Source organism: Bacillus cereus group sp. BfR-BA-01492, from assembly GCF_022662815.1.
GTDB classification, from domain to species: domain Bacteria; phylum Bacillota; class Bacilli; order Bacillales; family Bacillaceae_G; genus Bacillus_A; species Bacillus_A cereus_BD.
Genome location: NZ_JAKUEH010000003.1, coordinates 1 through 56,852, shown reverse-complemented (window position 1 = coordinate 56,852; position 56,852 = coordinate 1). Strand labels below are relative to the sequence as shown.

Genomic DNA, 56,852 nt, shown 5'->3' with positions numbered 1-56,852 from the left:
GGTTCCTCGCCAGCTGCACATGCAGCACTCCATGCTTTTAACTTTCCAGTATTTTGTTGGAGCAGCTTTGGTAAAACTTTTGTTTCAAGTGTTTGCCAACGCTCTTTATTGCGGAAAAATTCCGATACGTTAATTGTAATGTGATCGATAAAGTGTGTAAATAATTCTTGGTCATTTCGCAGAGCATTGATAAAATGAGTATAATTTTCAAAACCTTTGCGTGAGAGGAAAGAATCAATTCTTCTCCTCATTCTATCCTGCTTATATAAAGAAATATCTATATGGAATTGTTGTTTAAGACTCGTTATAAAATAATTATAATTTTGTTCATTTATCATAGTTATATAGGCACAATATATTGTATTGTGCCTCCCCCTTTTTAGATGTATTACATCATGCGGATTTTTTGTTCAAAGCTTTTTTTTACTTGGTTTTGCTGTAATCCGGGTAAATCATAAATCACTGCATCAACCCCCGCATCCTTTGCGATATCGACAGGAATAACAGACGTATGTTTATCTCCATTGTAAAAGCAGAAAACTAACTGACTGCCTTCCACAATTTGTTTGATAAAAGACATATACTCTGAGCGATAAATAGAATCATAAGGGTAATCAAATGTGATATATTGTGCTCCGTATGCTTTTAGATAATCGACCGCTTCTTGAAATTCATCTGTTAGTAAATGTAGCGATTGCAATGTGTACAGGCATAAGTTTGGAGCCAAATGTTCATTTTCTATAAAGAAATGAAGCACTTCATTTTCAATAGATTTGTAACATAATATGTGAATTTTATGTTTGTGAGCATAGTCTAATAAAAAAGCTTTTATTTCTTTTCGATCTAATGCTGTTAATTGATTTGAACCACAAAGAAAAATATTCATAGATTTGCGCCACCTCATGCTAAATTGTAACATAACTTCCGCAAAAAATAACTGCAAAATATCGTTATACAGAGTATAATTATAAATAACCGGATTTTACGATTAATAAATAAAAAAATAAATAAATGTATAGGTGATTGATATGCTACGTTCTATTTCGCACAATCCAATTTTATCGCATATACCACCTGCAAACCAAATGCCGAAAGAAGCAAACTTGAGAACTGGACTTGCTTTTTCGGAGAATTTGCATGCGGATTCAAAGAAAGATAAGTTGCTAGAGCAAATGGAAGCATTTGTTGATAATATTGGAGAAATTAAAGAAAAAATTGAATTAGAGTTAACTCTTGATAATGTAATGGAATATAAAAATACAGTGAAATCATTTTTGAATTTCTATGTTGATCATGTATTACAGTACAAAGATGTTATGTCGCGTCATCCAAGGTATGGATATTCGCAAAAAATGACAATCGTGAAACAAGCTGAAACGGGCTTAAATGAATTAGAGGATGTTATGAATTTAATTAATACAAAAACAGGTCATTTAGAAATATTAAACCAAATTGGAGAAATTCATGGTTTAATTGTGAATCTAGTATTATAAAAAGGAAGGAAGTTATATGTACATACAGTTATATGAGAAGCTCGTTGTCATTCAAAAGGCATACGAGAATATTAGTGTGCTTGGAGAACAGATATATGAGAATTTAAAACAAAAAAACATAAATGAAGTACAGCGACTGCAAGTGGAACAACTGCGATATATAGATGGTGTAAAACAACTAACAACTACTTTCAAAGATAGCGTTGTTCAATGTTGTCAAGAAAATGGCGTTGAACCATTTCGAATGCATTCGTTGTTTTCGTATTTTTCAGAAGAAGAAATTAAAAAAACAGAAGAATTACAAAAAAAACTACTGGAATTAGAAAAAAATGTAAAAACAATTCTGTTGAAAAATCAATATTATTTAAATATATTATTAAAAACTACAGAAAGTATTGTGGATTCTGTTTCTGAATACAATCAAGAAAAGAATCATAATTCGCAAATCTTTATGAATGAGCTATTGTAAAGGAGAAGTGAAAAATTATGAGATTATCTGATTATAATACACCGCTATCAGGCATGTTAGCGGCACAAGTTGGGTTGAAAACAACACAACAAAATCTTACTAATATTCATACACCGGGATATGTGCGTCAAGCGGTAAACTACGGATCTGTGGGAGCGAATAATGGAAATACACCAGAACAACGAATTGGTTATGGAGTTCAGGTAATGGGTGTAGATCGTATTACAGATGAAATTAAAACAAAACAATATAATGAGCAATTATCTCAGCTGTCTTACTACGGGTATATGGACGATGCTTTATCACGAATAGAATCTATTATAGGGACAACTGGGCCGAATTCATTGTCTAGCTTGATGGATGGTTTTTTTAATGCATTTCGTGAAGTAGCTAAAAATCCAGAACAAGCAAATTATTATGATACGCTTATTGCTGCAACAGGTAAATTTACAAATCAGTTAAACCGCATTGGAAGAGATTTAGAAGAAGCGGAAATGCAAGTATCAGCAGATATTCAAGGGCATGTAGACGAGTTTAATCGTCTTGCTGAAAGCTTAGCAAAAGCAAATGAAAATATTAGAGAGGCTGGTTTGAAAGTGCCGAATCAGCTCTTAGACGAGCGAGATCGGATTATTACAGAAATGTCTCAATATGCTAATATAGAAGTATCTTACGAATCTGGAAATCCTAATATTGCGAGTGTTAGAATCTCTGGTGTATTAGCAGTAAGTGGACAAGATACGTATCCACTTCAATTACAAAAGGAGAAAGAACCGATTTCAGTACAAATTTCCGGAACAGATATTCCATTAAAGAGTGGGAAAATCTCATCTGCAATTGATATGAAAGTAAAGATTACTGGAAATAAGGACAAGCATGTTAAAGGCTATAAAGATTCTTTAAATGAATTAATGTCTGCTATCAAAGATCAAGTAAATGGAGTTATGAAAAAAGATTTCTTTGTTGGAGATATTTCCAAAAATATTCGTTTAAATCCAGAACTTGCAAATGACGTTTCAAAAATGAAAATTTCTACTGAAACAGCAAAAGAATTGGCAGGAATTTCAGATAAAGAATATACAGATGGACTTTCTTATAAACAAGCATTAGATAAATTTCTTGTTGGAATTGCATCAGATAAAAGTGCAGCAAGTGCCTATAAGGATATTCATACAAACTTATTCACAGATACTGAACAAGAGAAAATGAGTATGGAAGGCGTTAATATGGAAGAAGAAATGGTTAACTTAATGGCCTTTCAGAAATATTTCGTTGCCAATTCGAAGGCAATTTCAACAATGAATGAAGTATTTGATAGCTTATTTTCTATCATTCGATAAGGGTAAATTTAATTAATTTATAAAAATTAAACAATAAAGAAGGGGATTTTATGAGAGTATCTACATTCCAAAATGCAAATTGGGCTAAAAACCAACTGATGGGTTTAAGTGTTCAGCAACAATATCATCGTAACCAAGTCACTTCAGGTAAGAAAAATTTACATATGAGTGACGATCCGCTTGCTGCGGGGAAATCATTTGCAATCGAACATTCATTAGCAAATATTGAACAGATGCAAAAAGATTTAAAAGATTCAAAAAATGTTTTGTCTCAAACTGAAGCAGCGTTACAAGGTATTACGAAATCTTTAACAAGAGTCGATCAATTGGTTCTACAAGCTGTAAATGGGACGAACGGTCCAAAGGAAATGAAAGCGATAGGTACAGAAGTTAATCAATTGTTAAAGCAAGTGGTATATTTGGCTAATACAAAAGAACAAGGACGCTATCTTTTTGGCGGGGAAAGTGTAGAAAAACAACCTTTTACAGAAGATGGTACATATCAAGGTGGAAATAAAAATGTTACATGGGAATTAAATGATGGCTATGAAGTGACAGTTTTTCGTAAAGGGGATAACTTGTTATCTTCAGCTATTCAAACATTAAAGAAAATGGGAGATGCATTACAAAATGGTGATAAAAAATCCTTGGAGCCATTACTAGAAGAAAATAAGCAAAATTTAGATAAGGTGTTGAATCAAACAACAGAATTAGGTGCAGTAATGAATACGTTGGATACATTCAATACAATTTTAAATGAACAAAACTTAGCGCTCCAAGAAAATCGAAAAGAAATCGAGGATGTAGATTTAGCTGTAGCAATTTCTGATTTAGCTTATATTAATGCAACGTATGAAGCGACATTAAAATCAGTAAGTACGATGAGTAAAATTAGTATTTTGGATTACATGTAATGATAAGAAGGAGTGGATATAAATGGGAGGAACAATCACCAATGTAGGTGGTAGACAGCAGATTTGGAATTTAGGGAATAACATAATTGATACCTCTAATTTAGTAAATTTAGAACTGCAAGCTTTAGAAATGAAAAAAACGCCTTATGCAAATCAGAAACAAACACTCACTAATGAGAAACTTATTTATGCAAGTGTAAAAAAAGAATTTGGGAATTTTTATCAAATTTTTAAAGATTTATCTGCATTTAAAGGGAATGAAAAGAAAACAGCAGCCTCTAAAGATGGATTTCTTACGGCCCAAGCGGATGCTTCAGCAATTGCAGGTACATATACGATTACAGTTGAAAAGGTTGCACAAAGACATCAAATTACTACGGCTCCAGCGAATTCAACAAATACAACAGGGACAATTCAGTTGGATGATAAAATTGGAAAAGACGATACATTTAAAATTGGTAGTAAAGATGTTACAGTTACAAAGGATATGACGTATAAAGATGTAGTTAACAAAATTAATAATGGAAACTATGGTGTGTCTGTATATTCTCTAGGGGGACATTTATTTTTTACATCAACTACAGAGGGTAAAGATGGCGAAATAAAATTAACTGATGGAAGTAATGGCTTTTTAAAGAGTATCGGATTAATAGATAGTACCGGTGCAATCGCAAATGAGATTACAAAACCATCAGATGCGGAATACACAATAAATGGAATTGCTGGAACTAGTAAATCTAATAAAATTAGCACTCTTCCCGGTGTGACTATTAATTTAGAAAAAGAAACAACGGAACCAATTACTTTGACAATTCAAGATTCTGATATAAAGGATTCTATTAATTTAATCAAAAAAATGAAAGATGAATATAATAAAGCTGTTTCAAGTTTAGATTTGTTTGCAGGTAAAAATGGTGCTTTGCAAGGAAGTAGTGTGGCATTTTCGATTCAAAATGCTATGACAAATCTTTTTTCATATTCTCAAGATAAAACATTTCTGTTCTCTTTTGGTATCGAAGTTGATAAAACAGGAATTATGAAATTAGATGAAGCGAAGTTGGCAACTGCATTTAAAGAAAATCCAGAAACAACAAAACAATTTTTCTTTGGTTTAAATGGTTTAGGACATAATATGGAGAAAAACCTTGATAAGATATTTGGTGATGAAGGTTTTATTGGAAAGCGATCTAAAAGTATTGATGAGCAAGTAAGCAAATTAAATCAAAAAATTAGTGACATTGATACAATTAATAAAACGAAACAAATATCTATTATTGATAAGTATGCTAAGTTAGAATCTACACTGGCTTTACTTGATATGCAGTTAAAAACTATGAAAGCTATGACAAAGCAAAAAAGTGATGATTAATGAAAATTGAGGAAGTGTTAGTATGCAAGCGTGGCAACGATATATGCAAAATGATATTATGACAAGTAATCCAATTAAAAATACAATCTTCATTTATGAAAGATGTATTGTTGAGTTTCAAAAATTAGAGCAATTGCTCAGTGATTTTCAAATTCAAGAGGGAGAAATACTCCTTGAAAAATTAGAACGTATTTTTGAAGAGCTAAAATTACAGTTGAATCCGGAAATTACAAAAGATTTATATGACAGCCTTTACGGTTTATATGATTGGATTAGCTCTCAAATTCAAATGATGAAAATAACACGTGAGGCGAAAGATATTGATGCAATTGTAAAAGTATTACAAGATTTAATAGATGGATATCGTGGGGCGTTGGAAAATGCACAATGATATTTATCAAGCTTTTGTTAGCTGTTTTAATGAGATAGGGGAACTAAATGTAACGGAGGAAGAATTCTCTGAAAAAAGTGAAATGCTAAATCGCTGGATGATGACGTTAGATGAGGAAATGCGTGCTCAAGTAGCAGAACAAGTGAGTCCTTATATTATTAAGGCTGCACAACATATTCGAGATAAACAAAAAATATTAGAAGAAATGATTATGTCAAATGATGGACGTATGAAAGCAAATGCTTTTTATGGGAAATATTGATAAGTGCATGGTTAATATTTGCAATGAAAACATATTACTCACATAACATGTAAGAGAAATCTTTATGTGAGTAATATGTTCATTAGTGAATGATGAATTCCGCTGATAGAGGTTTCATTTTATTAAAATAAACAGAAAAGGAAATTTATTCGACGAACTAGTATAAAAGGAATTTTTATCTTGTTTTTTTGTATTATTTTTTACATTTTTTTATTTTTCTAAAGACAATATTGGAAAAATGGCATAAAATATTGAAGGATGCATAGTAAGGTATTATTGTAATAAACGAATACATATAAGAGAGTGAAGAATGAAGTGAAACTTCCATCAGTGGATGAATACGGTTGGCTCAGAATGATAGAAAGGGTGTGGAATATGCCGGATTTAGTTAGTGACGTAGGTCATTATATGAACTATTTGGTAACAAAAAGAAATACGATTTCTAATAATATTTCTAATGCGAATACACCAGGTTATAAAGCACAGGATGTTACATTTTCTGAACAAATGCAAATGAGTAATGAATTGTATAAAAAAAATGCATCTGATTTAAAGACGAATTCAAGTTTATATCAAACAAATAAATTGCATTTGCCAACAGCAAATGTAAAAAATACATATGCAAAGATTCAAGAGAAATCGATGCAAGTAAATAAAGATGGAAATAGTGTTGATGTAACAACAGAAATGCTAGATTTGCTAAAGACAAATCAATTATACGGTATTTCAATCAATGCGATTAATACACAGTACACAATTAATCAGGCAGCAAGAGGACGTTAAGAAAAAAGGAGAGACAGCTATGTTTCAGGCAATTAATGCAAGTGGATCAGGACTAACTGCCGCACGAAAGTGGATGGAAGTAAGTTCTGATAATATTGTCAATGCAAATACAACAAGTGCACTAGATGGGGAACCTTATCGTCGTCGCAGTGTTGTATTAGAATCAAACCGTAATTTTGCAAGTATGCTCAAGGAAGCTCCAAATGATGGAGTGAAAATTACACGAATTGAATCAGATCCAAATGAAAATTTGGTTTATAACCCGTCACATCCACATGCAAATGCAGAAGGGTATGTTCGTTATCCAAATATTGATATGACAGCTGAAATGACAAATGTTATGGTTGCACAAAAAATGTATGAAGCCAATACAAGTGTATTAAATGCAAATAAAAAAATGCTCGATAAAGATTTAGAAATCGGCAGAGGATAATAGGAAAGAGGGAGAATATGAAAATTGAACCAATGTTAAATACACAGCCATTTGGATCTATTCAATCAATTGGTACACCTAAGAATTCGCAATCGTCCGTGATTGAGGGCAAGAGATTTATCGAATTATTGGAAGATATGAATCAAACACAAAATAACGCTCAAACAGCAGTATATGATTTGCTTACGAAAGGTGTAGGAGAGACGCATGATGTCCTTATTCAGCAAAAAAAGGCAGAATCACAAATGAAAACAGCTGCTGTTATACGTGACAATCTGATTGAAAACTACAAGCAGTTACTTAATATGCAAATTTAGGAAAATGGACGGGTGTGTTTAAATGGAAAAGATAAAAAATGTTTTCCAATCGCTAAAAACATGGCATAAGATGGTTATTGGTGCTGCGATTTTAGCGATTGGAACAGGAGCGCTTTTATATTTCACCTTGCCAGATAAATATGTTGTTGTCTATCAAAATTTAAATGATGCAGATAAGCAAGAAATTACAGCAGAATTATCAAAGCTAGGTGTAGATTATCAGTTAGTTAATGATGGAGCTATTAAAGTTCCAACAAAAGATGCTCCTTGGATTCGAAAAGAAATGAATGGAATGGGATTGCCGTTTAATTCAAAAAGCGGTGAAGAGATTTTATTAGAAAGTTCTCTTGGATCTAGTGAACAAGACAAGAAGATGAAACAGCTTGTCGGTACGAAGAAACAACTTGAACAAGATATTGTAAGAAACTTTGCAACAATTGAAAGTGCTAATGTTCAAATTACGTTACCTGAAAAAGAAACGATTTTTGACGAAGAAAAGGCGAAAGGAACGGCTGCGATTACAGTTGGGGTAAAACGTGGTCAGCTATTAACTGAAGATCAAGTTGCAGGTATTCAGCAAATGATTAGCGCAGCAGTTCCTGGAGTAAAGCCAGAGGAAGTTAGCGTTATTGATAGTAAAAAAGGTATTGTTTCAAAAGGTGCGGATGCATCAACACATGCAAGTTCGTCTTCTTATGAAAAAGAAGTAGAAATGCAACAGCAAATTGAAAACAAGCTGAAACAAGATATTGATGCGACATTAATGACAATGTTTAAAGCGAATGAGTTTAAGGTTAATACAAAAGTTAGTGTTAATTATGATGAAGTGACACGTCAATCCGAGAAATATGGTGATAAGGGCGTTCTTCGTAGTAGACAAGACCAACAGGAACGTTCAACTGCGCAAGAAGGCGCTGACGCAAAACAAGGCGCAGGTATTACGGCAAATGGCGAAGTTCCAAATTATGGTACGAATAATAATCAAAATGGTAAAGTTGTTTACGACAATAATAATGGTAATAAAATTGAAAACTATGAAATTGATAAGACAGTTGAGACGATTAAAAAACATCCAGAATTAACAAAAACAAATGTTGTTGTTTGGGTAGATAACGATACATTAACAAAACGAAGAATTGATATGACGACATTTAAGGAAGCAATTGGAACAGCAGCTGGTTTACAAATTGATCCAAATGGAGAATTTACAAATGGCCAAGTGAATGTTGTTACTGTTCAATTTGATCAACAAAAAGAAGAGAAAACGAAAGAACCAGAACCGAATGGCTTCAACTGGTGGTTAATCGGAGGAATTGCGGGAGGACTTCTTGCATTAGGTGGTTTGGTTTGGTATTTATTAGCAAGACGTAAGAGAAAACAAGAAGAAATAGAGGAATATGAATCATTGGCAGAGGAAGAAGTAGCAGCTACTGATGAAACAATTATGGAAATTCCTGAAGAAAAACTAGAACCAACAGAACAGGCAGAACCAACAGAACCAACGTTAGATGAACAAGTGCAAGATGCTGCAAAAGAGCATGTAGAGGGCACTGCAAAAGTTATTAAAAAATGGTTAAATGGACAGTAAGGGAGGAAAAATGATGCTAGATGAAATCTCCTCCAAAGAAAAAGCTGCGATTCTTATTCGGACATTGGATGAAAAAGTAGCAGCGAAAGTCATTGAATATATGACAGCAGAGGAAAAAGAAATATTACTGCGTGAAATCGCTAAATTTCATGTGTATAAACCTGAAACATTAGAAAATGTATTAGGACAATTTTTATATGAATTAAATGTGAAAGAATTGAACTTAGTTACGCCAGATAAAGAATATATTCGCCGCATATTTAAAAATATGCCGGAAGAAGAATTAGAAAAGTTATTAGAAGATCTCTGGTATAACAAGGACAATCCATTCGAGTTTTTAAATTCACTTACAGATTTAGAGCCATTACTAACGGTTCTAAATGACGAATCGCCGCAAACAATTGCTATTATTGCATCGTATATTAAACCGCAGCTTGCTTCACAATTAATCGAAAGATTGCCAGACCATAAGCGTGTGGAGACAGTAATGGGTATTGCGAAACTTGAGCAAGTGGATAGTGAGTTAATCGGCAAAATTGGTGAACTATTAAAATCAAAATTAAATAATATGGCATTTAGTGCTATTAACAAAACAGATGGACTTAAAACAATTGTTAACATTTTAAACAATGTTTCGCGCGGTGTGGAAAAAACAGTCTTTCAAAAGCTGGACGAAATGGATTATGAGCTATCTGAGAAAATTAAAGAAAACATGTTTGTCTTTGAAGACTTGCTCGGTCTCGATGATCTTGCGCTCCGTCGCGTCCTAGAAGAAATTACTGATAATGGTGTCATTGCGAAGGCGCTAAAAATTGCTAAAGAAGAAATTAAGGAAAAGTTATTTACATGTATGTCTTCTAACCGTAGAGACATGATACTTGAAGAATTAGATGGTTTAGGACCACTTAAGATGACTGAAGCAGAAAAAGCGCAGCAAACCATTACAGGTACTGTTAAAAAGCTAGAGAAAGAAGGAAGAATTGTCATTCAAAGAGGTGAAGATGATGTCCTTATTTAAAAACAGAATTCCTAAGAATTCTGTTTCTTTTTCTGAGGAAACGTATGAATTACAATTTCCAAAGCCAATTCATTCAGAACACGAAGAAATAGAAATAGAAATAGATCATGCAGCATTGCTTGCTCAGCAAGAGATGCTGCATACTGAAATGCACAAATTAAGAAAAGAGCAGCAAATATTTCAAGAAGAAAGACAACAATTTTTGAAGGAAAAAGAACAATTCCACAAACAGGTTGAGGAACACATGCAACAAATGGAGATGGAGCGTGCTCAATTTCAAGAGAAACAGCAAGAAACGGCCTATGAATGGGCAGAATTGCTATGGGATCAATCATTGCAGCTTGCTGAAAAAATTGTGAATCAAGCGATAGATACAAGAGAATTGGATATTCTTCCAATTTTAAAAGGAATTGTTCAAACACTTCCAACTTCGTTTGAAAAACTAATTATAACGGTTCATCCAGAAACTGTTGAGCGCATCGAAGAAGAAAAAGAACATTCGAAAGAGTATTGGCTTCTAGAGCTTGTAGAATGGAAATATGATTTTTCCTTACAATTTGGTGAATTTGTCATTGAGGAAGAAAAAGAGTTTTTCGAATTTAAGTTCAAGCCTATATTTGAAAAACTTCGTCAAAAGTGGGAAGAACAAAAGGTATTTGAGGAGACAAATGTATGAACAGTATGTTAATGAATCAACATCAGAAGTGGAATACATTTATCGAAACGTCGTTTTATATAAAAACAGGAAAAGTGCATAGTGTGCAGGAACAGTTCTTTATTTCGAAAGGTCCAAAAGCTAAAATTGGTGATGTTTGCCTTGTTGGGGAACATCACGTTTTATGTGAAGTGATTGCAATTGAAAAAGAAAATAATATGTTGCTTCCATTTGAACAGACCGAGAAAGTATGCTATGGGGATTCTGTTACATTAATTGCGGAAGACGTTGCAGTGCCTAGGGGAGAGCATTTACTTGGGAAAGTGTTAAGTGCGAATGGTGAGATTTTAAATGAACCGAGTGAGAATATCCCGCTTCAAAAAGTAAAACTAGATGCACCTCCTATCCATGCGTTTGAAAGGGAAGAAATTACCGAAGTATTTGAAACAGGAATTAAATCTATTGATGCAATGTTAACAATTGGAGTTGGTCAAAAAATTGGTATTTTCGCGGGATCAGGTGTTGGTAAATCAACATTACTTGGAATGATTGCGAAAAATGCGAAGGCTGATATTAATGTGATTAGCTTAGTAGGGGAACGTGGTCGCGAAGTGAAAGATTTTATTCGTAAAGAACTTGGAGAAGAAGGGATGAAAAAAAGTGTTGTTGTTGTGGCGACTTCTGATGAAAGTCATCTGATGCAACTTCGTGCAGCGAAGCTAGCAACATCAATTGCTGAATATTTCCGCGACCAAGGGAATAATGTTTTGCTTATGATGGATTCTGTTACGCGCTTTGCTGATGCAAGACGAAGTGTCGATATTGCAGTCAAAGAGTTGCCGATTGGTGGAAAAACACTCCTTATGGAAAGTTATATGAAAAAACTACTTGAACGTTCTGGAAAAACAAAAAAAGGGTCTATAACAGGTATATATACTGTTCTTGTTGATGGTGATGATTTAAATGGTCCGGTACCAGATTTAGCTCGTGGGATTTTAGATGGTCATATTGTATTAACGCGTGAACTGGCAACGCTTAATCACTACCCAGCTATTTCTGTGTTAGATTCAGTGAGCCGTATTATGGAGGAAATCGTAACGCCGGATCATTGGAAGCTTGCAAATGAAATAAGAAAAACGCTATCTATTTATAAAGAAAATGAATTGTATTTTAAATTAGGAACAATTCAAGAAAACGAAGAGAATGCTTATATTTTTGAGTGCAAGAATAAAATAGATGGTATAAATACATTTTTAAAGCAAGGCCGGACAGATTGTTATCACTTTGAGGATATTGTTCAAGCGATGCATCATATTGTATAAGGGCCTCGCGTATGAGGTCTTATTTTTGTTTTTAATATTTCACAGATTTTTTTTGAAAAAAACTATATAATAGAAAAAGAGAGCGTTATAATAGAAAGGGGTTATAGAAATAGGTGAATAAACAGCAGTATGATACGATAAAATTGCAAATCAATCAAGAAAAAGAACAGGTTTTAAAAGAAGTATACAAATTGACTTCTGAAAAAAAGAAACTAGAGCAACAAAAAGAATATGATTTACATGTTTTTCAGTCGCGTAGTAAAATAGCGAAAAATGGAAAACGAATTATGGTTGGTATGCTTTCTTCTCATACGTTTTCGCCTGAAAGAATAGAAGAATGGAATCGGAAAATACAAAAAATAGCTGGATTTATTAAGAAAAATGAAGTTTTTTTAGAACAAATAAAAGAAAAAGAACGTGTAATTGATGAAATGTATCAAGAAGATTGTAAAAAACTCACAAAAGAGCAGGAGAAATTAGAAGAAAAAATGCTTCTTGATTTAAAAATGTGCATGAATGGATGAGGTGAATTTTATGATTAATCCTGTACTTCCAGTGCAGCTTCGCTCGCCTCTGCAAAATGAAAAACAGGTAGGATTGAAGTTGAAAGATGAAGATGTTTCATTTTTAACTAAAATGAATGAAGAGTCACTAACTGATAATAAAACAGAAGAGAAACTTAAGGAAACAAAAGAGGAGAATGTATCACAAACACAGGTTGCGGTATCCGATATTTACCGAATGGAAAATGATAACATAGAAGCTCCCTTTACACTTAAGGAGAAAATAGAAGAGAAACAAAAGATGGAAAAATTGCTATTGGAAATTTCTGACCAAGCACTGGCAATGGAACAGTTACGTATGCAACCAGAATTGTTATATCAATACATACAAAAAATACAAGAGTCATATAAAAAACATGGAAATATAAAGATAGATGAGTTACCAGCAAAAGAGATTCAACAACTACAGGCGTTTTTAAAAGACTTTAATATTAAAAATGTTATATGTTTAGAAGATACAATTCAAATGATGCTAGAGAAAGTAACTTCATTAGAAAATATGTTATGCTCTTTTGAATCTATTCAAAAAGAATCATGCGATATAACGAAAGTAAGTGCTCTCGGCTCACCAATGAATCAAGCAGACTTTGAAAATCAACAAATGGAAAAAAACGACATGTTAAAAGAAGCATTTGCTAATACAGAAGATAAAGAAAAGGTTCAAAAGGAAGCTCTTGATGGGTTAGAAGAGAATTTAGAAAGTAAGGAAGATCCTATAAAGAACAAATCAATTGGAGAATCGAATATAAATTCCATTCTTGCTGGAAATGATGCGGTTGTAAAAAAAGGTGACGTGCAATTAAAAATGCCAAAAGTTTCACTTTCAGATTTAGGGAATAAAATGGAGGCGAAAGTAGAGGCGTTACAGAAATTTATTGTCAAGCAAGAAAGAGTATTATTTCAATTAAATCCTGAAAAACTTGGAACATTAACCGTATATATGAAAAAACAAGGTAGTCATATTCAAGTCCATGTTGAAATGGATAAACAAGATGCGAAAAAAAGAGTTGAAATGATTTTTGATGAATTAAAGTTCAAATTGAAAGAGAAAGAGATTCATATTGAATTAAGTTATGCAAATAGGGATCAACAGCGCCAGCAACAAGAGCGTGAGCAAGCACAGAAACAAAGAAAAGTTGTAATGAAAAAAGCAAAACGTACAGAAGAAGATTTTGCTGGTTTATTGGAGGGATAAAAAGTGCCGAGTGTTGGATTAAATGCAACAAATATGAATCATATGCAAGCGACTCAAACACAAGCTCAAACGAAAGCAGGAACCACAACAAAAGCAGATGAGCAAAAAACACCTGGTGTTATGGGAAAAGATGATTTTTTAAAGCTTTTTTTAACAAGTTTGCAATATCAAGACCCATTTAATGCAATGGATATGGATCAAATGATGAATCAAATGTCACAAATGTCTCTAATGGAGCAGGTGCAAAATATGACAAAAGCAGTAAATGCTCTAAAAGATACTGTCAATACAACAGCGCTAGATGGTGGGATGAAGTTTCTAGGTAAGTATATATTAGGACCATCTACTGATGGAAACCAAATATCTGGAAAGGTAGATGCCGTACGATTAGCTGCGAACAATGAAATTCAACTTGTCGTAGGGGATAAAATTGTATTGATGAAATATGTGACGAATGTATCAGATAAAGAGATAGAGACAATTGAGAAACCAGAACAAAAAGAAGATATAAAGACAGAAACTAAGTAATTACATAAATAAGATAAAAAAGCATAAGGAGTGTAAAGGAAATGATTAAATCATTATATACAAGTATTTCAGGCATGAGTGCAATGCAAAACGCATTAAGTGTTACATCTAATAATATTGCTAATGCACAAACAGTAGGATATAAAAAACAAAAAGCTGTGTTTGATGATTTATTATATAACAATACAGTAGGTGCTAAAGGTGATGACACAAAGGCTGGAACAAATCCAAAAAGTATCGGTAATGGTGTGAAATTTAGTGGAACATCCACGGATTACAATGGTGGTTCCATTACAATGACAGGTATAAATGGCCAAGTTGCAATAGAAGGGAATGGCTTTTTTGTTGTAGGTGATTCTCAAGGAAATGGTGTTCAATATACACGTAAAGGAACATTTGGTAAATCTGAAAATAATTATATTGTCAATGGAGAAGGTCAGTATGTATTGGCCTACAAGCTAGACGAAGATGGGAAGCCAGACACTTCACATCCGGCAGGTCCAATTTCAATTCCATTAGGTTCAGCAATTGACGGAGAAGTATCCAGTAAAGGTTCATTGATAGGTAACCTTTCTAGGGATAACAAGAAGATTATACATGATTTTCCAGTGTTTAATAAATCTGGGGATAACATTACTATGCGTGTACAGATTGAACAAGTTACGGAGCTCGTAGATCCAGACTTACCGATAGGTGCTGATGGTAAACCAATATTACCAAAAGATGATAAAGGTAATCCGATAAAACCAGAAAAGGTAGAAAAGCCAGTTCCAGGTAAGTACAAGTATACTGTGTTAACACGTAATAACTCAAAAAATGAAAAAGAATTTACTCCAATTGCGGATGATAAAGCACCTGGAGAGAAAAAACCAACTTTAACGAAAACTCTTGAATTTGATCCTATTACTGGTAAATTAACAAGAACTGATGAGGCTGTTGTACGTGATCCAGTGACAAAAGAGGTTATAAAAGGAGGACAAGTAGATATTCCATTTGGTGGGGACACTTTCAAGTTAAATTTAAGCCAGCTGACAAATTTGCCAACGAAAGATACATTGGATCATAAAGATGTAAATGGTAGGGCAGCAGCAGTAGCAATGGATTATAAGATTTCTGATAATGGTTATGTAATGGTAACTTATTCAGATAATAGTACTCGGGCTGTTTCTCAGTTAGCAGTAGCGACATTCAAAAATCAAGATGGTTTAATGAAAGTAGGAAATGGTAACTATGTTCCAACAGCATCTGCAGGTGATCCATTTATTGGTGTTGCTGAACAAAATGGTGCTGGAAAAATAATAGGTGGTGCACAAGAAGGCTCTAACGTTGACTTATCTGTTGAATTTGTTGACTTAATGCTATATCAACGTGGATTCCAAGGAAATGCAAAGGTAATTAAAGTGTCGGATGACGTATTAAACGAAGTTGTAAATTTAATTCGATAATACAGGGTAGAAACATGTAGTAACTTCGATAGTTGCTACATGTTTATCTGATAGATGGAAAGGGTTTTTTCGGATTATGACAAGACAAGAACGAATTTTACAATTACCTTTTTTTCAAGATAAGCCAGAACTTGCAAAACAAATTATAAAAATAGAACAAGAAGAACATCGCTATTTGCCGGATCAATTTGAAATAAAGAAAATTCCGCCTTATACATTTGGAGAAAGACAAGCTGTTATTGGGAGAATTCATGAATTTTATTTTGTAGGTATTTATAGTGAAAACAATTGGAAATATCAAGCTTTTACAGATGTGATGAAGTGCCGGGAATTTTTTATTAATCTGTCAAGTATTACAGAACAACAATTGGCATTTTGGTTCAATAACATTGAACTACTAGCTGCTTCTTAAATGAGACTGAAAGGAGCATATCATATGGTACAAAATAAATATCGAGTTACATTCATTTCACCGAGTGAAATGGAACAACGTACGATTATGTCAGCAAATAGCTTACCCGATTTAATTCGAAAGGTTGAGAGTATTATTGCTGATCCCAACGGTTACTTTGTTAATGATAAGAAGAACAACTGTTATTTTAAAGTAATAAAAGAGAATGTAACGTTTATTCAATATGAATTATTATTTTCAAATAGAGAAATTCATATTGAAAAATTAAAACATGTTGCACCTGCTATATTAAAGAAACTATTCCAAAAGATAAATGACCCTGAACTCTATGTACTTTCTCTTCTTGATGTAGATATTGCAACAAAAGAATATGTATTAGCAGCAATGGAACCATCTTTACGAATGAAAGTGGAAACAGAACTTGCGAAAAAATGGGAATCACTTCCATCGGAAATTGTAGAGGCACAAGAAGTATTATTAGAGGCGTTAGCTTCATTTATACAAGAATAGGTTCATGAGCCATCTATCTGTCATTTTTGTTAGATAGATGACTTTTGTTTATTTTTAAATTTAATAAATGAATATAAGGAACATTGGAAGGGGAGCGACACCTATATGTCACAAGCGCAAAGTATTTTATTAGAAAGCGGAACAAATGAATTAGAAATCGTTACATATACTGTTGGCGAAAATTTATTTAGTATTAACGTAATGAAAGTGCGCGAAATTATTAATCCATTTCCTGTCACATCTGTGCCAGAATCTCATCATGCGGTTGAAGGTGTTGTGCAAGTACGTGGTGAAATCTTACCAGTTATTAATCTTGCGACAGCGTTAAATTTAAAATCTACAAAACCACTGGATCAAACAAAGTTTATTATTTCAGAACTCAATCAAATGAAAGTTATTTTCCGAGTAGATGAAGTGCACCGTATTCAGCGTATTTCTTGGGAACAAATTGATGAGCCATCTTCTTTATCAATGGGGCTTGAAGAAACAACATCTGGAATTGTAAAATTGGATGGAAAAATTATTTTATTATTAGATTATGAAAAAATTGTTTGTGAGATTAGTAATACTAGCTATGAAGCAAATAAACTTTCAGGACTAGAACAAAAAACAGATCGTGCAGAAAAAATTATCTACATTGCGGAAGATTCAGCAATGCTTCGTCAAATCTTAGAAGAAACGTTATCAGCAGCAGGATATACAAAAATGAATTTCTTCAGTAATGGTGCAGAAGCTTTAGCGCAAATTGAAAAGTTGGCGAAGGAACAAGGAGAAAAAATGTTTGAGCATATTCATTTGCTTATCACAGATATTGAAATGCCAAAAATGGATGGACATCATTTAACAAAAGTAATTAAAGATCATGAAGTAATGAACAAATTACCAGTCGTTATCTTCTCTTCTCTTATTACAAATGAACTATACCATAAAGGTGAATCTGTTGGAGCGAATGCACAAGTAAGTAAACCAGATATTCAAGAATTAATCGGTTTAGTTGATAAGCTTGTTTTATAAAATAACACTTCTATGAAAAAAGAGTATATATTCACCTAATTGTAACCTCCCAGTCCAATATTCTTCTTGAATATTAAGCTGGGAGGTTTTATTACATGGAGTAATAAAATAAGACTTTTATGTTTGAAATGAAAGAGAAAAAGTAAAAATATGATATATCTTATGAAGGAATAGCATCTTCTCACTTCGTAAAGCCGCAAAATTTTTTCGGTGAAGTTGTAAGAGTTGTATTATATAATTTACAGGGTAAGGTTTCCTCTGTATAAATAAGAAAAAGATATTTTGAGTTTAATAAAACATTTAATAATAAAAAAATGATTTATTCTATTTCGATATTTTTTATACATTTTTGTCTGTTTATTATTTGACAGACAATTTAGAAATGGTATAATGTGGATGTGAAAAAACTTTCTAATTTCTAGAAAGACGGAAATAACATGAATATTGTGAAAGAATGAGGGGGGAGTGACACAAATTATGTATCACCACAAAGCGATTAATGTATTAAGTCTTTTACAAAACATGTCAAATGATAAGAAAAACGATACATATTTAGAATCAGAATTTAAAAAAATCGAAAAACAATTTCAAGTTGGGTATGAAGAGCTAGTTGATTTATATAATAGAATGGTATTATTTCAAATAGATATTGAAAAAAATGGCGGGATGTCAGCATACGAAAAATCAAATATTACATGGTTAAAGTCTGAACTCGAGCTACTATATGCAGTGTATCAATTTTGTCAACGTCATGATTTAAACATTGCTAACATTTCAAAGTATATTAGTAAAAAAGAATTGAATCTTTTTCAAAAAACGGAGAGTCAATTACAAAATACGTATTATAAATTAAAAAAAGAAGAAATACCGTTTGAAAATATAAAAAAACAAAAGCCAGGACGTAAACGTAAATATGTAACGGTGAAAGAAACAAGCCCAGAGTGGAAACAAGAGCGAAGAGAAATAGCTAGTACAGATATTTCAAAAGTAGGGACGGAGTATAACCTTGTTACAGTACTTTCAGGAATTGTCGATAATTTTGAAACGATTAGCGAGCATAGTGAGAAAAAAGAGTATGAACTTCATCAGTTTATGGAAGGGATTTATAAGTTGTCTAGCATAGCCGCAGGGCGTATGAAAGAAGAGACTGATACGAATGATCTAGAAGGTGAACTTGAGTTCTTACGAAAGGAAAATGAGCGGTTAAATCGCGAAAAAGAAGAATTACTTACAGATGTGAAAGAAATAACACATCATTTGATTCATTTCATTACGAGTTCTGATATTGATCAAATTCGTTCGCTCCCGTATTTTGTAGATGTATGTAAACAAGATTTACATAAATTAGGATTGTACAATGCGCAAGATAGTAAAATGAAGATTATGATTGACCGCAATGGACAAGTGATGACAGTAACACAATAAAAATTTGGGTACAAAATAAAAGGGAGATACATAATAAGATATGTATTTCCCTTTTATTTTGTATGAAATCTTTTCGATTATAGAAAGGGATATCAAATTATAATTGTAGTAACGTTAATATCATTTGTGGCACTTGATTTGCTTGTGAAACCGTACTTAATGTGATTTCTGTTAGAAGCTTATCTTTTACAAACTCGCTCATTTCTTTCACTATATCGGCATCTTTCATATGAGGAGTAGCGTCGACCATAGTGGTTGTATGATTAGTTAAACGTTCAATATTAAAGTATAAGCGCTTTACAAGCGTCTTGATATCTTCTTGATAGAGTGAGATAGTTTGTAAAGCTAAATCTATTTTATTGATAGCGGTTGAAGCTATGATGTTAGTTGGTTTAGAAGAAGAATTATTAATTTGTTGACGTTTTTGTAACGAAGAAGATAAAAGATTAATAGTATTACCAAGATCATTAACTACGATTTTTATGTTATCTTCATATTTATATGATAGAATATCACTTGAAGAATTTCTATTACTTATATAGCTAATTTGTTTTATAAGCTCTTGAAACTCTTTGTCTAGAGTATTTTGATTTACACTAGAATCTATACCATTGACCGTGTGTACAGCAATATCACGCATTCGTATTAATATACGGTTAATGGTTTGTAAAGAAGTGTCCATCCTGCGTAATAACGAAATAGCATTTTCATTATTGCGAATTGCTATATGCACTTGTTGCTCTCTCACATGCATTCTTGTTGCAAGAACAAGCTCGTTATCATTGTTAGCAGTATGATTCATTCGTTTTCTGGTTGTAGAGTGTTCTGCTGTCTGGTTTCCGTATGTTTCGTTTTGATTTAGCATTTGTAGAACTTGTATATTTGTTCCAATTTTCATATTTTTGTACACCACCTTTATATTTAAGTATAAAAAATTTTTATTGGAATTTAAATACCATACTATTAAGTTTTAATATTTTATAAAAAAATATTAAAAAAACATGTAAAATGGTAATATAATGATTATAGGATGATATATTCTTATACATAAAGGAGTTAAAAAGTAATATGAAACCATTTATATCAGCATGTTTAATCGTAAAGAATGAAGAAGATATGTTAAGAAAATGTTTAGAATCTCTGCAAGGTGGAGTGGATGAGATTGTTGTAGTTGATACAGGTTCAACAGATACTACAAAAGAAATTGCAAAAGAGTTTACAGATAAAGTATATGACTTTGAATGGACAAATGATTTTGCGGAAGCACGTAATTTTGCAGCTTCTAAAGCAAGTGGTGAATGGATTCTTGCAATTGATGCGGATGAATGTGTAGATCCAAAGAATCTTGCTGCTGCAATAGAGGAAATCCAATCGCATGATAATAAATTTGATGTGTATGCAGTTGAAATTAATAGTTTTTCGGATAAATATGGAGAGAATTTATCCATGAATCATATGCAAAGGATTTACAAAAATAACGGAGAATTTCATTTTTCGGGAGCTATTCATGAACAAATTGTAGAAAAAGGAGAAGGACGACAAGAATTAGTCTTTTCAGCATTAAAACTTTATCATTATGGATATTTACCAAATGTAGTTAAGAAGAAAAATAAACGAAAGAGAAATATGGATATTCTAAAGAAAGCATTAAAATCTAATAACAATGATGGTTTTACTTATTTTAACTACGGACAAGAGCTTAGAAGCTTAGGAAAAACAAAAGAAGCATTGGAGTCATTTATAAAGGCTTATCAGAATAAAGAAGATGTTTATGAAGAATGGGTAAGTAGATGCTTATATTTTATTGTTGAGATGTTAGTGGAATTAAAGCGTTATGAAGAAGCAATCGTAATTATTAATGATGCAGAAGAAGTCTTTTCTACAGCACCGGACTTTCCGTTTTGGAAAGGTGAGATTTATTTTAAACAAAAACGTTTTGATGATGCGAAAGAAGTATATACACACATTATTTCTAATAATATGATATATCAAAATGCAGTTTTCAATGCTGGAGCAAAAACATTCCTTCCACATGTAAGGCTTGGTGAAATCTATACACAAGAAAGACAACATCAACAAGCTTTACAACATTATGTAGAAGCACTAAATGAAAATGATTCATCCGTTAAAATCATTGTAAATATTATTAGCTTATTAAGTAAATATCATACTCCAGAAGAAATATATGATTTTATAAGCACCCGTCAGATTATTAAATCAGATTATATTCGTACCGAAGTATTAAAACTGTTACTAGATTTAGGTTTAGGAAAAGTAGCATTGCTACTTATGAATGACTTTATAAATCAACAACAGTTACTTATTCATTCGTTGCAATTGAAAGCAAATATGATTATTGCGGAAGAACCCCTACAATTTACAATAGATAATTTGATGTATGGTATACAAATGGAAGTATTCGATATAGCGGACCTTATTGTATTATATGCAATGACAAAAGATGCACATGTTCAAAATATATTAGAAAATTCTAAATTTAAACATGTATTTTACAATTTATTTAATAAAACAAAAAATGCGAAGAAACTAAAACAAGATGAATATTTACCAATCTTAGAGAAAGCAATATGTTTTCAAAAGGAAGAATTTGTAGAAAAACTCATTTCGTACACAAGTTTATTTCCAAAGCAAATTTATGCTAAAATTGCTGATTTATTTTATAACAATGCATATGAAGAAATTGCAATGGATTTTTATCAGTTATCAGATGAAAATCATGTTACTAAGCAAGGATATGTGAATATTATTGAATATTTGCTTATGCATGAGAATCAAGAAGAAGCCTATCGTATTGCTCTTGAAGCACTACAGAAATTTAAAGCAGATTTTCGCTTTTATAAGTATAGTATAGAGATAGAACAAGGCGATACGGAAGGAATTATATCAAAAGCGATTCAGGAATTCTCTGATAGTAATTGGTTGAAGGGAAAATTGTTGATGTCTATTTAAAATTTAATTATAAAATTTTAAAAAGGACAATTTAAAAGAGTGAAATTTAATGTATTAAGAAAATATAAAAATAATTAGGGGCGTAAAAATGAAAATACTAATAGTTGCTTATGATGCTCATCCATGTGAGGGAGGAGTAGATACTTATATTCAAACACTGAAAAGTGGGCTTGAAAAAAAAGGACATTTAGTAGATTTAGTTTCTTATACAGATGTGAAAAAGTTAAACCAAGAGGATATAAAACGTATAGTTGAATATCAAAATGCATTGAATAGTGAATTTAAGGGGAAAGTACCAGAACATGTAATACGAACAGAAGTAAAAAGATTTATTCACAAACAAATTTTAAACTCTGTAAACTCTACTTATGACGTAATTCACTCACAAATAGGTTTATTGAATTCGGTGATTAAGGAAGTCTTTCCGAATATCCCTTTAGTTGGGACAATTCATGGATGTATATATAGTGAAACGCTTATGTGGGAAAAGAATCGGAAAAATGCTGAATTTTATAAGGAATACGATGATGAAGCTGTAAATATTCCAGATAAAATTATTACTGTAAGCTCGTATTTAGATAAAAATTTACCACTAATTGTTCCTGAAAAACGCCTTGTTATTCATAACGGAATAAATGTTTCAGATTTTCAAGTTAAACAAAAAAATAATCAAATAATTAAAATTGCAACAACAGGTAATTTATATCATCTTAAGGGATATGATATACTTCTGCAAGCACTTATAGCATTAAAGAAAGAAAACCTATTATATGAATTAACAATGTTTGGTGATGGATCTGAAAGGGACAAACTAGAGCAAATAGTGAAAATGCATCAATTACCAGTTAAATTTAAGGGACACGTACCAAGGGAAGTATTACAAGAAGAATTGCCGAAATTTGATGTATTTGTACAACCATCCAGACTTGAAAATTTCCCTTTTTCTGTAATCGAGGCTATGGCGTCTGGATGTGCAATTATATGTAGTAAAGTAAACGGAATGAATGAACAAGTACAACATTTAAAGAATGGTATATTATTTGAACCTGAAAATAGTGACCAATTATCTGAATGCCTTCAATATATGATTAGAAATCGAGAAGAAACGAAAAGAATGGGAATTCAAGGGCGAAAAGATGCAGAAGAAAAATTTTCAATTGATATAATGGTTGAAAAACATGAAGAGGTTTACAGGCAAGTAGCTGCTATATATTCTACTACTAATAATACATCAGATGGTTTATGTGAGAATAAAGGGTTAGTAAACCAAAACCACTGGGATACACTATATGAAAACTTAGATATATATAAACCGGCTGAGAATGACCCTTTCCGAGTTTGGATTAATGAACATATTCCAATGGGAAAAGGAAAAAGTTGTATAGAAATCGGGTGTTTTCCAGGAAGGTTTCTAACGATTTTTGGTGATGCGGGTTACACTTTGAATGGTATAGACTTAACACCTAAAGTAGAAAGTATGCCTTTTTATCTATCATCGCTAGGATATTCTATTGGACAGTTTAAAAAACAAGATTTTTTCAGTTTGGATTATTCTACTACTAAGCATGATATTGTTTGCTCTTTTGGTTTTATAGAACATTTTTCAAATTGGCTGGATGTTTTATTAAAACATAGTGAAATGGTTAAGGAGAATGGATATTTAGTTATAGAAGTACCTAATTTCTCGGGCTTCCCATTGAGAGCTATGCGTATGTTTTTAGATTTTAAAAATTATGAAGGACATAATACAGCATCAATGTATCCTGAAGTATGGGAAAAGATACTTTCGCTGCTAGATTTTGAAATTTGTTTTTCAGGTTATTTTGGAGAATTTGATTTCTGGATAGATGAAATCCCGGACAGTCTAACTAAGCAAAAATTAATATCATTAATTATGGAATCTAAGCCGTTTTTTGATTCCATAGACTTACCAGATTGTCACATTAAACCGTATTGTGGTTTAATTGCGAAAAAAAAGACGTCAAAGTCGGTTTCAGCTATTTTAACCAACAAAAGTATACAAGAAACAATCAATAATATTGTGAAGAAGGCTACAAGAGAAGATCAGATTAAAGATTTGAATATCAGAAAAATATACTCATTTTTCGAATTATGGTGTAAATATATGGATGATAAAAAGGTAGGACGAAATTTGTGAACATTAATGAATATATAATTGATAATAGACTTAAAAGAATAGAGACTTTATTAAAAGCCACTTCATCTGTAAATAACAAAAAGAAAAGAGAAAGAGTATATACTAATTTTAAGGCAGTAAAATTGGAACGGAAATTAAGAATTGCATATGTTATGAATCATACACGTGTTTGTGGTGGGGCGAAAATTATTTTAGAACATACAAATCAGTTGGTAGATAGAGGTCATGAAGTATTTATTATTTCTAGAGATGCAAAGCCAGATTGGAAAGAAATAAAAGCTAAGTATATACAAGCACTTCAACAATCGAGTTTTGTGCAATCTATTCCAGATGTAGATATTATTGTGTGTACAGTAGCTGATCAAGTACCTGAATGTTATCTGTTAGGTAACGCACCAGTAATTTTATTTGAACAAGGAGATGTCTATATTTACGAGTTTGATAAAATTCCACAATCTTCTAAGGAGTTTTACCAAAAGATATGGAGATTTCCTATCCCTGTAGTAGGAGTCTCCAAAGTATTGATGGATACATTAGATAAAAATTTTGGTTGTAAGGGGAAAATACTTCATAATGCTTTAAACGATAATTATTTTTATCCACCAATAGTGAATAACAAGCCGCATGATAAATTAAAAGTGTTATTTGTGGGACAAGAAAATAATCATTTTAAAGGAATTTCCATTGTCAGAGAAGCTTTAAAAATTGTACGAAGAACGGGCCGTGAATTTGATGAAGTTTGGGTTAGTCAAACTACACCAAAATCTCAGTTCGATGGCGAATTAGTTATTAATCCTAGTCAGGAACAGCTAGGAGAAATATATAGATCAAGTGATATATTTATTTCGGGCTCTTATTATGAATCTTTTCCTTTACCACCATTAGAGGCAATGACATGTGGATGTGCCGTAATATCTACTGATAATGAAGGGATAAAGGAATACGGTATAGATGGAGTGAATTGTGTACTTGGAAAAATTGGTAATCCGGACAGTTTAGCTTCTTGTTTAATTGATTTAATTGATAATGAGGAAAAAAGAAAGAATCTGATTAAAGCAGGTTATTTAACATCTGAAAAGTTTAAATGGGAAAAAATTATGGTGCAATGGGAAGAATACTTATTTGGTGCAATAAAAGTATGGGAATCTGAAAAGGTGTCGCCACATAGACTGCTTTTAAGAGTGGAAAAATTACCAGTGAATTTAAATGATCAAAAGATGATTGAATACATGAATAAAATTCAAGAGGGTATGCCAGAAGAGTGGTGTCTCTGGTTAACTGAAGGGGAAGAGATAGAAGAGGGAAGTATTTTATACTTACAAAGACTTTTATCACTTGGATTAGACGTAGAATATGGAATACAAATAAATTATCCATGTTATGTATTTAATACACCACTAGTAAGAGTAGAGAATCGACTGATGAACAAGAAAAAGAAATATGATATTGCACCAGAAGAGATGATTGTACTTCCTATTCAAATAAGTAAAAGTTCAAGTTTCCAATTTATCTCAAATTGGATGAGGGAACTTAGAGATCACTATTTAAATCATCGTTTTGATACTATAATTAAACAGCTCAACTTATTGCTATCACAGCTTTCAAAAAAAGATCAGGTAATTGCTATAAAGTGGCTGGTGAAGTGTTTAATAGAAACAAGACAATATAAGCAGGCAATTGAGATTTTAAATAAAGCTTTTTTAATTGCTCCTTCATATACAGATTTCTATTACTTAGCAGCAGAGATATATGTAATATTAGGTCAGGATACTAAAAAATTAACAGAATTAATTAATACATTTGGACCTTCTTTAGAATATAACGAGACGTTTTTAAGTATATGATTTGAAAAGGTAAATATCATTTTGAGGCTGTTTAGAAGTTTTTTCTACACAGCCTTTTTCTAAGAAAAATAATTTAACTAAATACGTATATTATTTGAATTTGAAAATTAAGTAAAATAATGTGAGTATGGATAAAAATGATTATGAAGAAGAGATATATTTTAATTTACAGAATTTGTTTATTAATATAAAAAAATACACCTTTTCAAAGAAAAGATGTATTTTTTGTTTGTAAATGGATTATTGTAATAATTTACTTACCATTTGTGGTGTTTGGTTTGCTTGAGAAAGCATGCTTACACCAGCTTCACTTAAAATCTTGAATTTTGTCATTTCAGACATTTCTTTTGCCATATCAGCGTCTTCAATTTGAGAAGCAGAAGATGCCATAGCAGTTGCTTGGTTGTTTAAGTTTTCAATGTTGTAATCTAAACGGTTTAATGTTGCTCCTAATGTTGCACGGTGATCAGCGATAGAGTTAATTGCTTTATCGATAGCTGAAATTGCAGTATCAGCATCGCTAGCACTTTCGATTTTTGAGTTGTTAATTTGTAGTGAAGATGCGTTAATTGTTTTCAATTCAATATTAATTGTATCAGCTTTAGATGCGTCAGTAGACTTGATGTTAATTGTACTAGCACTGTCAGACATTAAATCTGTACCATTAAACTGTGTATTTTTAGAGATATAGTTGATTTGGTCAGTTAATTGTGTAAACTCTTTTTGTAGAGCTTTACGGTCAGTAGTAGAGTTTGTACCGTTGGCAGATTGCACTGCTAAATCACGCATACGAAGTAAGATGTTTGATACTGTGTTTAATGCTGAATCAGCTGTTTGAATCATAGATTTACCATCTTGTGAGTTACGAGAAGCAACGTTTAAACCACCTTCGTTTGCACGCATACGAGTTGCGATTGCAAGACCTGCTGCATCGTCAGCTGCACTGTTGATAGATTTACCGCTTGATAAACGGTTCATTGAAGTATTCATTTTTTCTTGGTTTTGGCGCATGTACTCTTGAGTACGCATGCTGTTAATGTTAGTATTGATTCTCATTATTAAGAACCCCCATTTTTTATTTTATTTTATTTTTTTGTAAATCTCAAAACGATAATATACAAAAAAATCAATTTCGAGATTTATTGTAATCCTTGTTATAGCAAGTGTCAACTAAAAATTTGAATGAATGAATATAAAAAATAACAGTTTCACATTTTTTTTATTTTTTTATTACATATTACGAAAAGGATTATTGCAAACTTTTTAAAAAAACTCTAATATTAGATTATCTTTGTTTACCGAAAAGGTGATATTATGATGATTAGAAATATAGTAAAAGAAGTTCTTTCCTATAAGAAAGGACAAATTCAGCAAAAGTTAAGTAGTCCTCAATCTTTTGTAAGCAGTCGTTTTCATGAAACATTGCAAAGTACTCCAGTGAAAGAGGTGAAAGCTACTGCGCAGCCTACAAAAGTAGACGAAATGAGCCAATCGACTCAACAACTTGAGATGTCTGAATCAAAGCAGGTAGCAGAGGTTCAAACGGCACAAAAAGAATTTGTGCGCCGTTTCCCAGAAACGAAGAATGAGAGTGTAGACGCGTGGGGATTAACAAAGAAATATAATATTCAAAAAATACGTTCTGGAAATGAAGGGAAGTATATGGATATTATTGAACGAGTAAGTCGTACATACGGAGTTCCGAAAACATTAATTCAAAAAATGATCGAAGTCGAATCGGATTTTAATCCGAAAACGGTATCTCATGCCGGCGCAAAGGGATTAATGCAACTTATGCCAGAAAATGTGAGAGAACTAGGTGTGCAAAATCCATTTTCACCAGCGGAAAATATTGAAGCTGGAGTGAAAGAACTTGTTAGTTATTTAAAGAAAAATAACGGGGATCTCGTTTTGGCACTTGCTTCTTATAATGCTGGTCCTGGCAATGTAAGAAAGTATGGAGGTGTACCGCCTTTTAAAGAAACGCAAGGATATATTAAAAAATATTAAATATTGACGTTTCGAAATAAAAAAATTCATAGTATATAAAGAAAAATATGATATTTTGGTGAACATGATATGGGAGTTGGCTAGATTTGAAATTACAAGATGATATTCCGTTAACAATCTATTTTGAAATTGGGAAAACGAAAAAGAAAATTGAAGATCTGCTTCATATTACGAAAGGTACATTGTATCGTCTTGAAGATTCAACGAAAAATACGGTTCGTCTTATGCTGGAGAATGAAGAGATTGGTACCGGGAAGATTTTGACAAAAAACGGAAAGATGTATGTCGAAATTGTTGAATTGAAAGGATAGGGAAGGGGATTTTCATGAGTGGCGATAAATTAAGCCAAGAGCAAATTGATGCGTTGCTGAAGGCGATGAATGATGGCTCAGAAATGCCAGCTTTTGCGCAAGAGGCAGATAAGCAAGAGAAATTTCAAGAATATGATTTTAATAGGCCAGAGAAATTTGGAGTTGAGCATTTACGAAGCTTACAAGCGATTGCAGCGAGTTTTGGAAAGCAAACGTCACAGTCGCTTGCGGCGCGGATGCGCATTCCAATTGAACTAGAGCCATCAACTGTGGAACAAGTTCCATTTACAAGTGAGTATGTGGAGAAAATGCCGAAAGATTATTATTTATATTGCGTGATTGATCTTGGATTACCGGAGCTTGGGGAAATTGTAATTGAGATGGATTTAGCGTTCATTATTTATATTCATGAATGTTGGCTTGGTGGAGATAGTAAGCGTGATTTTTCTATACGTAGACCGCTAACAGCGTTCGAGTTTTTAACACTTGATAATGTTTTCTCGATTCTTTGTAAAAATTTAGAGCAATCATTTGAAAGCATTGTGGCAATTCAGCCGAAGTTTGTGACGACAGAAACGGATCCAAATGCGTTAAAGATTACGACAGCGAGCGACATTATTTCCTTACTCAATGTGAATATGAAAACACAGTATTGGGATACAACGGTTCGAATTGGCATTCCGTTCTTGTCAGTTGAAGACATTATGGATAAATTAACGTCGGAAAATATTGTGGAACATTCTTCTGATAAGCGGAAAAAGTATACGTCAGAAGTGGAAACGAAAGTCAATCAAGTGTATAAACCGGTTCGCGTTTCAGTAGGGGAACAAAAAATGACAATTGGTGAGCTTGAACAAATTGAAGAGGGCGATATTATTCCACTACGTACAAAGGTAACCGATCAGTTACGTGGGTATGTAGATGGAAAACATAAGTTTAATTGTTTTATTGGCAAGGATAAAACTCGCAAGGCGTTCTTATTTAAAAAATTTGTAGAATAGGAGGGGTTATATGAAGCATGAAGTATCACCTGTATCGTTAATGAGTTTAGAAGAATATACAGGAGAGCATAATGATCCAGCTAAAGCTCATATTGATACTATTTCGGATATTTCGATTGAGCTTGGTGTCAAACTTGGAAAAGCATCGATTGAGCTTGGCGATGTGAAAAATTTAAAAGTTGGTGATGTGCTAGAGGTTGAGAAGAAACTTGGGCATAAAGTCGATGTGTATTTAAGTGATATAAAAGTCGGCATTGGAGAAGCAATTGTAATGGATGAACAGTTTGGTATTATTATTTCTGAAATTGAGGCCGATAAGAAACACGCTGCGCTTCTAAAGGCGCAAAAACAAGTACAGGAAAAAGAGTAGAGGAGGAGTCATATGTCGTATATGACGACCTTATTACAAGTTGTATTACTGTTTGGCGCTCTCGGGTATGGTGCGTACTATATGACCAAAAAGACGCGCAAACAGCAGTTTTTTAAACAAGGTGAGAACGGCCATATTCAAGTAAAGGACGGCGTGTATTTAAACCATCAAACAAGCGCCTTTTTATTTGAAGTGGACGGGAAGCAAGTGTTCACTGTTGTGAGTAATAACGGTGTGCAGTCTGTGCAATTAACAGGAAATCAGTTTCAACAAGCGCTAGAAGACGCGATAAAGAGCGAAACGAAAAAAGTAGAGGAACCATCATGAGAATAAAGAAAAATTTATCGTTAGTTGCGGTCATTTTTGTATTTTCTATTATTTTTGCAAATCCAGCGTATGCAGAGCCAAATGGCTTTATTCATTTTGAAAATGGGAAAGAGTTTACGAGTAATTCAAGTGTACAGTTATTTGCACTTGTAACGCTTTTATCACTATCTTCTTCTATTGTTCTTCTTTTCACGCACTTTACATATTTTATGATTGTCCTTGGGATTACAAGACAAGGGCTTGGCGTCATGAATTTACCACCAAACCAAGTCCTTGTTGGCTTAGCTCTATTTTTGTCGTTATTTACGATGCAGCCGGTTCTTGGACAGCTAAAAAGTGATGTGTGGGATCCGATGACGAAAGAGAAAATAACGGTAACGCAAGCAGCAGAAACGACCGCACCCATTATGAAAGAATATATGGCCAAGCATACGTATAAGCATGATTTAAAAATGATGTTAAAAGTACGTGGGGAAGAATTACCAAAAAATACGAAAGACATTTCGTTATTTACGCTTGTTCCATCATTTACGTTAACGCAAATTCAAAAAGGTTTGCTGACGGGGATGTTCATTTATTTAGCATTTGTCTTTATTGATTTAATCATTAGTACCCTGTTAATGTATCTTGGGATGATGATGGTACCACCGATGATTTTAAGTTTGCCGTTTAAAATACTTGTTTTCGTATATTTAGGTGGATATACGAAAATTGTAGATATTATGTTTAAGACGGTTAGTTAGACAAATGCATAAAAGGATTATTGCGAACTTGAAATAGCATCTTTAGTTAGATACCGATTTAGTTAAGAATATATATGCGATAGGAGTCAACTTTGAATGAATATAACGCCTATTACGGAAATCTTTCAAACTTTTTTTTATAAAGGATTTCAAATCGTACTTCCTGTAGCTGGAGTTAGTATGATTGTTGTTATCATTATTTCAGTGTTAATGGCGATGATGCAAATTCAAGAACAGACTTTAACATTTTTACCCAAGATGGCAACGATTATTCTAGTTCTAGTTCTTGTTGGTCCATGGATGTTTCAAGAATTAACGACTCTCATTTTGGATTTGTATGATAAAATTCCAACATTGTTACGCTCTTATTGAAAAGGGTGATGTGAGATGAGTATAGAGTTGTGGGAAAGTACTTTTTTTGCTTTTTGCCGTATTGCTACTTTTTTATACTTTTTACCTTTTTTCTCTGGTAAATCGGTTCCAGCGATGGTAAAGGTTACATTTGGATTAGGATTATCAATTACGGTAGCGGACAAAATTGATGTATCCCAGGTTACAACAGTTGGAGAAGTTGTAACCTTTGCTGTAACGCAACTGGTTATTGGAGTAGCGTTAGCAAAAATTGTAGAAATGCTGTTGAATATCCCTAAAATGGCTGGTCATATTATAGATTTTGATATCGGTTTTTCACAAGCTAGCTTATTTGATGTAAACAGTGGTACACAATCAACACTTATTGCTACAATTTTTGATGTCTTTTTCGTTGTTATTTTTGTTTCGCTTGGTGGAATTGATTACTTTGTTGCTACAATTTTAAAATCTTTTCAGTATACAGAAGCAATTTCAAAATTGCTAACAACTAATTTTCTGGATAGTGTTTTAGCAACCTTATTATTTGTAATCACTTCAGCTGTTGAGATAGCACTCCCAATTATGGGAACTTTATTTATTATTAATTTTGTATTAATTTTAATTGCTAAAAATGCACAACAACTTAACATATTTATGAATGCTTTTTTAATTAAAATTACATGTGGTATTTTGTTAATTGCGATGAGTGTTCCAATGTTGGCATATATATTTAAAAATTTAACAAATGTATTACTTGAAGAATATACAAAACTATTTAACTTTTTCTTAACGAAGTAGGGGGCGCGTATGGCAAAGGATAATAAAACAGAAAAGGCCACCCCGCAGAAGCGCAAAAAATCGCGCGAAGAAGGGAATATTGCCCGGAGTAAAGATTTAAACAATTTATTTTCGATTCTTGTATTAGCAGTCGTCGTTTATTTTTTTGGTGATTGGCTTGGCTATGAAATTGCCAACTCTGTTGCGGTGCTGTTTGATCAAATTGGTAAAAATGCCGATACGACAGAGTATTTCTATTTAATGGGGATGCTACTTCTAAAAGTATCAGTTCCTGTTCTTATACTCGTCTATGCGTTCCATTTATTTAATTATATGATTCAAGTTGGTTTCTTATTTTCTTCAAAAATCATTAAACCAAAACCATCGCGTATTAATCCAAAGAACTATTTTACGAGATTATTTAGCCGGAAAAGTTTAGTCGATATTGTAAAGTCATTGTTTTATATGTGTTTAATTGGTTATGTTTCGTATGTTATCTTTAAAAAGAATTTAGAGAAGATTGTTAGTATGATTGGATTTAACTGGACCGCGTCGTTAACAGAAATTATTAGACAAATTAAATTTATCTTTTTAGCTATTTTAATTATTTTAATTGTTCTTTCTATTATTGATTTTATTTACCAAAAATGGGAGTATGAGCAAGATATTAAAATGAAAAAAGAAGAAGTGAAGCAAGAGCATAAAGATAACGAAGGAGACCCGCAAGTAAAGGGCAAACGAAAAAACTTTATGCATGCCATCTTACAAGGAACAATCGCGAAGAAAATGGATGGTGCAACGTTTATTGTTAATAACCCAACACATATTTCCGTAGCGCTTCGCTACAACAAATATGTGGATGCTGCGCCAATTGTTGTCGCAAAGGGAGAAGATGAGCTGGCATTATATATGCGTACGCTTGCTAGGGAACAAGAAATACCAATGGTGGAAAATCGCCCGCTTGCTCGGTCCTTATATTACCAAGTAGAAGAAGATGAGGCGATACCAGAAGATTTATATGTAGCTGTCATTGAAGTTATGCGCTATTTAATTCAAACGAAACAAATTGAAGTATAAAAGCGCGTTTGGAGGAGATCTCTTTGTTTAAGATAGATTCTGCAAGAACCTATTTTTCTATCTTTTTAGCAGTGTCATTCGTTGTGGCACTCTTAATTCCACTTCCGCCCTTTATACTTGATATAATTATCGTCTTTTTATTAAGCATGGCAGTGCTTATTTATATGCGAGCAACAAGTATTAAAGAGTGGGACGAATTAAAGTCATTTCCGACTATGTTGTTATTAATCGGGATTTTCCGTGTATCGATTAACGTTTCGACGACGCGGGCGATTTTAACAAACGGAAATGCAGGTCATGTTATTGAAGAGTTTGGTCAGTTTGTAATTGGTGGGAACTTATTAATTGGTATCGTTATTTTTACGGTTTTAATTATTTTCCAGTTTATCGTAGCAAATGGTGCATCGCGTACTGCTGAAGTTGCGGCTCGTTTTACACTGGATTCTTTACCAGGAAAGCAAATGTCTATTGATGCTGATTTAAACCAACGTATTATTACAGAAAAAGATGCACAAGAAAAACGAAAAAAATTAAATATGGAAACAGAGTTTTACGGAGCGATGGACGGTGCCGGAAAGTTCATTAAAGGGGACGTTATTTTCGGGATTGTCATTTTATTCGTGAACATTATTTTCGGTTTAATTGTCGGTATGATGCAGCAAGGGATGAGTTTTTCTGAAGCTGCGCTTCATTATACGCAGTTAACTGTCGGCGATGGAATCGTCAACCAAATCGGTTCATTAATGCTTGCGATTTCAACAGGTATTATCGTAACGCGAGTATTTGATGGTTCACCTGATACAGTAAGTGAAGGAATCTTTAAAGAGTTAATGGCGCATGAAATCGTTGTGTATGCGCTAGGCGGTCTCTTTATGGCAATGGGCATCTTTACGCCGCTTCCATTCTTACCATTTGCGCTTGTTGGTGGCGGAATTATTTTCTTAGGAATTCGCAATAAAAAACGCATGGAAAAAGAAAAAGAAGCGGAAATGCAAAAAGAATTAGAAATGATTCAAAATGATGAAGATCAGCTAAAGCAAGTGGAAGATTCATTCGGTGTATTTACAGATAAATATCCAATCATCGTCGAACTTGGCTTAGATTTAGCGGCGTTAGTTAAGCAGAAGATTAATGGGGAAACAGCCCGTGATAAAGTTGTTCTCATGAGGAAATCGATTATTACAGATCTTGGGATAAATGTACCAGGAATTAACTTTAAAGATAATACGAGCTTTAGACCGCGCGGGCGTTATATGATTCGAATTAAAGGAGCGAAAGTTGCTGAAGGTGTGTTAAAATCGGGTTATTTATTAGCGCTGAAAACGCCTAATGTGATGGCTGATTTAGATGCAGAGCCAGCAAAAGACCCAATCTTTGGTGAGGATGGATATTGGATTTTAGAACATATGGTACAAGATGCTCAGATGAAAGGCTATCAAGTATTAGAACCACTCAGCATCTTAATTACACATTTAGATGTTATTATACGCCGCAATCTTCATGAGTTAATTCAGCGTCAACATGTGAAAGATTTAATACAATCGCTTGAAAATGATCATGGTGTTCTATTAGAAGAAATTAAGAAGAAAGAAATTGATTTATCACTTGTGCAAAACGTGATTAAGCAGCTTTTAAAAGAAGGAATTTCAATTCGTGATTTAGCAACGATTATTGAAGGAATTATTGACGGAAAAGAAATTTATCAAAATCACGTCGATGGTGTTACTTCATTTGTGCGCGAATGTATTTCGAAAGTCATTTGTGAACATGCGAAAAATCCTGACGGGAAAATTTATGCGGCACTGTTCTCTGATTCTCTTGAATTAGATGCAGATGTTGTGAATAACTCCTATCAAGGCTACTTATTAAACTGGGATTTAGAGTTGGAAACGCGTGTTGTAGAACAAGTGCAGCGTATCTTTAAACAAGCGCGCTTAATGGGGAGAGAGCCCGTTTTATTAACGCGCCGGAAAGATTTTAGATTTGGGGTTGTAAGACTTCTTGAACGTTATCAAATTGAAGCAAAGGTGCTATGTATTAGTGAACTTGCGCCAGAAATTGTTGTAGATCAAATTGCTTACATCGAATAGTAAGGAGGTGAGATTGTGGAAGTGACTGAAAAGAAAGAAGCGTTAAAACGGATTAAGGCTGCTTCAAAAAATGAATTGTATCGTAAACTATTTGATCAGTATGGTAATGATTATTATTATGTTGTCGATGAAAGTGTAAAGCGAAGTATTCCATTCTTTTGGAAAAAGAAATATGAAATGTTAGTTGCTTTTCCAGAAGATAAGAAAAATGAAGAAGAGACACAAGCGCCAGAATTTCATGAGCAATTGATGGAAATGGTTCATGAGCCTTCAGAAAAATTTGTACAAACAAATAATATTGGAACTGTGCTTCATAATTTAGAACATACAACGAGCTCACTTCCTTCTATGACCATTCAGATTGAAAATAGTGAGGAATGGGTAAAAAAGAAACAAAGACTATTGCAAGTTTTTCAAAGAGGAATTACTGTTGTGAAACAGACAGAGCAAGGAAAGCATCCAAAAGTAAGACAACTTAGTTCTTTGGCTAATGTAAGAGAACAAGAAGAAGTACAGGGGAAAGAAGAAAACAAACAATCTGTACCATTTATTATTCAAAAAGTGATTCGTCTGTTAGAACAAAATGAAGTTGAACCATATTTTATTAACGCGTATGCGGAAAAAATGAAAGTGAAGTTTAAACATGCGACGATGATTACAGAAGAAGAAGTAATTACGTTCATATTGGAAGATATGGAGTCGCATTTTTATACAGAAAATATATTTGAAAAAGATGTACAAACAATTGCTTTAATTGGACCAACAGGAGTTGGAAAAACGACAACAATTGCCAAAATGGCTTGGCAGCTTCATGGTCAAAAGAAAACGGTTGGTTTTATTACAACGGATCATTCCCGAATTGGAACAGTACAGCAACTGCAAGAGTATGTGAAAACAATTGGTGCAGAAGTAATTGCAGTTTGTGATGAAGCGGCTATGGAAAGAGCTCTTACGTATTTTAAAGAAGAGGCACGCGTGGATTACATCTTCATTGACACAGCTGGGCAAAATTATCGTACAGCAGAAACAGTAGCAGACATGATTGAAATGATGAAACGAGTGAACCCTGATTATATATGTTTAACATTATCAGCGTCGATGAAAAGTAAAGATATGATTGAAATCATTACGAACTTTAAACAGATTCATATTGATGGAATTATATTTACAAAGTTTGATGAAACAGCAAGCAGTGGTGAGTTGTTAAAAATTCCAGCAGTCTCATCAGCTCCGATTGTCTTTATGACAGATGGGCAAGATGTGAAGCGACATATACACATCGCTACAGCAGAACATTTAGCAAAACAGATGTTACATACATCATAAGAAAAGAGGTGTAGAATAAGGCACTTGTCTTATTCAAATTCGTATGAACGGTATTTATATAGGCTCTATGGGTATGATGAATTACATGCAGCACATTAATGTACATGCAAATAACGTAGCAAACGCACAAACACCTGGTTTTAAAGCGGAAAATCTAACTTCAAAAGTATTTGATTCACAAAATACGTATCGTCTTGGTGATGGGCCGAAAGCGGCAGTTGGTACAGTTGATTATGCAGTGGTACCAGCCGCAACACATGTGAATTTATTACCGGGAAGTGTGCAAATTACAAATAATTTTACAGATTTTTACTTAGATGATGGTACATCGGGGACTGCCTCATTTTTTGTGACTTCCAAAGATGGAGAAACATTTTTAACGAGAGATGGTCATTTTACAGTAAATGAGGATCGTTATTTACAAACATCATCGGGTGCTTATGTTATGGATGAAAGTAATGAGCGTATTCGTATTCCAGAAAATATAGATGTTTTCGTATCTAATGATGGAACGTTCTTTAGAGAAATTAAAGTAGGGAATGAAACTAGAAGAGAAAATATTGCTCGTTTGCAAACGAAGATGGTAAATACGGAAGTAAATGCACGCCTTGTGCAGCGAGAAAATAAAAGCTTTACACTCGCAGAGGGGGATATTGCTGATTTACCAAATGGAACAGGAGCGGTTCGTAACTACATGCTAGAAAATTCAAATGTAGATATGACGAAAGAAATGGCAGATATTATGACCAATCAAAAAATGGTCCAAGCTTCACAACGTATTATGACATCATTTGATAAAATTTATGAAAAAGAAGCGAATGAAATATTACGTTAATTTAAAAATCCCATTCTTTAGTAGAGAAGAATGGGATTTTTTTCATAGATTATTCGTATTAAATATGAATGATTCGTTTTGCTTTTTCTGCTAGTTGTAAATCATGCGTTACAAATACAACCGTTTTGCCGTTATCGTTCATTTTTTTTAAAAGATCAAATACTTGATCTCGATTGTTTTCGTCTAAATTACCTGTTGGTTCATCAGCGAAAACATAGTTGCATTTTTTAATAAGGATGCGAGCTAAAGCGATTCTTTGTTGCTCTCCACCGCTTAATTCAAAGATTTTCTTCTTTTCATAGCCAACGAGATTTACTTCTTTTAAAGTGTCTTTTATTTTTTCACGTTTATTGATATGAGACTGATACTTTAAAGCAATCAATAAATTTTTTTCAACCGTTTCGTTTTCAATTAACGCATAATTTTGGAATAAGTATCCAAATTCGTTCCTTTGTAAGAGTAAAATTTGTTTTTTAGTAGGATTTGTAATCTTGTCGATCATAATATCACCAGCGTCCGCTTTTTCTAATAGCCCCATTATATTTAATAATGTTGTTTTACCACGACCGCTTTCTCCAACAATAGCAACAAAATCTTGATTTTCAATTTTTAAATGAAAGTTTTCTAATATTTTTTTTCCGCGAAATTGTTTATGAATATTTTTTAATTCAATCAATGTTAATGCTCTCCTTTTATAATGGAATGGAATGTGTTATTGCTAATTTTTTGATCAAATACAGTTCCAAAAACAAATTCTAACATTATGACAAATAGTCCTGTTAAGAAAGGGAGTATGTTACCAAGATAGACATACATACTGATTGTTGGAATAAAGTTAATCGCAAATAGCAACAAAATAAGAGAAGTATTTCTCGCAAAAGCGCTATATCCAAATAATTTTTGTACATATAGTTTAAATTTATTTTTTTGATAATACGTTGCTACTACATTATAGGTTAAGAGCAAGTTGGATAAGATGAGTGTCACAATAAAAATCATTACCTTCTCTTTCTCTCTTTTTAAATCTTGAATCGCTTGACCGTGCTTATCATAGAGTGAATCTACATGTTGAATGGATGACTGAACGTTGGTGTTAGAAATAGTCGGTAAAATGGAGCTATAAGCGTCATGAGTGTCGGAATAAAAATAGAAACATCTTGAAACATAAGATAAATAGTAGGAATTATCGAAATAACCAGTATCGATAATTGCAATTGGATCGGTAACGATATTGTTATGTTCTACTTCCACATCTGGATCATAGGTAAAGTAGTTTTGGTGATCTTTCACATAGATAACATTGACAGATAGATCTTGTTCCTTCGTCGTATTTTTCGCTTTCCCTAGTGCTTCATTATAAATATTTTCTACTTCTACTTGTTGAAAATAAAAATGCTGTCGGTAATTTTTTTTAATTTCCTTTTCAAACTTCCTTAGTTTTTCTGGAACAAGTATATTCATGACATTCTTTTTTCTGACTATTGTTTTATCAACCGTACCATCTACGGAATTAATCGGGTTATAGTGTAGATAATTTTCATTTATTGTTATGCTTTTTCCGTTTGGAGAGAGAGCCGGATCCTCACCATTTGCATTTAAATGATATGTGTATTCACTGTTCACTTTATAATAGTTTGAGGCATCTATCAGAAAGCCTTTATGCTCTTTTTCCATTTTTGTATAGAAGTCTTTTATCAGCTTACCTGTTTGATATTCTATTTTTCTATCATGCTCGCCATTAAAGGTTACCGAAGTAGCGTACATGTTTTTTGTCTGTTTCCATGAAGATAAACTAGCTAATTTTTGATTTAGCTCGTTTGCTAGTTCGTTCCATTGATTTACAGAGAAAAGAAGAACGAAAATAAAGATGAGCTTTAGGCCATAATTTAAAATCATAATAAGAGTATAAGGCTTTTCACCTTTTATTTTAGAGACATTGGTGTTGTTAGAAAATAGAAAAATAATCATAAAAACAGCAGGGATTGTTAATGTGAACATAAATAAAAGTGTAAAAATCCAAAATAGACATGTTAAGTACAAAAAGTAATTTGTACCATTATGTAAAAGGTAATAGATGCTAGCTAACAAATACCCTGTGAAACTAGCAAGTGCGATCGGTTTTGTTAGCAATAAGAAAACATGCGCAATGATTCTCGAAATAGAATATCCAAATACTCTTATAATGCTTAATTCTTTTAATCGATTTATTAGATAATGAGCAATAGCAATGTAAAGGCAGAGAATCACTAAGCTAATGATTATGATTTGGGATATATTGAAGTTCAGCATAGAAGGATTATTCTCACTAAAAACTTCTGCATTCGCAACTTCTTTATTTAACTCGGTTACTAAATCGTGAATTTTCTGTTTATCCTGGGTAGAAACATAATATAGACCATTTCCACTGAAATTCGTATTGGAATTTAAATGCTTAATTGTCATGTTTAATTGTGGATCAATTTGCTTGATTATACCACTTTGCTGTTTATCTCTGCTTTGCGACGTACTAAGAAATTCTCCTGAATGTAATGCAGGTAATGCTCCTTCCTTTATGTCTACTTGGTTATGTAAACTTACGTCTGTTGTATATACCGTAAGATTTTTTTCACTTGTAAAAATGTACTTTGAAATACTAACATCATATTTTTTTGCTATTTTCTGAAAGAATGCAATGTAATTTTCTGAATGTGGTTTTGCATCTTGGAAATTTAATAAAATACTTGTTGTATTTTTATATAATAGTTGATTTGTTTTATATTCTTTAAAGGTGTCTAATCCGAAAATTCCTAGTAGGAATAATAAAGTGGTAAACAAGATATAAATAATTTTTCTCATAATTATTTCTCCCTAAAATGAACTTTTTCCCAATCATATCATTAAATATGTGGAAATAGAAGCCGTGATAAAACGATTCATAAGCAGAAGAAAGGAATTGTAATAGTGAAAAACAAGAGGAGCAATTCGTTATTATTTATGGTCGTAATATGCTTTATTTGTCCCTTCAGATGTCCACGGTAGTTGCGCTGTACTAAACACATTTTTTGCTTTCCATCCGCCGCTTTTGTAATCGCCTTTTCCATTTACGACAGAAGCATGGCCTTGTTTATAAGATGAGTACACATTTTTATCTTTCTTTCCACGAATCCAATAGCCCCCGTCCACTTTGCCAGACGTTACTGATTTGACAGTATTATTTTCATCTTGAACATAACTAGCTATTAATTGATCGTTTGTTTTTACAATTTCATATTTACCGAAAGATTGTTCAGCAGCTAATACCCCCTCCTGCTCCCAATAAAGCAAATCCAGCTGCTAGTGTTCCAATAGCGACTTTTTTAAACATAAAAATTTCCCTTTAAATAAGTGTAAGAACTGCAAATCAAACATACCATGTTGTATACATAATTTTAATATGTGAACGGTTGATAAAAAACGAATGGAATATTATGTTTATTTTTATAAAAATTCGAAATATTATTGACTATTTTCTTGCTTCTTTCTATATTAGTAGGTATCACGATAGAGACTAAGGAATTTGACATTAATAAAATGAAACTTTAATCCGTAGAGGGTTCATCCCCCACGGATTATGAAACCTCACCAATCGGGCGGTTACTGCCTTAAAACAGGAAAACAGAGTCAAAAAGACAGGAAGGAGGAAGGATGATGAGTAGAGCAGAAGTAGAATTCGCCATGCAAAGTGATGAAACATTTCGCCAAGGCGTGAAGGATTGTTTGCCAACTGTACTAGGATATTTAAGTATTGGCATTGCTGCTGGTGTGATTGCCAAGACAGCTGGCTTTTCTATTATAGAAATCGCCTTTATGTCGACGCTTATTTATGCTGGTTCTGCACAATTTATACTAGCTGGTATGTACGCTGCTGGAGCTCCGGCATCAGCTATTATTTTTACTGTGTTCTTTGTGAATTTACGTCATCTATTAATGAGTGCTGCACTAGCTCCATATTTTTTACAAGTACCATTCCTCAGAAATATAGTAATCGGTTCACAAATTACAGATGAAACATTTGGTGTTGCTGTGCAGCACGGAGCGAAAAAGGGATATGTAGGCGAAAGCTGGATGCTTGGATTAAATGTAACAGCGTATATCAATTGGATTATCGCTACGATTATTGGCGGGCTTTTTGGGGAATGGATACCAGATCCTCATACGTACGGGATGGATTATGCACTCCCTGCGATGTTTATCGGTTTATTTGTTCTGCAATTCATAAGCAGCAAACCGAAACGAATGATCCATCTTAGTGTTGCTGTGGCCGCAATCATGATTGCATATGGCGCTCATTTCTTTATGCCAGCGAGCATAGCTGTCATTATCGCAACGCTTACAGCAGCAACGATAGGAGTGATGATTGAGAAATGGAAATAAGATTAGACGTGTTGTTTCTTTTAATAGGGGCTGGACTTGTTACATTCATTCCACGTGTACTGCCCCTTATTGTATTTCAAAAATTTCAAATTCCAGATTGGGGATTAAAGTGGTTACAGTACATACCGATTGCAATACTAGCTGCTCTTCTTACACAAGTATTACTGATGAACGAAACGATGCAGTGGGACTATATAATCGCCGCAATTCCAACATTTCTCGTCGCTATTTATACACGGAGCTTATTAGGAACCGTATTAACAGGAGTAATTGTGATTATTTTGTTACGTTTGTTTTTATAACAAGGAATCTTAAGATGTGATATCGAAACAAGTAGTATTGAAGCCTAGAATAGGAGGTGGTGTTATGATTCTTTTCACGGTAGGTATTATTTTATTTACATTATTTATTTTCTTTCTCATCGGTTTTATTACCTTTACAATGTTTGTGAACAAAGCAACACCACAAATATATTATACACCTTGTAATGCGTCATCTGGGCAGTCTTATAGAGAGAAGAGTAGAAGAAAGAAAAGCTAATGGAGGCTTTTCTTCTTTTCTTTTCTTTTGAATTTTTTTATAATTAAGTTAGTTGTATAACTAACTTGTAAGGGAGAGATCTAGTTGGCAAAACCGAATGTCATTCATAAGCAACAATTGTTGCAAGCAGCAAAAACATTAATTGCGGAGCGAGGAATGGAGAAGTTAACGTTAAAGGCTATAGCAGAAAAGGCAAATGTGACACAAGGGACGGTCTATTATCACTTTAAAACGAAAGAGCAGCTATTACTTCAGGTAACAGAATCATTTTGTAAGTCAGCGTGGGAGGAGATGGATGAAGGGTTTCGAATTGAAAAAGCTCTGCAAGCAGCAAAAAGTAGGTGTACAAAAGACTCTGTGTATCATCATTTATTTTTTCAACTGTTGGCAAGTAGTTTACAAAATGAATCGATGAGAGACACGATTGGAGAACTATTACATTATGAAAATGAAAAACTACAGATAGGGTTACAAGGGGGGTGGGGAAAATCACCAATTGAAGGAGTTACATTTGAAACTTGGAGTATTATGTGTAATGCCCTTATAGATGGATTGGCACTACAAGCGTTATATAATCCAAAGTTTTCTACAGAAGAAGCATATAATGGGGTAAGCAAATTAATACAACATGTAGGAGTATAAATTAAGGAGAGGAAAACATTGAACGGTAAATCATGGATTACAATTATTTTTTCAATTGGTGTTTGGTTTATGGCTTCTCTATTTTTTATCTTATTTGGTTCTTACGTATTAGTTGAAATCACATCAAGCCTATTTCTTCCCATGCTCCTTATTTTGGAGATTGGTACAGCAATAGCATTATGTGTAGTCTTACGATTTTATCAAAAAATAGATTCTTCCCGATATGCCGCTATAAAACTAGGGATTTTTGGAACGGGAATTGGTTTGTTTCTCGATTCCTTTCTTTTATATTATGCCTCGACGCTCTTTCCGCAACTATCACTACAGCAAATACTTTCTTTCACAATCTGGATGGTTTTCGCATACGTACTGTATTTATTTATACCTATTTGGATGGAGCGAAAACGGATAAAAGAGCTATCTTCTTAAGATAGTTCTTTTATAAGGTTACATATTAGAAATACCTTGCAGCAGCATTCCAAAGAGGAAACTGATAAAGGAAAATACACCGACACATATAGAAACAATTCGATTATTTCGCCATTCTTTCACACAAACGATAAATCCTAAAATGCAAAGAAAATACCAAATAGGAAGGAAAAGAAAATCACTTATGTAATTTGGAAGTAGCGTATAAAAATTTGTTAACACTAAAATCCAATGTATGAGAAAAAGGGACATCACAATAAGAGAATATCGATCAGGACGACCTAAATAGGTTCCCCTTTTTAACGTGATACATATAAAAGCAAGTGCTAATATGGTAATGAAAAGCTAGAAAGAGTTTATCCACCAGGTGTTTGGATTTATAGTATAAAATACGATTTTATTAGGAATCTACTGCAATCCATGTGCCTTTTCATATATTTGCATCAGGACCATCTCAATTGACTTTTGAATTATTCAATATTTAATAGTTCCATCCTCTATTTTAATAATCCTTTCACACATATTTGCTACATTATCATCATGAGTAACAATTATAATTGTTTTTCCATCTTCGTTTATATTCTTTAATAAATTCATAACTTCTTGTCCCGTTTTTTTATCCAATGATCCTGTTGGTTCATCAGCCAAAATGACTTCTGGATCATTAATAAGGGCACGTGCAATAGAAACTCTTTGATTTTGTCCACCAGAAAGTTGATAAGGTAATTTCTTGATTTGGGAATTAATACCAAGTTGTTTAAGGATTTTATTAATTTTTTCATCTTTCTCTTTTTTTGAATACTTACTATAATCCAAAGGTACTTTTATATTTTGGTAAACATTATAATCTTCAATTAATGCAAAATGTTGCACCACAAATCCAAAATAATTATTTCTTAAACTTGCTAATTCTCTATTATTAAGTTCAGAAATATCTTTTCCGTTTAAATAATAATTCCCTGAAGTTTTTTTATCTAAACCTCCTATGATATTTAAAAGTGTAGATTTTCCAGATCCCGAAGAACCCATTACTGCAACCATTTCTCCCTTATTAATATCAATAGAAATATTTTGCAAAGCTTGCACCTTATTTTCTTCTGCTCCATATTCTTTATATATATTTTCTAATTTTATAAGACTCATTATTCTTTCCCCTTTATTAATGTATTAACATCAATTCTAATCATTTTATATATCGGTATGATACAAATAACAATTATAAGAATAATTGTAGTTAAAAATGTCCATGCAATATAAGAAATATTCCCCAATAATAAATATGCTAGTAAAGTTGAAATTAAAAAGCCTGCTATAACAACTATAGCCGTTTCTATTATTATTCTTAAAGTTATATCTTTTAAAGTAGCACCAACTAATATATGTACTCCAAACTCTTTCATTCTATGTTGAATAGAATTCATTATAGATGTAACAATTCCTAATATAGAAAACAAGGTAATTATACTAAAAAGAAATCCTGTATATTTTGTTTCTGAGGATATAAACTCAACAATATTTGAAAGTTTATCTTTATAACTTACTAAATTAAAAGTATATAAATTTAAATTTCTAGATTTTTCTTGTATTAAATTCATGGTTTCTTCTTTATTATTAGTTATTATGAAAGAATGAATAATTCTAGTATCAAAATTTCCTATAAAAAATTCATCTTTAGGAATAGGATTTTGATAGGGAATAACCATATAGTTATCTAAGTTTATGGGTTCTAAAGAATTTATCCCTTTAACAAAATAATAATTTTTTTCTAAAAATCCTATAATCACAAAAGTTTCAAGGTGTTGAATATTTCCTCTTATTTCATCACCGATTTTATATAATTTTTTATAATTGTCCCCTAAAACAACTGGAATTCTTTTATTACTACCTTTTATAAAATCATCTTCTACAAAACTTCTTCCTTTTTCTACTTTAAAATGAAAATGATTTAAAAAGTTTTTATCTATAAAAAAACCTTTTAAATTAGACAAAGGTTGATCAAATCCCTTAAATTTCACCTTATCATTGGATAGTAATAGATTATCTGTGCCTTTAAAGTCATCAATAAATACTGCGTCTTCTTTAAAAGAAACGAATTGGAATTTTTTGTTAGTTGTTAAAAAATTATAAAATTCATTTAACCTGTCATAAGAATTTTCTTGTTTAAATTGATTTTGAATAAGATTATTTTCATCACTTTTATCAACAAATCCATACACATTTCTATCTTTTAATACATGATTTACTTGCTTTAAATTATTATCTAATTCTATTTTTTTTGATGTACTAAAACTAAGGAAAAATATTCCTAATATAACTTGTAAAAATATAATTGAATTAATACCCTTCCTTTTTTTTAAACTATTAATAGCGTATTTAAAATTATTCATATTTGTTTTTCACCTCAATATTTCCTTAACTTCCATTTTAAACATTTTACTAATAGGTATAGCTGCCGTAATAAGTCCTATAAACATGCAAAAAATTAATGTCAAAAATGTTGATAAAGGATAAAGATCATAATCCATAAATGTTATGATTTGGCCTTTAACTACTACTACATAAAGCAAAAAACCAATAAAAAAAGAATATAATACTAAAAGTTCATATTCTAATAAAATTTTCCTACCTATTTGCCAATTAGTCCCACCCACTGTTTTCCTTACTGCTATCTCCTGTTTTTTATAATTTATCCAATGCGATGTAATGCTTACTGTATTAAGAATCAATGCTAAAAGGACTACACAAATAACTAAAATATTAAGACGTTGATCGTTTAATAATAATGTTATTGGACTTTCAAATCTAGAATCATCTATTCTAGTTAATTGGATATGACCTGATGATTCTATTTTTTTCTTTAAATTTTCAAATACCTCATTGGTTTGATTTTCTGCATCTAATATATACGTTCCTTCTATAAAAAATGTTGATGTATTCTTAATTAAAGAGCTCAAATTTACATAATAATAATTATCCCACATAGAATTCTTATCTTTATATCCCAGTATACCTATAACTAAAAATTTTTCATTTTCATGAAAAATATATATATTATTATTTTCTCTTATAGCTTCTTTTAAAATATTTTTTCCAATTACCGCAACTTTTTTATTATCTTTAATATCCTTTTCATTAAAGTATCTTCCTTTAAAAATAGGTGGATTAGGTTGTTTTTTACCTTTAAAAATAATAGCTTTTGAATCAGATACTGGATATTCTTTATACAATAAAAAATCATCACTTAATTCTTTTAAAAAGCTTAAATCCATATTATTACTTAAAATACCTTCTTCTTGTTTAATACTAAACTTAACAGATTCACTAGTAACAAAATCATTATTTTGATTGTTTTGAATGAAAATAGATTGTATAGAAGATACTGAAATAGATAGAAAAAAAGAAATACCACTAAATAATATTATTAAAAAAGATGACATTTTCAATCGTTTTAAAAACATAATTACCTCCAAAATGTAGAATTAAAAGTGGATGAAAAATATTCTTCATCCACCTTTAATTCTAACAATATATAAATCTATTACTTACCCCAGAAAGAATTAGCTTGACCTGAACCATGAATTGTAACTGTTCGCGTATAATTAGTACCCCAAGCTCTTCCAGAATCTGAACCGCTTGCTAATTTTATTCGAGTATAATGATAAACCCCAGACCATTGCGTCTCAGCCCATGCTGTTCTTTGTCCAAACCAAGAATTTCCTGTAGGGTGTGCTTTATGCCATTGTGGACTACTACTTGCCGCATTAGCAGATGTAGCACCTAAAAATCCCGTTCCTAATAATGATAATCCTAATGCAGTACCTAAAACAGTTTTCTTTAATGACTTTTTCATATATAACTCCTCCTTGAATAATTTTGAACTTCTGCTACATATTACCATTAATTCTAATTAAATACACTGTATTTTAAACTTTCTCAACAATTATACAAATTGAACTTTTTATCCCGCATTAACGGGCAATCTGATTAAAGGTTCACTTTATATAAACAAAATATATAACTTTATACTAGTTTATTATAAATAATACTATTAAAAGACCTGAAACTTATAATAAGGTTCTGATGCAAAAAAATGGGATTAGTATAGTCTCAGATGGACACAATTTAGGTAGTCCTTACAATGGGTTTTAAGGAGGAAATATCTGTATAACAAACAAGAGATTGAGTGAAGAGTTTAAAAAATGGTGGTCATATCATTCGAGACAATCCATAAAAGAACTAAGTAGCGAATATGATATCTCAGAAATCACAGTTTGTAAATGGATTCAAGGATATTCTCCTAGTGCATCAATTGAGGAAGACGAAATAACGCTAGAAGATTTAAAACGAATGAAAAAAGAAATAAGTTGTTTCATGCCATTTTTAAGAAAGAAGAAGTATATCGCATACCATATGTCATATTTGAACAAGTAGATCTAGCCCTATTTCAATACATTGAGGGGATTTTATAACCATAAACGAATTCATGGTAGTATTGGTTACAAAACTCTGCAAGCAGTAGAAAATCTAGATAAAAAATAGCATAGACTTAAATTTTTTGTGTCCAAAATATTGATTCAAATCCAAGTGTAAAATTTAAATGTTTAAAAGTGGTCAAAATCCTTTGGAAAGTAAACAGGTGACTGTTCGCTTCAGATAGAATGAAATAATAAGAACCCCCACTTCAAAATGACTTGAAGTGGGGGTTCTTATCTTTCCTCTAAACTCTTAACTGGAACAGTTAATTCACGTTCTGGATTTGCTGCATCATAAATGCGGGCTGTTTCACTGTTTTCATCAACATGTTGAATCATAACAGGCATCCCTTGAAAACTAACGTTTGCTTGTTCTGCGGATTCGGAAATCTCTTTTGCGCGTTGTACATTCATTTTTACATTCCTCCCATCGTTACTATTTTTGCTAAAAAGGAGGAAGAATATACCAAATTGAGATGTATTTAAAATTTTTGTATGGATTGTAATGTTTCTTTAATAAATCGAGAAAATGTCGAATCAGGAAATGGTTGTATTGTATGAAAAGCTTCGGTCGCTTCTTGAAGCGCTTTTTGTTTGTTTTGCAGCTGTGAATAACAAAGCGCACGGTAAGCTCCAGCAGTTATGACCCATGATTGATCGAGCGGATGAATCATATAATCAGGAATTGTTACATGCTGTAATGTCTCTAACGCTTTTTCATATTGTTTTAAGCCATACAAAGCTTTTCCTTTTTCAAGATAATATAAACCATCTACTTTAAAGTCCACCCCTTGTTGCAATGTTTCTTTAAATTGCTCTAGGTGCTGCAAAGCGAGTGTATATTCTTTTGTAATGGTATTATAGTAATAGGCTTTTAATATATCAATAATAGCCACAGAAAATGTATCTTCTGTAAAAATAGCGAATTGTTCTGCTTTTTGAATATAGTATAGGTATTTATCTTCTTCCGCTTCTATTACTTTTTGATACGAGAGAATTCGATAAAAGTCATCTGTTTTATAATACACTTGATTTTTTTTTGAGAAGTCAAGTGCTTGTAAAATAATTTCTTCACACTTCTCATAATTTCCATATGCAAGTAAAACAATCGCTTCATTTAAGAACAATTCAATTTGCATAATGAGATCCATTTCTAATTGTTTCGCTTCATACTCTTTTCGAATCGAGGCAATAAGTTCTAGACACTCCTCATACTTTTTATTGGAAAATAATATATAGTATTGCATTAATTTTGTTTGAGTACTTTCACGGTATAAAGTATATTTCTGAAAAATAGGTATCGCTTTGCTGATATAAGTGTGTATGTTATAGTCCTTCATAGCGATTGCGCTTGTCATAAATTGCTTATATAAACGAGCTGTATGCAGTGTAGATGGTAACTCCTTTTGTACAATAGGCAATAACGTTTCATACACAGCTTCAAATTGATTTTTTTGTATTTTTTGATCCATTTCTTGAATGAGCTCTTGCATTCCTTCATCGTCTTCTTCCAATAAAAAACTCGCTTCACAGTCAAGTTTGCTCGCAATATATTGCAATGTTTTCATAGAAGGAGTTGCTTTTCCATTTTCAATTTGACTTAACATGCTTTTCGTAAGCTCTGAACCTGCTAGTTCTGTTTGTGTAAGCCGCTTTTCTTTTCGTAATGCTTTAATTTTTTCACCAAGAGTAGTCATATCATTGCTCCTTATTCTTAAAAGTTAAATTACATTTAACTTTTTGTTGTAAACAATTGAAAGTAAGTTGTATAATAAGTTTAACATAATTTAACTTTTAGAGGGAGAGAGTATAATGGGAGATGTAAGTATAGAACAAAATGATCCGAGGATAAAAATTGCAACGAGAAACATTCTTTTCATGATGGTTGCAAAAATTATATCTTTATTAGGAGCAGGGATTTATACGTTTGCAATGGGACTATATGTTTTAAAAACAACGGGTTCAGGAATAGGATTTGCAACTACGCTTATTTGCGGATCTGTTCCAAGAATGGTATGTGGCCCTATTGCCGGGGCAGTTGCGGATCGCGTTAACCGGAAATGGCTCATTATCGGCATGGATTTGTTAAGTAGTTTGACGATGTTTACGATGTTTATTCTCGCTACTACATTTGAACCATCACTTTTCTTCATTTATATTTCAGCAGCGCTATTATCCGTTTGTGCAAGCTTTTACTCTGTTGCACTCACCTCGTCCATCCCGCATTTAGTGAATGAAGAAAGAATTCAAAAAGCGAATGCTTTAAATCAAACAGCGGATTCTTTATCAAGAATTTTAGCTCCAATCATTGGAGGAATGATATTTGGATTTTTTTCAATTACATCCTTTTTTCTTTTAAATGGTATCACATTCTTTTTAGCTGTTATTGTACAGTTATGTATCGCATTTCATTTGTATAAAAAGGAAGACATAGAAAATCATGAACCTTTTTTAACGAGTATAAAAGAAGGATTTACATATGTAAAACAGCAACAAGAAATATATGGATTAATGAAAATTGCGCTGTGGGTTAACTTTTTTTCGAGTGCGCTTTTCGTTTCACTCCCATATATAATTGTTCAGAGCTTACATTTATCTTCAAAGCAACTGGGGACAATAGAAGGAATGTTAGCAGTTGGAATGTTAATTGGAGCGGCTGTTTTATCCGTTCGTAAGGAAATAAGTAATCCGTTTCGCTCTGTTTATATTGGTTTATTTACATTTGCGAGTTTAAGTTTATGTACGGTAGTTCCATTATTAATAACGATTCCAAAAGTAGCAAGCTTTATTTACTATATAATGTTTGTCCTTCTTAGTGGTTTTTCTATGATGATTGTAAATATTCCGATGCAAGTACATATTCAAAAGACAATAAACCAAGCATACTTAGGTCGCGTGTTTGGCCTTCTTGAAACGATTGCGACCGCGATTACACCACTTGGAATGATTATATATGGATTTTTATTAGATAGATTGCCAACGAGTATTGTCGTGATAACGTTAGGAGCTGGGCTATTTTTCGTGGTATTCGTAGGAATCAAACAGCATGGGACGAAAAAAAGAGTGAATATGCCAGCTTAAAATAGAAACATTTAGTTTGTATATGTAACTTTGCCTATGGGCATCTTGTAATCTTTTTTCATTTTGAAAGTAGGATGTATGTATGTTACATTTAAAATGAAAAGCGTTGTAAAGAAAAAGGAGAAAACATCATGAGAAAAATAAGTTTTGTTACGTTATTTCTGTTCGCTATCATGGCAGGATGTAGCAGTAACTATGATACGTATATTGAAACGGGCATGACATCATTGCAAAATGAAAAATATAGTGACGCAGTGATGTGGTTTGAAAAAGCAGAAAAAGAAAAATCAGGAAGTGAAGCGAATTCATATAAAGAAGTCGCTCAATTCATGGATCACGGTGCAAACGCATTAAAAGATGGAAAGTATTTCGAAACAAAAGACGATGCAAATAAAGTGTTACAAATGAACATGGATGAGACGCTTAAAAAGGCTGTGAAGTCTAATGCTGAAAATATGCTTCAAAAGGCAAAAGATATCGAAGAAAAAGTAAACGCGAGGGTAGAAAAGAAACGGAAAATTGAAGAAAAAGGCATTGATAAACTGATTAAAGCGGTAGATAACGTTGATGAGTTAAGAGAAAAGCAGAAAAAAGTTGGGGAAGCATTGGATAAACTTGAGAAAACACATGAAAAAATAGAAGCGAAAAAGAATCAATAGATTCATATGTTAAAAGTTGTGAGGCTGTCATTTATTATGACAGTCTCTTTTTGAATATTATTTGACATTTTTTGTAATTTAAAGATATATAAAGAGATATTTGCTAAGATGAATTTGTGAGACAGTTTTCTACAAATCATAAGGGGGTTATGAAATGGGGAAATTAGATGGAAAAGTTGCTTTTGTTACTGGTGCTGCAATGGGAAATGGTGCGGGAATTGCTCATGTATTTGCAGAATTAGGAGCGAAAGTATTACTTGTTGATATTTCCGAAAAGGTTCATGAAACAGCAAAGGAAATTGTAAGTAAAGGGTTAGAGGCAGCTAGTTATCAAGTGGATGTAACGGATTTTACAGCTGTTAAAGATATTGCAAAAGATGCATATGAAAAATATGGGAAGATTGATATATTAGTCAATAATGCAGGAGTCATTCGGCTTGCAAATTTCTTAGATATGTCGGATGAAATGCGTGATTTTCAATTCCAAGTAAATATTAATGGTGTGTGGAATTTTGCAAAAGCTGTTTTACCATATATGATTGAGAAAAATTACGGGAAAATTGTTAATATGTCGTCTGTAACAGGAACGTTAGTGGCAGATGAAGGAGAAACAGCTTATGCGACAACAAAAGCAGCTATTTGGGGATTTACAAAAGCGTTGGCACGTGAAGTAGCAAAACATAATATAACTGTGAATGCAATTTGTCCAGGTTATATTATGACACCGATGGCCGAACAAATTGCAAATGAATCTGATCCAAATAAACCAAATACCGTTATCGATGGAATTGCTTCAGGCGTTCCGCTAGGACGATTAGGAAGAATTGAAGAAGTTGGACAACTAGCTGGTTTTCTTGCATCGGATGAATCGAGTTACATAACAGGGACACATATCGTCATTGATGGCGGCAGTACATTACCAGAAACTGTTTCTGTTGGTGTGGAATAATATACAAATGGAAGAGAAATCTTTCTATTCGAAAGGTTTCTCTTTATAATAATTAGAAAATTTAATTTTGTTACAAAAAGTTGAATTTCCGACATTTTGCGAGAAAAAGGATTATAATAAAATCATAACCTATTACAAGGAAGTGTAACTATGAGTACTGTAGCTATCGTATACGGTATTATTCTTTCTACTATTGTTCTTTTATTTATTTTTGGAGTTTCACGTTATATTCACAAATGGAAAGAAGGGATTGCGAAGTTAAATCATATCGAAGAAGAATTCGCTGATTTCATGTTACATCACGGGAAGTAAAGAGGTTCATTTTTTAGAAAAATAATGTGAAGAATATCACAAAACATGCTTGGATGAGAAGGCATGTTTTTTTGTTATGTAAAGGATTATAAGAAAGCAATCGTAATTATGTACATTCAATCGGAAGTGTTCCAAAATATGGTATATAATTATGTTATAATAAAATTAGAATATGGATAGAAGGAGAAATTATGATTATAACAATAATAGGTTATGCTATTTTAACGATTTTGTTAGTATGTATTGCGATTATATGTATCGTTCGATATTACTTAAAAAAAGAAGATCCTCAGTACATATTAAAATATGTAGAAGAGCATAAAAAAGAAAAAGTTTGTTCTTTAATGGTTAGGAGGAATGGAGAACTTTTAGTGACAGTGAACGAAAATGAAAAATTACCGTTAGCAAGCATGGCAAAAATCGTTATAGCAGTGGAATTTGCTAAGCAAGTGGCAGAAGGGAAAATAGATCGAGCGAAACTCATTCCGTTGCGAGATCTAGAAAAATATTACGTTCCAAACACAGATGGCGGCGCACACCCAAAATGGATTGAGGATATAAAAGAGCGAAACGTAATAAAAAATGAAACGGTATCTATAGAAGAAGTGGCGAAAGGAATGATTCATTTTAGCTCCAATGCAAATACAACGTATTTATTAGATAAACTAGGGGCTGAGAGAGTAAATGAAAGTATAAAAGAGTTACATTTAAGTAGCCATGATGATTTTTATCCATATACAGCGTCACTATATATGAGAGGATATGTAGAGAAAGAACTTCATGTACCGACGGATCAATCACTAGACATGTTACGTAATATGTCTAGCGATGAATATAAAAAGCATGTTTTTCAAATACATGAATGGATGAAAGATGAAAAGGAATGGGAAAATCGTAATATACCATTAAAGGTTGATATGGGATTTCAACGTATTTGGTCTGATAGATTAGTAAGTGCAACTGCTACAGATTATATGAATTTAATAGGGAAAATGAATAGCAGAACTGTTTTTCCAAAGGCGATGCAAACTGAGGTTGAGCGGATTTTTAAAGGGACTGTTCTTGAAAGAAATCAGTATGAGCATGCAGGTAGAAAAGGTGGTTCTACTGTATTTGTATTCACAAATAGTTTTTACGGAACGGATCAAGAAGGAAACAAGACGGAAATCATTTTTATGTCTAACGATTTGGATCCTATTGAAGCGAGAAAAATTCGAAATAATTTAGATGTATTTATTAAATCTGTAGTGACAAATGAAGCGTTCAGAAAAAAGTTATAATAAAATAATTTTGTTATGTAAACAAAGAAAAGTGGAGCAATCTAACAATGAAATCGTCCAACTGAATATTTTGTAATCTTTTATCAAAAAAGCAGGAAAGAAGGAAGTGAATAGAGAAGTAAGGCTTTGTAAGATAAAATGGTGTGATAAAGGAGGCTGTTTGTATGTTTGAGGAAGAGAAAGAGAAAGAAGGGCTTATTGAAGTTCGTAATGTGTATGAAGTTGTACCGCCAGATGGAACAATTATTGGCATGGCTACACCAGAAGAAATGGAAGTTGCAGCTGAATTAGAATTACAACATTATGCCTATTCTCGTTTATTAGAAGCAAATGTTCAGTTAGACGGTTCCTCCTATAAAGATATACTTCAGGAGTTCCAGGAGTATGAAAGAAAATCCATGCATTTTTGGCGCTCATTACATAAGCGTTTAGCGGTACCGTGGGCATGGGTACTTCGCGTTGATGTTGCAAATGGCCCGATATATGTAAATAACGGAAATTCGTATTACGATGATAATGAAGATGATGAATATGAGGAAGATTACGAATAGATGTAGGGGGGAAGCAGAAGAACTGCTTCCTTTTCTTTATAAAGTTTTTTCGCATGTTTATTCAGCTGTGGAATGCTCATCGTTTCAATTGTCATCATGATCACCTTCTAAGCTTGAAATATTTTTTGACAAACGAGCAGTAAACACCAAACGCCCACGCCAAGTAGTACAGATATATGAAGTGAGAAGGAGTGTTTTAAACCAAGATACACCACAAATAAAAGCAACGCTGATGCAGGAAATCCATATAATACACCGATTGCAAATTGACTTAGTTCTTGTTTACTCCCGCCTTCAACAGAAATCCAAAATAAGCTAAGCAAACTAATAAGGGGAAGAGCAGCAATGAAACCGCCAATTGTACTATCATGTTTCGCTAATTCTGTTACGCCCCCGATTATGAGAGCTGAAACAATGACTTTAACGAGGAAATGCATATTTTGCCTCCTTTGCAAGTATGGAAAAAGCTTGTTCAATTACTTGCTGTTCTTCTTTTGATAATTGTGATTCCAATATTTTTAATTTCTTTTCATCTAATAAAGTATGTTTCATGAGTGCTTCTTTCCCTTTAGCAGTCAATGCGAGATTCACGACTCGTTCATCCTTTTTATTTCTTTCCTTTAGAAGAAGGTCTTTTTGAATGAGCCTTTTTACATGTTCGGATGCTGTATTATGAGAGAGGTTTAATTCAGATGCAATTTTGCTAATTGTTGTTTCTGCTTCTCGGGAAGTGATTTGAAGAATTCGAATCGCTTGATGAGATAGATTATCTTCATATTCGCATCGTAAATGGTAATAAATTGTTTCCCAGTTTTGATTGATATGTTTCATAATAAGAAAGTCCTTCCATTTTTAATTATATCGTATAATAAGATATAATCGTTTATCAAGATATAAATGTCTTTTGTTATAGAAAAAGTTTATTTTTCTTGAATTTTAAGGTACTCTTACTGTAAGGGCATACACATAGTAAGAGAGAGGATGATATCATTGAATACATTTAAATGGATTAGTCATGAAAAAATGTATGTAGATCAAATACATGTTGAAAAATGTGGTCCTCTTTCAGTTGGGGTTTATGGCGGGAATCAAGAAAGTGATGCGTATGAAAGAGGAGATGCAGTACTAGCTTGGTGGGATGCGCAATTTGAATTTGTGATGATTTTTGATGCCCATCATAAAACGAAAACGATTCAATATATTATAGATGCAATTTCGGAGAGAAGAGAAAAGTTACAAGAATTGTTCTCATATCCTGTCCATCTGGCATTTCATCATACACATATGTATTTATTAGCACTCTTTACAGATGAATTGTTTATTGAGAAATGTGAACAAGAGAATGAAGAACTAGCTTGTTTGATTTGTTTACGAAAAGGTGAGTTCTTGTATTGGTTATCAGTAGGAGAGTGCTTTGCCTATTTATTTCACTCCGAACGAGAGAAGAACGGGAAAGGAAGGCTTAACCAGCCTAAATATTATGAATGTATAGGAAGAAGAAATATTTTTGCAGCGAATACACCTTGTTTTACTTCAGGAGTTCGTGGTTTAGAACGTGGAGTGAATCATATCGTAATGATAACAGATGGAATTTTGGATTGTGATAAAAAAATGTTAGAAGATGATCAATCATTGTTTGCGGTATTACATAGCAGGGGATGCTTGCAAATTGAACCTGTGTTACAGAATGTTCTGAAATGGAAAGGAAGAGATTGCGCTACCATTATTGGATGGTCGATTGATACAGAAAAGAACAAACGTGTAAATGAATATAAATAGAAAAAGGAGCTCAGAGTATTGAACTGTACCCTATAAAATGGACAGTTTAATAAAAAAGCCCTGAAAAATCAAGCACTGAAAAGATGGTTCCGATATTCAATCGGAGTCATCTTTTTTAATGTCCACTGAT

At 32.6% G+C, this 56,852-nt stretch carries 64 protein-coding genes and 3 pseudogenes (1 of these 67 running past the window's edge); 51 read left to right on the top strand and 16 right to left on the bottom strand.

The window, feature by feature from the left end; translation table 11 throughout:
• Nucleotides 1-338, bottom strand: partial view of a CheR family methyltransferase gene (locus MR063_RS05470; protein WP_041809613.1) — the 5' end (the start) only. 445 nt of this gene lie to the left of the window's left edge; only the first 338 of its 783 coding nucleotides appear in the window; it begins with the start codon at nt 336-338; its stop codon lies off the left edge, out of view.
• 50 nt (nt 339-388) lie between these two features.
• On the bottom strand, nt 389-886 hold the full coding sequence (locus tag MR063_RS05465) for a hypothetical protein (RefSeq protein WP_012093840.1): 498 nt from the start codon (nt 884-886) through the stop codon (nt 389-391).
• A gap of 142 nt (nt 887-1,028) precedes the next feature.
• Between MR063_RS05465 and MR063_RS05460 the strand changes: the two genes are divergently transcribed.
• From MR063_RS05460 to MR063_RS05355, 22 genes are all read left to right on the top strand, one after another.
• Nucleotides 1,029-1,493 (top strand): YaaR family protein, encoded by a 465-nt coding sequence (locus MR063_RS05460; protein WP_012093841.1) that lies wholly within the window; start codon nt 1,029-1,031, stop codon nt 1,491-1,493.
• 16 nt (nt 1,494-1,509) lie between these two features.
• The gene (locus MR063_RS05455) at nt 1,510-1,962 is read left to right on the top strand and encodes a hypothetical protein (RefSeq protein WP_012093842.1); all 453 of its coding nucleotides are present in this window, start codon (nt 1,510-1,512) and stop codon (nt 1,960-1,962) included.
• 17 nt (nt 1,963-1,979) lie between these two features.
• Nucleotides 1,980-3,302 carry a flagellar hook-associated protein FlgK gene (gene flgK / locus MR063_RS05450; RefSeq protein ID WP_242195009.1) on the top strand — a complete coding sequence of 441 codons (1,323 nt, stop codon included), beginning with the start codon at nt 1,980-1,982 and terminating at the stop codon, nt 3,300-3,302.
• Between the two features lie 50 nt (nt 3,303-3,352).
• Nucleotides 3,353-4,216: a flagellar hook-associated protein 3 gene (locus tag MR063_RS05445; RefSeq protein ID WP_012093844.1), complete on the top strand. Its 864-nt coding sequence runs from the start codon at nt 3,353-3,355 to the stop codon at nt 4,214-4,216.
• Nucleotides 4,217-4,238: 22 nt separating this feature from the next.
• Entirely contained in the window at nt 4,239-5,585 is a 1,347-nt protein-coding gene (locus tag MR063_RS05440; protein WP_012093845.1) for a flagellar hook-associated protein 2, read from the top strand.
• 22 nt (nt 5,586-5,607) lie between these two features.
• Nucleotides 5,608-5,976 (top strand): flagellar export chaperone FliS, encoded by a 369-nt coding sequence (locus tag MR063_RS05435; RefSeq protein WP_012093846.1) that lies wholly within the window; start codon nt 5,608-5,610, stop codon nt 5,974-5,976.
• The gene (locus MR063_RS05430) at nt 5,966-6,238 is read left to right on the top strand and encodes a hypothetical protein (protein ID WP_012093847.1); all 273 of its coding nucleotides are present in this window, start codon (nt 5,966-5,968) and stop codon (nt 6,236-6,238) included. Before MR063_RS05435 ends, MR063_RS05430 begins: the two co-directional genes overlap by 11 nt.
• Nucleotides 6,239-6,592: 354 nt before the next feature.
• Nucleotides 6,593-7,021, top strand: a complete 429-nt coding sequence (gene flgB, locus MR063_RS05425) for a flagellar basal body rod protein FlgB (protein ID WP_049759297.1) — start codon at nt 6,593-6,595, stop codon at nt 7,019-7,021.
• 19 nt (nt 7,022-7,040) lie between these two features.
• Nucleotides 7,041-7,454, top strand: coding sequence for a flagellar basal body rod protein FlgC (gene flgC, locus MR063_RS05420; protein ID WP_242195006.1), 414 nt, complete (start codon nt 7,041-7,043; stop codon nt 7,452-7,454).
• A gap of 17 nt (nt 7,455-7,471) precedes the next feature.
• Nucleotides 7,472-7,771, top strand: coding sequence for a flagellar hook-basal body complex protein FliE (gene fliE, locus MR063_RS05415; protein ID WP_012093850.1), 300 nt, complete (start codon nt 7,472-7,474; stop codon nt 7,769-7,771).
• Between the two features lie 22 nt (nt 7,772-7,793).
• Entirely contained in the window at nt 7,794-9,359 is a 1,566-nt protein-coding gene (gene fliF / locus MR063_RS05410; protein WP_242195003.1) for a flagellar basal-body MS-ring/collar protein FliF, read from the top strand.
• 13 nt (nt 9,360-9,372) lie between these two features.
• Nucleotides 9,373-10,377, top strand: a complete 1,005-nt coding sequence (fliG, locus tag MR063_RS05405) for a flagellar motor switch protein FliG (protein WP_041809616.1) — start codon at nt 9,373-9,375, stop codon at nt 10,375-10,377.
• Nucleotides 10,364-11,053 carry a FliH/SctL family protein gene (locus tag MR063_RS05400; RefSeq protein ID WP_012093853.1) on the top strand — a complete coding sequence of 230 codons (690 nt, stop codon included), beginning with the start codon at nt 10,364-10,366 and terminating at the stop codon, nt 11,051-11,053. Before fliG ends, MR063_RS05400 begins: the two co-directional genes overlap by 14 nt.
• Nucleotides 11,050-12,354: a flagellar protein export ATPase FliI gene (locus MR063_RS05395; protein ID WP_012093854.1), complete on the top strand. Its 1,305-nt coding sequence runs from the start codon at nt 11,050-11,052 to the stop codon at nt 12,352-12,354. The genes MR063_RS05400 and MR063_RS05395 overlap by 4 nt, the downstream gene beginning before the upstream one ends.
• Before the next feature lie 113 nt (nt 12,355-12,467).
• Nucleotides 12,468-12,878: a hypothetical protein gene (locus tag MR063_RS05390; RefSeq protein WP_012093855.1), complete on the top strand. Its 411-nt coding sequence runs from the start codon at nt 12,468-12,470 to the stop codon at nt 12,876-12,878.
• 10 nt (nt 12,879-12,888) lie between these two features.
• The gene (gene fliK, locus MR063_RS05385; RefSeq protein ID WP_242195000.1) at nt 12,889-14,112 is read left to right on the top strand and encodes a flagellar hook-length control protein FliK; all 1,224 of its coding nucleotides are present in this window, start codon (nt 12,889-12,891) and stop codon (nt 14,110-14,112) included.
• Nucleotides 14,113-14,115: 3 nt separating this feature from the next.
• Nucleotides 14,116-14,640 carry a flagellar hook assembly protein FlgD gene (locus MR063_RS05380; RefSeq protein WP_012093857.1) on the top strand — a complete coding sequence of 175 codons (525 nt, stop codon included), beginning with the start codon at nt 14,116-14,118 and terminating at the stop codon, nt 14,638-14,640.
• Between the two features lie 41 nt (nt 14,641-14,681).
• Nucleotides 14,682-16,085: a flagellar hook protein FlgE gene (gene flgE / locus MR063_RS05375; protein WP_012093858.1), complete on the top strand. Its 1,404-nt coding sequence runs from the start codon at nt 14,682-14,684 to the stop codon at nt 16,083-16,085.
• Nucleotides 16,086-16,161: 76 nt separating this feature from the next.
• Nucleotides 16,162-16,497, top strand: coding sequence for a DUF3964 family protein (locus MR063_RS05370; RefSeq protein ID WP_012093859.1), 336 nt, complete (start codon nt 16,162-16,164; stop codon nt 16,495-16,497).
• Nucleotides 16,498-16,521: 24 nt separating this feature from the next.
• Entirely contained in the window at nt 16,522-17,007 is a 486-nt protein-coding gene (locus MR063_RS05365; protein WP_012093860.1) for a hypothetical protein, read from the top strand.
• Between the two features lie 105 nt (nt 17,008-17,112).
• The gene (locus MR063_RS05360; protein WP_012093861.1) at nt 17,113-18,021 is read left to right on the top strand and encodes a chemotaxis protein; all 909 of its coding nucleotides are present in this window, start codon (nt 17,113-17,115) and stop codon (nt 18,019-18,021) included.
• Between the two features lie 477 nt (nt 18,022-18,498).
• A complete protein-coding gene (locus MR063_RS05355) occupies nt 18,499-19,446 on the top strand; it encodes a DNA-binding domain-containing protein (RefSeq protein WP_012093862.1) in 948 nt (315 codons plus the stop codon).
• 97 nt (nt 19,447-19,543) lie between these two features.
• Here MR063_RS05355 and MR063_RS05350 read toward each other — a convergent pair whose 3' ends face one another.
• Complete coding sequence (locus tag MR063_RS05350) at nt 19,544-20,344, bottom strand: flagellin (RefSeq protein ID WP_242194998.1); 801 nt, start codon at nt 20,342-20,344, stop codon at nt 19,544-19,546.
• Between the two features lie 170 nt (nt 20,345-20,514).
• Between MR063_RS05350 and MR063_RS05345 the strand changes: the two genes are divergently transcribed.
• From MR063_RS05345 to MR063_RS05335, 3 genes are all read left to right on the top strand, one after another.
• On the top strand, nt 20,515-22,416 hold the full coding sequence (locus MR063_RS05345) for a tetratricopeptide repeat-containing glycosyltransferase family 2 protein (protein ID WP_012093864.1): 1,902 nt from the start codon (nt 20,515-20,517) through the stop codon (nt 22,414-22,416).
• 88 nt (nt 22,417-22,504) lie between these two features.
• Nucleotides 22,505-24,574 carry a glycosyltransferase gene (locus MR063_RS05340; RefSeq protein ID WP_012093865.1) on the top strand — a complete coding sequence of 690 codons (2,070 nt, stop codon included), beginning with the start codon at nt 22,505-22,507 and terminating at the stop codon, nt 24,572-24,574.
• Nucleotides 24,571-26,418, top strand: coding sequence for a glycosyltransferase (locus MR063_RS05335; RefSeq protein ID WP_012093866.1), 1,848 nt, complete (start codon nt 24,571-24,573; stop codon nt 26,416-26,418). Before MR063_RS05340 ends, MR063_RS05335 begins: the two co-directional genes overlap by 4 nt.
• Nucleotides 26,419-26,658: 240 nt before the next feature.
• On the opposite strand, the gene MR063_RS05330 is transcribed toward MR063_RS05335, so the two are convergent.
• The gene (locus MR063_RS05330; RefSeq protein ID WP_012093867.1) at nt 26,659-27,474 is read right to left on the bottom strand and encodes a flagellin N-terminal helical domain-containing protein; all 816 of its coding nucleotides are present in this window, start codon (nt 27,472-27,474) and stop codon (nt 26,659-26,661) included.
• Between the two features lie 258 nt (nt 27,475-27,732).
• Between MR063_RS05330 and MR063_RS05325 the strand changes: the two are divergent.
• The 12 genes and pseudogenes from MR063_RS05325 to MR063_RS05270 all read left to right on the top strand — a co-directional run bounded on the left by MR063_RS05325 (nt 27,733) and on the right by MR063_RS05270 (nt 37,636).
• Nucleotides 27,733-28,448: pseudogene (locus MR063_RS05325) on the top strand (lytic transglycosylase domain-containing protein).
• A gap of 66 nt (nt 28,449-28,514) precedes the next feature.
• The gene (locus MR063_RS05320) at nt 28,515-28,739 is read left to right on the top strand and encodes a flagellar motor switch protein FliN (protein WP_012093869.1); all 225 of its coding nucleotides are present in this window, start codon (nt 28,515-28,517) and stop codon (nt 28,737-28,739) included.
• A 14-nt stretch (nt 28,740-28,753) separates the two neighbouring features.
• Entirely contained in the window at nt 28,754-29,740 is a 987-nt protein-coding gene (gene fliM / locus MR063_RS05315; protein ID WP_242194994.1) for a flagellar motor switch protein FliM, read from the top strand.
• A 10-nt stretch (nt 29,741-29,750) separates the two neighbouring features.
• Entirely contained in the window at nt 29,751-30,110 is a 360-nt protein-coding gene (locus tag MR063_RS05310) for a flagellar motor switch protein FliN (protein ID WP_242194991.1), read from the top strand.
• A 12-nt stretch (nt 30,111-30,122) separates the two neighbouring features.
• A complete protein-coding gene (locus tag MR063_RS05305; RefSeq protein WP_242142770.1) occupies nt 30,123-30,437 on the top strand; it encodes a flagellar motor switch protein FliN in 315 nt (104 codons plus the stop codon).
• Nucleotides 30,434-31,180 carry a flagellar type III secretion system pore protein FliP gene (locus MR063_RS05300; RefSeq protein WP_242194988.1) on the top strand — a complete coding sequence of 249 codons (747 nt, stop codon included), beginning with the start codon at nt 30,434-30,436 and terminating at the stop codon, nt 31,178-31,180. Before MR063_RS05305 ends, MR063_RS05300 begins: the two co-directional genes overlap by 4 nt.
• 96 nt (nt 31,181-31,276) lie before the next feature.
• Complete coding sequence (locus MR063_RS05295) at nt 31,277-31,552, top strand: flagellar biosynthetic protein FliQ (RefSeq protein WP_087098301.1); 276 nt, start codon at nt 31,277-31,279, stop codon at nt 31,550-31,552.
• A gap of 15 nt (nt 31,553-31,567) precedes the next feature.
• Nucleotides 31,568-32,329 carry a flagellar biosynthetic protein FliR gene (locus tag MR063_RS05290; protein WP_087098303.1) on the top strand — a complete coding sequence of 254 codons (762 nt, stop codon included), beginning with the start codon at nt 31,568-31,570 and terminating at the stop codon, nt 32,327-32,329.
• Between the two features lie 9 nt (nt 32,330-32,338).
• The gene (flhB, locus tag MR063_RS05285) at nt 32,339-33,385 is read left to right on the top strand and encodes a flagellar type III secretion system protein FlhB (RefSeq protein WP_242194985.1); all 1,047 of its coding nucleotides are present in this window, start codon (nt 32,339-32,341) and stop codon (nt 33,383-33,385) included.
• A gap of 23 nt (nt 33,386-33,408) precedes the next feature.
• A complete protein-coding gene (gene flhA / locus MR063_RS05280; RefSeq protein WP_242142775.1) occupies nt 33,409-35,475 on the top strand; it encodes a flagellar biosynthesis protein FlhA in 2,067 nt (688 codons plus the stop codon).
• Nucleotides 35,476-35,490: 15 nt separating this feature from the next.
• Nucleotides 35,491-36,801, top strand: a complete 1,311-nt coding sequence (locus MR063_RS05275) for a GTP-binding protein (RefSeq protein ID WP_242194982.1) — start codon at nt 35,491-35,493, stop codon at nt 36,799-36,801.
• Nucleotides 36,802-36,844: 43 nt separating this feature from the next.
• Complete coding sequence (locus MR063_RS05270) at nt 36,845-37,636, top strand: flagellar hook-basal body complex protein (protein ID WP_242194979.1); 792 nt, start codon at nt 36,845-36,847, stop codon at nt 37,634-37,636.
• Nucleotides 37,637-37,694: 58 nt separating this feature from the next.
• On the opposite strand, the gene MR063_RS05265 is transcribed toward MR063_RS05270, so the two are convergent.
• The 3 genes from MR063_RS05265 to MR063_RS05255 form a co-directional block, all read right to left on the bottom strand.
• Nucleotides 37,695-38,312, bottom strand: a complete 618-nt coding sequence (locus tag MR063_RS05265; RefSeq protein ID WP_242194976.1) for an ATP-binding cassette domain-containing protein — start codon at nt 38,310-38,312, stop codon at nt 37,695-37,697.
• Nucleotides 38,313-38,314: 2 nt separating this feature from the next.
• Nucleotides 38,315-40,471 carry a bacteriocin-associated integral membrane family protein gene (locus tag MR063_RS05260; RefSeq protein WP_242194973.1) on the bottom strand — a complete coding sequence of 719 codons (2,157 nt, stop codon included), beginning with the start codon at nt 40,469-40,471 and terminating at the stop codon, nt 38,315-38,317.
• A 132-nt stretch (nt 40,472-40,603) separates the two neighbouring features.
• On the bottom strand, nt 40,604-40,939 hold the full coding sequence (locus MR063_RS05255) for a hypothetical protein (RefSeq protein WP_242194970.1): 336 nt from the start codon (nt 40,937-40,939) through the stop codon (nt 40,604-40,606).
• Between the two features lie 390 nt (nt 40,940-41,329).
• On the opposite strand from MR063_RS05255, the gene MR063_RS05250 reads away from it, so the two are divergent.
• The 5 genes from MR063_RS05250 (at nt 41,330) to MR063_RS05230 (ending at nt 43,639) form a co-directional block, all read left to right on the top strand.
• Nucleotides 41,330-42,028 (top strand): AzlC family ABC transporter permease, encoded by a 699-nt coding sequence (locus MR063_RS05250; protein ID WP_396021419.1) that lies wholly within the window; start codon nt 41,330-41,332, stop codon nt 42,026-42,028.
• Nucleotides 42,019-42,330 (top strand): AzlD domain-containing protein, encoded by a 312-nt coding sequence (locus MR063_RS05245; protein WP_242194964.1) that lies wholly within the window; start codon nt 42,019-42,021, stop codon nt 42,328-42,330. Before MR063_RS05250 ends, MR063_RS05245 begins: the two co-directional genes overlap by 10 nt.
• A gap of 64 nt (nt 42,331-42,394) precedes the next feature.
• Nucleotides 42,395-42,568 (top strand): DUF3951 domain-containing protein, encoded by a 174-nt coding sequence (locus MR063_RS05240; RefSeq protein WP_242194961.1) that lies wholly within the window; start codon nt 42,395-42,397, stop codon nt 42,566-42,568.
• Nucleotides 42,569-42,652: 84 nt separating this feature from the next.
• Nucleotides 42,653-43,210 carry a TetR/AcrR family transcriptional regulator gene (locus tag MR063_RS05235; RefSeq protein ID WP_242194958.1) on the top strand — a complete coding sequence of 186 codons (558 nt, stop codon included), beginning with the start codon at nt 42,653-42,655 and terminating at the stop codon, nt 43,208-43,210.
• An 18-nt stretch (nt 43,211-43,228) separates the two neighbouring features.
• Nucleotides 43,229-43,639, top strand: coding sequence for a hypothetical protein (locus MR063_RS05230; RefSeq protein ID WP_242194956.1), 411 nt, complete (start codon nt 43,229-43,231; stop codon nt 43,637-43,639).
• Nucleotides 43,640-43,657: 18 nt separating this feature from the next.
• Here MR063_RS05230 and MR063_RS05225 read toward each other — a convergent pair whose 3' ends face one another.
• From MR063_RS05225 to MR063_RS05205, 5 genes are all read right to left on the bottom strand, one after another.
• Nucleotides 43,658-43,978: a hypothetical protein gene (locus MR063_RS05225; RefSeq protein WP_242195619.1), complete on the bottom strand. Its 321-nt coding sequence runs from the start codon at nt 43,976-43,978 to the stop codon at nt 43,658-43,660.
• Nucleotides 43,979-44,113: 135 nt separating this feature from the next.
• A complete protein-coding gene (locus MR063_RS05220; RefSeq protein WP_242194953.1) occupies nt 44,114-44,782 on the bottom strand; it encodes an ABC transporter ATP-binding protein in 669 nt (222 codons plus the stop codon).
• Nucleotides 44,782-46,026, bottom strand: coding sequence for an ABC transporter permease (locus MR063_RS05215; RefSeq protein WP_242194950.1), 1,245 nt, complete (start codon nt 46,024-46,026; stop codon nt 44,782-44,784). The genes MR063_RS05220 and MR063_RS05215 overlap by 1 nt, the downstream gene beginning before the upstream one ends.
• Before the next feature lie 9 nt (nt 46,027-46,035).
• The gene (locus MR063_RS05210) at nt 46,036-47,097 is read right to left on the bottom strand and encodes an ABC transporter permease (RefSeq protein WP_242194947.1); all 1,062 of its coding nucleotides are present in this window, start codon (nt 47,095-47,097) and stop codon (nt 46,036-46,038) included.
• A gap of 80 nt (nt 47,098-47,177) precedes the next feature.
• On the bottom strand, nt 47,178-47,489 hold the full coding sequence (locus MR063_RS05205) for a hypothetical protein (protein WP_242142788.1): 312 nt from the start codon (nt 47,487-47,489) through the stop codon (nt 47,178-47,180).
• A gap of 314 nt (nt 47,490-47,803) precedes the next feature.
• Between MR063_RS05205 and MR063_RS05200 the strand changes: the two are divergent.
• Both MR063_RS05200 and MR063_RS22065 read left to right on the top strand, forming a co-directional pair.
• Nucleotides 47,804-48,001 (top strand): annotated as a pseudogene (locus MR063_RS05200) (IS3-like element ISBce13 family transposase); the annotation flags it as partial.
• Between the two features lie 5 nt (nt 48,002-48,006).
• Nucleotides 48,007-48,178 (top strand): annotated as a pseudogene (locus MR063_RS22065) (IS3 family transposase); the annotation flags it as partial.
• 167 nt (nt 48,179-48,345) lie between these two features.
• Here the strand turns inward: MR063_RS22065 and MR063_RS05195 are convergent.
• The gene (locus tag MR063_RS05195; RefSeq protein WP_012093891.1) at nt 48,346-48,525 is read right to left on the bottom strand and encodes an H-type small acid-soluble spore protein; all 180 of its coding nucleotides are present in this window, start codon (nt 48,523-48,525) and stop codon (nt 48,346-48,348) included.
• Nucleotides 48,526-48,593: 68 nt separating this feature from the next.
• Nucleotides 48,594-49,808 carry a helix-turn-helix domain-containing protein gene (locus tag MR063_RS05190; protein WP_242194944.1) on the bottom strand — a complete coding sequence of 405 codons (1,215 nt, stop codon included), beginning with the start codon at nt 49,806-49,808 and terminating at the stop codon, nt 48,594-48,596.
• Nucleotides 49,809-49,923: 115 nt separating this feature from the next.
• Between MR063_RS05190 and MR063_RS05185 the strand changes: the two genes are divergently transcribed.
• From MR063_RS05185 to MR063_RS05160, 6 genes are all read left to right on the top strand, one after another.
• Nucleotides 49,924-51,192, top strand: coding sequence for an MFS transporter (locus MR063_RS05185; RefSeq protein ID WP_242194941.1), 1,269 nt, complete (start codon nt 49,924-49,926; stop codon nt 51,190-51,192).
• 131 nt (nt 51,193-51,323) lie between these two features.
• On the top strand, nt 51,324-51,851 hold the full coding sequence (locus MR063_RS05180; protein WP_242194939.1) for an outer membrane protein assembly factor BamD: 528 nt from the start codon (nt 51,324-51,326) through the stop codon (nt 51,849-51,851).
• A gap of 154 nt (nt 51,852-52,005) precedes the next feature.
• The gene (ucpA, locus tag MR063_RS05175) at nt 52,006-52,800 is read left to right on the top strand and encodes an SDR family oxidoreductase UcpA (protein WP_242194936.1); all 795 of its coding nucleotides are present in this window, start codon (nt 52,006-52,008) and stop codon (nt 52,798-52,800) included.
• 150 nt (nt 52,801-52,950) lie between these two features.
• Nucleotides 52,951-53,112 (top strand): peptidase, encoded by a 162-nt coding sequence (locus tag MR063_RS05170; protein ID WP_242194933.1) that lies wholly within the window; start codon nt 52,951-52,953, stop codon nt 53,110-53,112.
• Between the two features lie 191 nt (nt 53,113-53,303).
• A complete protein-coding gene (locus MR063_RS05165) occupies nt 53,304-54,392 on the top strand; it encodes a serine hydrolase (protein ID WP_277927781.1) in 1,089 nt (362 codons plus the stop codon).
• A gap of 164 nt (nt 54,393-54,556) precedes the next feature.
• Nucleotides 54,557-54,943, top strand: coding sequence for a hypothetical protein (locus tag MR063_RS05160; protein ID WP_242194931.1), 387 nt, complete (start codon nt 54,557-54,559; stop codon nt 54,941-54,943).
• A gap of 107 nt (nt 54,944-55,050) precedes the next feature.
• On the opposite strand, the gene MR063_RS05155 is transcribed toward MR063_RS05160, so the two are convergent.
• A complete protein-coding gene (locus tag MR063_RS05155; protein WP_242194928.1) occupies nt 55,051-55,380 on the bottom strand; it encodes a DUF3147 family protein in 330 nt (109 codons plus the stop codon).
• Complete coding sequence (locus MR063_RS05150; protein ID WP_242194926.1) at nt 55,364-55,774, bottom strand: MarR family winged helix-turn-helix transcriptional regulator; 411 nt, start codon at nt 55,772-55,774, stop codon at nt 55,364-55,366. The genes MR063_RS05155 and MR063_RS05150 overlap by 17 nt, the downstream gene beginning before the upstream one ends.
• 150 nt (nt 55,775-55,924) lie before the next feature.
• On the opposite strand from MR063_RS05150, the gene MR063_RS05145 reads away from it, so the two are divergent.
• Entirely contained in the window at nt 55,925-56,722 is a 798-nt protein-coding gene (locus tag MR063_RS05145) for a protein phosphatase 2C domain-containing protein (protein ID WP_242194922.1), read from the top strand.
• Nucleotides 56,723-56,852 lie beyond the last annotated feature (130 nt).

What these genes read in the sequence shown, in the direction of transcription:
- MR063_RS05345 (WP_012093864.1), top strand. Translation starts at nt 20,515, where the DNA reads ATGAAACCATTTATATCAGCATGTTTAATCGTAAAGAATGAAGAAGAT.
- MR063_RS05465 (WP_012093840.1), bottom strand. Translation starts at nt 886, where the DNA reads ATGAATATTTTTCTTTGTGGTTCAAATCAATTAACAGCATTAGATCGA.
- MR063_RS05240 (WP_242194961.1), top strand. Translation starts at nt 42,395, where the DNA reads ATGATTCTTTTCACGGTAGGTATTATTTTATTTACATTATTTATTTTC.
- MR063_RS05260 (WP_242194973.1), bottom strand. Translation starts at nt 40,471, where the DNA reads ATGAGAAAAATTATTTATATCTTGTTTACCACTTTATTATTCCTACTA.
- MR063_RS05440 (WP_012093845.1), top strand. Translation starts at nt 4,239, where the DNA reads ATGGGAGGAACAATCACCAATGTAGGTGGTAGACAGCAGATTTGGAAT.
- flhB (WP_242194985.1), top strand. Translation starts at nt 32,339, where the DNA reads ATGGCAAAGGATAATAAAACAGAAAAGGCCACCCCGCAGAAGCGCAAA.
- MR063_RS05300 (WP_242194988.1), top strand. Translation starts at nt 30,434, where the DNA reads ATGAGAATAAAGAAAAATTTATCGTTAGTTGCGGTCATTTTTGTATTT.
- MR063_RS05365 (WP_012093860.1), top strand. Translation starts at nt 16,522, where the DNA reads ATGGTACAAAATAAATATCGAGTTACATTCATTTCACCGAGTGAAATG.
- MR063_RS05305 (WP_242142770.1), top strand. Translation starts at nt 30,123, where the DNA reads ATGTCGTATATGACGACCTTATTACAAGTTGTATTACTGTTTGGCGCT.
- MR063_RS05150 (WP_242194926.1), bottom strand. Translation starts at nt 55,774, where the DNA reads ATGAAACATATCAATCAAAACTGGGAAACAATTTATTACCATTTACGA.
- MR063_RS05195 (WP_012093891.1), bottom strand. Translation starts at nt 48,525, where the DNA reads ATGAATGTACAACGCGCAAAAGAGATTTCCGAATCCGCAGAACAAGCA.
- MR063_RS05190 (WP_242194944.1), bottom strand. Translation starts at nt 49,808, where the DNA reads ATGACTACTCTTGGTGAAAAAATTAAAGCATTACGAAAAGAAAAGCGG.
- MR063_RS05340 (WP_012093865.1), top strand. Translation starts at nt 22,505, where the DNA reads ATGAAAATACTAATAGTTGCTTATGATGCTCATCCATGTGAGGGAGGA.
- MR063_RS05270 (WP_242194979.1), top strand. Translation starts at nt 36,845, where the DNA reads ATGAACGGTATTTATATAGGCTCTATGGGTATGATGAATTACATGCAG.
- flgE (WP_012093858.1), top strand. Translation starts at nt 14,682, where the DNA reads ATGATTAAATCATTATATACAAGTATTTCAGGCATGAGTGCAATGCAA.
- MR063_RS05155 (WP_242194928.1), bottom strand. Translation starts at nt 55,380, where the DNA reads ATGCATTTCCTCGTTAAAGTCATTGTTTCAGCTCTCATAATCGGGGGC.
- MR063_RS05360 (WP_012093861.1), top strand. Translation starts at nt 17,113, where the DNA reads ATGTCACAAGCGCAAAGTATTTTATTAGAAAGCGGAACAAATGAATTA.
- MR063_RS05215 (WP_242194950.1), bottom strand. Translation starts at nt 46,026, where the DNA reads ATGAATAATTTTAAATACGCTATTAATAGTTTAAAAAAAAGGAAGGGT.
- MR063_RS05445 (WP_012093844.1), top strand. Translation starts at nt 3,353, where the DNA reads ATGAGAGTATCTACATTCCAAAATGCAAATTGGGCTAAAAACCAACTG.
- ucpA (WP_242194936.1), top strand. Translation starts at nt 52,006, where the DNA reads ATGGGGAAATTAGATGGAAAAGTTGCTTTTGTTACTGGTGCTGCAATG.
- fliF (WP_242195003.1), top strand. Translation starts at nt 7,794, where the DNA reads ATGGAAAAGATAAAAAATGTTTTCCAATCGCTAAAAACATGGCATAAG.
- fliG (WP_041809616.1), top strand. Translation starts at nt 9,373, where the DNA reads ATGCTAGATGAAATCTCCTCCAAAGAAAAAGCTGCGATTCTTATTCGG.
- MR063_RS05170 (WP_242194933.1), top strand. Translation starts at nt 52,951, where the DNA reads ATGAGTACTGTAGCTATCGTATACGGTATTATTCTTTCTACTATTGTT.
- MR063_RS05165 (WP_277927781.1), top strand. Translation starts at nt 53,304, where the DNA reads ATGATTATAACAATAATAGGTTATGCTATTTTAACGATTTTGTTAGTA.
- MR063_RS05455 (WP_012093842.1), top strand. Translation starts at nt 1,510, where the DNA reads ATGTACATACAGTTATATGAGAAGCTCGTTGTCATTCAAAAGGCATAC.
- MR063_RS05210 (WP_242194947.1), bottom strand. Translation starts at nt 47,097, where the DNA reads ATGTTTTTAAAACGATTGAAAATGTCATCTTTTTTAATAATATTATTT.
- MR063_RS05400 (WP_012093853.1), top strand. Translation starts at nt 10,364, where the DNA reads ATGTCCTTATTTAAAAACAGAATTCCTAAGAATTCTGTTTCTTTTTCT.
- MR063_RS05330 (WP_012093867.1), bottom strand. Translation starts at nt 27,474, where the DNA reads ATGAGAATCAATACTAACATTAACAGCATGCGTACTCAAGAGTACATG.
- MR063_RS05355 (WP_012093862.1), top strand. Translation starts at nt 18,499, where the DNA reads ATGTATCACCACAAAGCGATTAATGTATTAAGTCTTTTACAAAACATG.
- fliE (WP_012093850.1), top strand. Translation starts at nt 7,472, where the DNA reads ATGAAAATTGAACCAATGTTAAATACACAGCCATTTGGATCTATTCAA.
- MR063_RS05180 (WP_242194939.1), top strand. Translation starts at nt 51,324, where the DNA reads ATGAGAAAAATAAGTTTTGTTACGTTATTTCTGTTCGCTATCATGGCA.
- MR063_RS05460 (WP_012093841.1), top strand. Translation starts at nt 1,029, where the DNA reads ATGCTACGTTCTATTTCGCACAATCCAATTTTATCGCATATACCACCT.
- MR063_RS05370 (WP_012093859.1), top strand. Translation starts at nt 16,162, where the DNA reads ATGACAAGACAAGAACGAATTTTACAATTACCTTTTTTTCAAGATAAG.
- MR063_RS05430 (WP_012093847.1), top strand. Translation starts at nt 5,966, where the DNA reads ATGCACAATGATATTTATCAAGCTTTTGTTAGCTGTTTTAATGAGATA.
- MR063_RS05160 (WP_242194931.1), top strand. Translation starts at nt 54,557, where the DNA reads ATGTTTGAGGAAGAGAAAGAGAAAGAAGGGCTTATTGAAGTTCGTAAT.
- MR063_RS05185 (WP_242194941.1), top strand. Translation starts at nt 49,924, where the DNA reads ATGGGAGATGTAAGTATAGAACAAAATGATCCGAGGATAAAAATTGCA.
- MR063_RS05145 (WP_242194922.1), top strand. Translation starts at nt 55,925, where the DNA reads ATGATATCATTGAATACATTTAAATGGATTAGTCATGAAAAAATGTAT.
- flgB (WP_049759297.1), top strand. Translation starts at nt 6,593, where the DNA reads ATGATAGAAAGGGTGTGGAATATGCCGGATTTAGTTAGTGACGTAGGT.
- MR063_RS05395 (WP_012093854.1), top strand. Translation starts at nt 11,050, where the DNA reads ATGAACAGTATGTTAATGAATCAACATCAGAAGTGGAATACATTTATC.
- MR063_RS05310 (WP_242194991.1), top strand. Translation starts at nt 29,751, where the DNA reads ATGAAGCATGAAGTATCACCTGTATCGTTAATGAGTTTAGAAGAATAT.
- MR063_RS05205 (WP_242142788.1), bottom strand. Translation starts at nt 47,489, where the DNA reads ATGAAAAAGTCATTAAAGAAAACTGTTTTAGGTACTGCATTAGGATTA.
- MR063_RS05435 (WP_012093846.1), top strand. Translation starts at nt 5,608, where the DNA reads ATGCAAGCGTGGCAACGATATATGCAAAATGATATTATGACAAGTAAT.
- MR063_RS05220 (WP_242194953.1), bottom strand. Translation starts at nt 44,782, where the DNA reads ATGAGTCTTATAAAATTAGAAAATATATATAAAGAATATGGAGCAGAA.
- MR063_RS05350 (WP_242194998.1), bottom strand. Translation starts at nt 20,344, where the DNA reads ATGAAAATTGGAACAAATATACAAGTTCTACAAATGCTAAATCAAAAC.
- flgC (WP_242195006.1), top strand. Translation starts at nt 7,041, where the DNA reads ATGTTTCAGGCAATTAATGCAAGTGGATCAGGACTAACTGCCGCACGA.
- MR063_RS05290 (WP_087098303.1), top strand. Translation starts at nt 31,568, where the DNA reads ATGAGTATAGAGTTGTGGGAAAGTACTTTTTTTGCTTTTTGCCGTATT.
- flgK (WP_242195009.1), top strand. Translation starts at nt 1,980, where the DNA reads ATGAGATTATCTGATTATAATACACCGCTATCAGGCATGTTAGCGGCA.
- fliK (WP_242195000.1), top strand. Translation starts at nt 12,889, where the DNA reads ATGATTAATCCTGTACTTCCAGTGCAGCTTCGCTCGCCTCTGCAAAAT.
- MR063_RS05295 (WP_087098301.1), top strand. Translation starts at nt 31,277, where the DNA reads ATGAATATAACGCCTATTACGGAAATCTTTCAAACTTTTTTTTATAAA.
- MR063_RS05245 (WP_242194964.1), top strand. Translation starts at nt 42,019, where the DNA reads ATGGAAATAAGATTAGACGTGTTGTTTCTTTTAATAGGGGCTGGACTT.
- MR063_RS05250 (WP_396021419.1), top strand. Translation starts at nt 41,330, where the DNA reads ATGCAAAGTGATGAAACATTTCGCCAAGGCGTGAAGGATTGTTTGCCA.
- fliM (WP_242194994.1), top strand. Translation starts at nt 28,754, where the DNA reads ATGAGTGGCGATAAATTAAGCCAAGAGCAAATTGATGCGTTGCTGAAG.